Origin of the sequence: Runella sp. MFBS21, from assembly GCF_029433105.1 — a bacterium.
Taxonomy (GTDB): Bacteria; Bacteroidota; Bacteroidia; order Cytophagales; family Spirosomataceae; genus Runella.
Genome location: NZ_JARNTW010000004.1, coordinates 57672 through 113720 on the forward strand (window position 1 = coordinate 57672; position 56049 = coordinate 113720).

The 56049-nt window shown below is 43.3% G+C and carries 61 protein-coding genes, 1 tRNA gene and 1 CRISPR repeat array (2 of these 63 running past the window's edge); of the genes, 12 read left to right on the top strand and 50 right to left on the bottom strand.

All coding sequences use genetic code 11. The annotated features are described in order from the left end of the window. Both P1X15_RS10615 and P1X15_RS10620 read right to left on the bottom strand, forming a co-directional pair. On the bottom strand, positions 1-414 hold the 5' portion of the coding sequence (locus P1X15_RS10615) for an SDR family NAD(P)-dependent oxidoreductase (protein ID WP_277338110.1). 390 nt of this gene lie to the left of the window's left edge; only the first 414 of its 804 coding nucleotides appear in the window; the start codon lies at positions 412-414; its stop codon lies beyond the left edge, outside the window. A 56-nt stretch (positions 415-470) separates the two neighbouring features. Further along, the gene (locus P1X15_RS10620; RefSeq protein ID WP_277338111.1) at positions 471-1457 is read right to left on the bottom strand and encodes a helix-turn-helix transcriptional regulator; all 987 of its coding nucleotides are present in this window, start codon (positions 1455-1457) and stop codon (positions 471-473) included. Between the two features lie 246 nt (positions 1458-1703). Here P1X15_RS10620 and P1X15_RS10625 point away from each other — a divergent pair, with 246 nt between their 5' ends. Then, on the top strand, positions 1704-3134 hold the full coding sequence (locus P1X15_RS10625) for an aldehyde dehydrogenase family protein (protein WP_277338113.1): 1431 nt from the start codon (positions 1704-1706) through the stop codon (positions 3132-3134). 72 nt (positions 3135-3206) lie between these two features. Here the strand turns inward: P1X15_RS10625 and P1X15_RS10630 are convergent, their stop codons facing one another. From P1X15_RS10630 to P1X15_RS10655, 6 genes are all read right to left on the bottom strand, one after another. Further along, positions 3207-3632 (bottom strand): NUDIX hydrolase, encoded by a 426-nt coding sequence (locus tag P1X15_RS10630; protein ID WP_277338114.1) that lies wholly within the window; start codon positions 3630-3632, stop codon positions 3207-3209. Between the two features lie 16 nt (positions 3633-3648). Then, positions 3649-4407, bottom strand: coding sequence for a YgcG family protein (locus tag P1X15_RS10635; RefSeq protein ID WP_277338116.1), 759 nt, complete (start codon positions 4405-4407; stop codon positions 3649-3651). Positions 4408-4459: 52 nt separating this feature from the next. Further along, on the bottom strand, positions 4460-4894 hold the full coding sequence (locus tag P1X15_RS10640; RefSeq protein ID WP_277338117.1) for a TPM domain-containing protein: 435 nt from the start codon (positions 4892-4894) through the stop codon (positions 4460-4462). Positions 4895-4964: 70 nt separating this feature from the next. Continuing rightward, positions 4965-5546, bottom strand: coding sequence for a LemA family protein (locus P1X15_RS10645; protein WP_028668339.1), 582 nt, complete (start codon positions 5544-5546; stop codon positions 4965-4967). Between the two features lie 128 nt (positions 5547-5674). Next, complete coding sequence (locus P1X15_RS10650) at positions 5675-7171, bottom strand: GH3 auxin-responsive promoter family protein (RefSeq protein WP_277338118.1); 1497 nt, start codon at positions 7169-7171, stop codon at positions 5675-5677. Positions 7172-7274: 103 nt separating this feature from the next. Beyond that, entirely contained in the window at positions 7275-8123 is an 849-nt protein-coding gene (locus P1X15_RS10655; protein ID WP_277338119.1) for a glycerophosphodiester phosphodiesterase family protein, read from the bottom strand. Positions 8124-8537: 414 nt separating this feature from the next. Here P1X15_RS10655 and P1X15_RS10660 point away from each other — a divergent pair, with 414 nt between their 5' ends. The 3 genes from P1X15_RS10660 to P1X15_RS10670 all read left to right on the top strand — a co-directional run bounded on the left by P1X15_RS10660 (position 8538) and on the right by P1X15_RS10670 (position 11730). After that, positions 8538-9692, top strand: coding sequence for a 2-isopropylmalate synthase (locus tag P1X15_RS10660; RefSeq protein ID WP_277338120.1), 1155 nt, complete (start codon positions 8538-8540; stop codon positions 9690-9692). A 210-nt stretch (positions 9693-9902) separates the two neighbouring features. After that, the gene (locus P1X15_RS10665; RefSeq protein WP_277338121.1) at positions 9903-10952 is read left to right on the top strand and encodes a sensor histidine kinase; all 1050 of its coding nucleotides are present in this window, start codon (positions 9903-9905) and stop codon (positions 10950-10952) included. Between the two features lies 1 nt (position 10953). Beyond that, a complete protein-coding gene (locus tag P1X15_RS10670) occupies positions 10954-11730 on the top strand; it encodes a LytTR family DNA-binding domain-containing protein (RefSeq protein ID WP_277338122.1) in 777 nt (258 codons plus the stop codon). Positions 11731-11735: 5 nt separating this feature from the next. Here P1X15_RS10670 and dinB read toward each other — a convergent pair whose 3' ends face one another. Beyond that, entirely contained in the window at positions 11736-12797 is a 1062-nt protein-coding gene (gene dinB / locus P1X15_RS10675) for a DNA polymerase IV (protein ID WP_277338123.1), read from the bottom strand. 185 nt (positions 12798-12982) lie between these two features. Between dinB and P1X15_RS10680 the strand changes: the two genes are divergently transcribed. Next, a complete protein-coding gene (locus P1X15_RS10680; protein ID WP_277338124.1) occupies positions 12983-13798 on the top strand; it encodes a 3'-5' exonuclease in 816 nt (271 codons plus the stop codon). 71 nt (positions 13799-13869) lie between these two features. Here the strand turns inward: P1X15_RS10680 and P1X15_RS10685 are convergent, their stop codons facing one another. After that, positions 13870-15132, bottom strand: a complete 1263-nt coding sequence (locus tag P1X15_RS10685; protein ID WP_277338125.1) for an asparagine synthetase B — start codon at positions 15130-15132, stop codon at positions 13870-13872. A 157-nt stretch (positions 15133-15289) separates the two neighbouring features. Between P1X15_RS10685 and P1X15_RS10690 the strand changes: the two genes are divergently transcribed. The 5 genes from P1X15_RS10690 (at position 15290) to P1X15_RS10710 (ending at position 19107) form a co-directional block, all read left to right on the top strand. Next, a complete protein-coding gene (locus P1X15_RS10690) occupies positions 15290-16534 on the top strand; it encodes an ABC transporter permease (RefSeq protein ID WP_277338126.1) in 1245 nt (414 codons plus the stop codon). A gap of 94 nt (positions 16535-16628) precedes the next feature. Further along, positions 16629-16712 (top strand) — tRNA-Leu (locus tag P1X15_RS10695). 270 nt (positions 16713-16982) lie between these two features. Beyond that, positions 16983-18206, top strand: a complete 1224-nt coding sequence (locus P1X15_RS10700) for a phage integrase SAM-like domain-containing protein (RefSeq protein WP_277338127.1) — start codon at positions 16983-16985, stop codon at positions 18204-18206. A gap of 118 nt (positions 18207-18324) precedes the next feature. Beyond that, positions 18325-18624: a hypothetical protein gene (locus tag P1X15_RS10705; RefSeq protein ID WP_277338128.1), complete on the top strand. Its 300-nt coding sequence runs from the start codon at positions 18325-18327 to the stop codon at positions 18622-18624. A 42-nt stretch (positions 18625-18666) separates the two neighbouring features. Then, the gene (locus P1X15_RS10710; RefSeq protein ID WP_277338129.1) at positions 18667-19107 is read left to right on the top strand and encodes a hypothetical protein; all 441 of its coding nucleotides are present in this window, start codon (positions 18667-18669) and stop codon (positions 19105-19107) included. A gap of 188 nt (positions 19108-19295) precedes the next feature. Here the strand turns inward: P1X15_RS10710 and P1X15_RS10715 are convergent, their stop codons facing one another. The 23 genes from P1X15_RS10715 to P1X15_RS10825 form a co-directional block, all read right to left on the bottom strand. After that, on the bottom strand, positions 19296-20330 hold the full coding sequence (locus P1X15_RS10715; RefSeq protein WP_277338130.1) for a serine hydrolase: 1035 nt from the start codon (positions 20328-20330) through the stop codon (positions 19296-19298). 148 nt (positions 20331-20478) lie between these two features. Beyond that, positions 20479-20703: a hypothetical protein gene (locus P1X15_RS10720; protein ID WP_277338131.1), complete on the bottom strand. Its 225-nt coding sequence runs from the start codon at positions 20701-20703 to the stop codon at positions 20479-20481. Positions 20704-20746: 43 nt separating this feature from the next. After that, entirely contained in the window at positions 20747-21040 is a 294-nt protein-coding gene (locus tag P1X15_RS10725; protein ID WP_277338132.1) for a hypothetical protein, read from the bottom strand. Beyond that, complete coding sequence (locus P1X15_RS10730) at positions 20973-21437, bottom strand: hypothetical protein (protein ID WP_277338133.1); 465 nt, start codon at positions 21435-21437, stop codon at positions 20973-20975. Before P1X15_RS10730 ends, P1X15_RS10725 begins: the two co-directional genes overlap by 68 nt. Positions 21438-21450: 13 nt before the next feature. Then, positions 21451-23541 (bottom strand): hypothetical protein, encoded by a 2091-nt coding sequence (locus P1X15_RS10735; RefSeq protein WP_277338134.1) that lies wholly within the window; start codon positions 23539-23541, stop codon positions 21451-21453. 47 nt (positions 23542-23588) lie between these two features. Further along, positions 23589-24380, bottom strand: coding sequence for a hypothetical protein (locus P1X15_RS10740; RefSeq protein WP_277338135.1), 792 nt, complete (start codon positions 24378-24380; stop codon positions 23589-23591). Between the two features lie 8 nt (positions 24381-24388). After that, positions 24389-24805, bottom strand: a complete 417-nt coding sequence (locus tag P1X15_RS10745; RefSeq protein ID WP_277338136.1) for a hypothetical protein — start codon at positions 24803-24805, stop codon at positions 24389-24391. A 90-nt stretch (positions 24806-24895) separates the two neighbouring features. Beyond that, entirely contained in the window at positions 24896-25048 is a 153-nt protein-coding gene (locus tag P1X15_RS10750; protein WP_277338137.1) for a hypothetical protein, read from the bottom strand. Next, positions 25045-25557, bottom strand: a complete 513-nt coding sequence (locus P1X15_RS10755) for a hypothetical protein (RefSeq protein ID WP_028666522.1) — start codon at positions 25555-25557, stop codon at positions 25045-25047. Before P1X15_RS10755 ends, P1X15_RS10750 begins: the two co-directional genes overlap by 4 nt. Before the next feature lie 2 nt (positions 25558-25559). Then, the gene (locus P1X15_RS10760) at positions 25560-26141 is read right to left on the bottom strand and encodes a hypothetical protein (RefSeq protein ID WP_277338138.1); all 582 of its coding nucleotides are present in this window, start codon (positions 26139-26141) and stop codon (positions 25560-25562) included. Next, entirely contained in the window at positions 26122-26895 is a 774-nt protein-coding gene (locus tag P1X15_RS10765) for a hypothetical protein (protein WP_277338139.1), read from the bottom strand. The genes P1X15_RS10760 and P1X15_RS10765 overlap by 20 nt, the downstream gene beginning before the upstream one ends. Continuing rightward, entirely contained in the window at positions 26895-27425 is a 531-nt protein-coding gene (locus tag P1X15_RS10770) for a hypothetical protein (RefSeq protein ID WP_277338140.1), read from the bottom strand. The genes P1X15_RS10765 and P1X15_RS10770 overlap by 1 nt, the downstream gene beginning before the upstream one ends. Beyond that, entirely contained in the window at positions 27418-27864 is a 447-nt protein-coding gene (locus tag P1X15_RS10775; RefSeq protein WP_277338141.1) for a hypothetical protein, read from the bottom strand. Before P1X15_RS10775 ends, P1X15_RS10770 begins: the two co-directional genes overlap by 8 nt. Before the next feature lie 9 nt (positions 27865-27873). Continuing rightward, the gene (locus P1X15_RS10780) at positions 27874-28614 is read right to left on the bottom strand and encodes a hypothetical protein (protein WP_277338142.1); all 741 of its coding nucleotides are present in this window, start codon (positions 28612-28614) and stop codon (positions 27874-27876) included. Then, complete coding sequence (locus P1X15_RS10785) at positions 28614-28757, bottom strand: hypothetical protein (protein WP_157585445.1); 144 nt, start codon at positions 28755-28757, stop codon at positions 28614-28616. The genes P1X15_RS10780 and P1X15_RS10785 overlap by 1 nt, the downstream gene beginning before the upstream one ends. An 81-nt stretch (positions 28758-28838) precedes the next feature. Next, complete coding sequence (locus P1X15_RS10790) at positions 28839-29405, bottom strand: N-acetylmuramidase family protein (RefSeq protein WP_277338143.1); 567 nt, start codon at positions 29403-29405, stop codon at positions 28839-28841. Between the two features lie 112 nt (positions 29406-29517). Continuing rightward, on the bottom strand, positions 29518-29790 hold the full coding sequence (locus tag P1X15_RS10795; RefSeq protein WP_277338144.1) for a hypothetical protein: 273 nt from the start codon (positions 29788-29790) through the stop codon (positions 29518-29520). Positions 29791-29798: 8 nt separating this feature from the next. Further along, positions 29799-30059: a hypothetical protein gene (locus P1X15_RS10800; protein WP_277338145.1), complete on the bottom strand. Its 261-nt coding sequence runs from the start codon at positions 30057-30059 to the stop codon at positions 29799-29801. 8 nt (positions 30060-30067) lie between these two features. Then, the gene (locus tag P1X15_RS10805) at positions 30068-30493 is read right to left on the bottom strand and encodes a hypothetical protein (RefSeq protein ID WP_028666529.1); all 426 of its coding nucleotides are present in this window, start codon (positions 30491-30493) and stop codon (positions 30068-30070) included. Beyond that, on the bottom strand, positions 30490-31248 hold the full coding sequence (locus P1X15_RS10810) for a hypothetical protein (protein WP_277338146.1): 759 nt from the start codon (positions 31246-31248) through the stop codon (positions 30490-30492). The genes P1X15_RS10805 and P1X15_RS10810 overlap by 4 nt, the downstream gene beginning before the upstream one ends. 1 nt (position 31249) lies before the next feature. Next, complete coding sequence (locus P1X15_RS10815) at positions 31250-31411, bottom strand: hypothetical protein (protein ID WP_273211649.1); 162 nt, start codon at positions 31409-31411, stop codon at positions 31250-31252. A 74-nt stretch (positions 31412-31485) separates the two neighbouring features. Then, a complete protein-coding gene (locus tag P1X15_RS10820; RefSeq protein WP_277338147.1) occupies positions 31486-32214 on the bottom strand; it encodes a hypothetical protein in 729 nt (242 codons plus the stop codon). A 47-nt stretch (positions 32215-32261) separates the two neighbouring features. Continuing rightward, positions 32262-32774: a hypothetical protein gene (locus tag P1X15_RS10825; protein ID WP_277338148.1), complete on the bottom strand. Its 513-nt coding sequence runs from the start codon at positions 32772-32774 to the stop codon at positions 32262-32264. A 187-nt stretch (positions 32775-32961) separates the two neighbouring features. Here P1X15_RS10825 and P1X15_RS10830 point away from each other — a divergent pair, with 187 nt between their 5' ends. After that, positions 32962-33207 (top strand): hypothetical protein, encoded by a 246-nt coding sequence (locus P1X15_RS10830; RefSeq protein ID WP_277338149.1) that lies wholly within the window; start codon positions 32962-32964, stop codon positions 33205-33207. 71 nt (positions 33208-33278) lie between these two features. Here the strand turns inward: P1X15_RS10830 and P1X15_RS10835 are convergent, their stop codons facing one another. The 12 genes from P1X15_RS10835 to P1X15_RS10890 all read right to left on the bottom strand — a co-directional run bounded on the left by P1X15_RS10835 (position 33279) and on the right by P1X15_RS10890 (position 47821). Continuing rightward, positions 33279-34871, bottom strand: coding sequence for a hypothetical protein (locus tag P1X15_RS10835; RefSeq protein ID WP_277338150.1), 1593 nt, complete (start codon positions 34869-34871; stop codon positions 33279-33281). Positions 34872-34875: 4 nt separating this feature from the next. Further along, positions 34876-38853, bottom strand: coding sequence for a strawberry notch C-terminal domain-containing protein (locus P1X15_RS10840; protein WP_277338151.1), 3978 nt, complete (start codon positions 38851-38853; stop codon positions 34876-34878). A 136-nt stretch (positions 38854-38989) separates the two neighbouring features. After that, the gene (locus tag P1X15_RS10845) at positions 38990-41275 is read right to left on the bottom strand and encodes a hypothetical protein (RefSeq protein WP_277338152.1); all 2286 of its coding nucleotides are present in this window, start codon (positions 41273-41275) and stop codon (positions 38990-38992) included. Between the two features lie 2 nt (positions 41276-41277). Beyond that, on the bottom strand, positions 41278-43020 hold the full coding sequence (locus tag P1X15_RS10850) for a hypothetical protein (protein ID WP_277338153.1): 1743 nt from the start codon (positions 43018-43020) through the stop codon (positions 41278-41280). Positions 43021-43080: 60 nt separating this feature from the next. Beyond that, positions 43081-44397 carry a hypothetical protein gene (locus P1X15_RS10855; protein WP_277338154.1) on the bottom strand — a complete coding sequence of 439 codons (1317 nt, stop codon included), beginning with the start codon at positions 44395-44397 and terminating at the stop codon, positions 43081-43083. Positions 44398-44518: 121 nt separating this feature from the next. Continuing rightward, entirely contained in the window at positions 44519-44878 is a 360-nt protein-coding gene (locus P1X15_RS10860; RefSeq protein ID WP_273211666.1) for a hypothetical protein, read from the bottom strand. A gap of 8 nt (positions 44879-44886) precedes the next feature. Beyond that, the gene (locus P1X15_RS10865; RefSeq protein WP_277338155.1) at positions 44887-45327 is read right to left on the bottom strand and encodes a hypothetical protein; all 441 of its coding nucleotides are present in this window, start codon (positions 45325-45327) and stop codon (positions 44887-44889) included. Then, positions 45324-45578, bottom strand: a complete 255-nt coding sequence (locus P1X15_RS10870; RefSeq protein ID WP_273211671.1) for a hypothetical protein — start codon at positions 45576-45578, stop codon at positions 45324-45326. Before P1X15_RS10870 ends, P1X15_RS10865 begins: the two co-directional genes overlap by 4 nt. Then, positions 45575-46276 (bottom strand): hypothetical protein, encoded by a 702-nt coding sequence (locus P1X15_RS10875; RefSeq protein ID WP_277338156.1) that lies wholly within the window; start codon positions 46274-46276, stop codon positions 45575-45577. Before P1X15_RS10875 ends, P1X15_RS10870 begins: the two co-directional genes overlap by 4 nt. Beyond that, positions 46276-47070 (bottom strand): hypothetical protein, encoded by a 795-nt coding sequence (locus P1X15_RS10880; RefSeq protein WP_277338157.1) that lies wholly within the window; start codon positions 47068-47070, stop codon positions 46276-46278. The genes P1X15_RS10875 and P1X15_RS10880 overlap by 1 nt, the downstream gene beginning before the upstream one ends. Beyond that, on the bottom strand, positions 47067-47468 hold the full coding sequence (locus P1X15_RS10885) for a hypothetical protein (protein ID WP_277338158.1): 402 nt from the start codon (positions 47466-47468) through the stop codon (positions 47067-47069). The genes P1X15_RS10880 and P1X15_RS10885 overlap by 4 nt, the downstream gene beginning before the upstream one ends. Beyond that, entirely contained in the window at positions 47465-47821 is a 357-nt protein-coding gene (locus P1X15_RS10890; RefSeq protein ID WP_277338159.1) for a hypothetical protein, read from the bottom strand. The genes P1X15_RS10885 and P1X15_RS10890 overlap by 4 nt, the downstream gene beginning before the upstream one ends. A gap of 221 nt (positions 47822-48042) precedes the next feature. Between P1X15_RS10890 and P1X15_RS10895 the strand changes: the two genes are divergently transcribed. Then, the gene (locus tag P1X15_RS10895) at positions 48043-48255 is read left to right on the top strand and encodes a hypothetical protein (protein ID WP_028664911.1); all 213 of its coding nucleotides are present in this window, start codon (positions 48043-48045) and stop codon (positions 48253-48255) included. A 223-nt stretch (positions 48256-48478) separates the two neighbouring features. Beyond that, positions 48479-51488: direct repeats of the CRISPR family, unit length 37 nt; unit sequence GTCTTAATCCTTGTTCTAGTGGATAATGGTTTCGCGG. Positions 51489-51596: 108 nt separating this feature from the next. Here the strand turns inward: P1X15_RS10895 and P1X15_RS10900 are convergent. From P1X15_RS10900 to P1X15_RS10920, 5 genes are all read right to left on the bottom strand, one after another. Beyond that, positions 51597-51968: a hypothetical protein gene (locus tag P1X15_RS10900; RefSeq protein ID WP_277338160.1), complete on the bottom strand. Its 372-nt coding sequence runs from the start codon at positions 51966-51968 to the stop codon at positions 51597-51599. A 133-nt stretch (positions 51969-52101) separates the two neighbouring features. Beyond that, entirely contained in the window at positions 52102-53271 is a 1170-nt protein-coding gene (gene cmr6, locus P1X15_RS10905; protein ID WP_277338161.1) for a type III-B CRISPR module RAMP protein Cmr6, read from the bottom strand. After that, on the bottom strand, positions 53271-53870 hold the full coding sequence (gene cmr5 / locus P1X15_RS10910; RefSeq protein ID WP_277338162.1) for a type III-B CRISPR module-associated protein Cmr5: 600 nt from the start codon (positions 53868-53870) through the stop codon (positions 53271-53273). The genes cmr6 and cmr5 overlap by 1 nt, the downstream gene beginning before the upstream one ends. Before the next feature lies 1 nt (position 53871). Further along, positions 53872-54798, bottom strand: a complete 927-nt coding sequence (cmr4, locus tag P1X15_RS10915; RefSeq protein WP_277338163.1) for a type III-B CRISPR module RAMP protein Cmr4 — start codon at positions 54796-54798, stop codon at positions 53872-53874. Positions 54799-54835: 37 nt separating this feature from the next. Continuing rightward, on the bottom strand, positions 54836-56049 hold the 3' portion of the coding sequence (locus tag P1X15_RS10920) for a Card1-like endonuclease domain-containing protein (protein WP_277338164.1). 13 nt of this gene lie beyond the right edge of the window; the window shows 1214 of its 1227 coding nt (coding positions 14-1227); the start codon falls outside the window, past its right edge; it ends in the stop codon at positions 54836-54838.

The following is a 56049-nucleotide window of genomic DNA, read 5'->3' on the forward strand; positions in this document are numbered from 1 at the left end:
TCGGAAGGGAAGCCCCATTCGTCCTGCAATCGAACCTACATTGATGATAAGTCCATTATTTTGTTTGCGCATTGCCGGCAATACCGCTCTACAAGTACGTAGTACCCCTAGAACATTAGTATCAAAAACCCGGTCAATCATTTCGTCGGGGACTTCTTCCAATGCCCCTATGATTCCAAGACCAGCATTATTTATTAAAATATCGATTTTATCTTCTTGTTGGAGTAATTGGTTTACAGCTTTATAGACAGAGGCTTCGTCATTTACATCCATAAGAAGCGTTTGGAAAGGCACTCTTTCTGTAAAAACCTTACGACTCGTACCATATACTTTATGGCCTTTTTGGGTGAGGTATTCGGCCGTGACACGGCCAATTCCTGAGGAGGCACCCGTGATTAAAATGATTTTGGACATTTGAGGGTTTTATCGCTAATGGTTAAGAGATCCTCATTGGTGAGTCACTTGCCATTTTACTTCTTGATTCGATTCAGTTCCTCTTGCATCTGATTCACCAGATGTTTAAGATGGTCCAAAGATACGGTGGGTTCGGGCAAAACAGTACTAAAAAATGCTTTAATTTCCCATACTTCCATTACATCTTTAAGGGGTACTTCAAAAGTAGGTATGCTAGCATTGTCGGAGCTTAGCAGAAGCGTTCCTTTGATTTTGACTTGATTGTATACTCTCCTACACACTACTCCTAGATTTCGAGCCACCATTATATAGATTTTGCCGTCGGCAATGTCGTACCAATTGTTGATATAATGGCCCACTAACAAGGCTCGTGGAACCACAAAATCTTCACCCGATTCGAAGGCGCGATAAGTACCTTCTGCCAAGAGCGGAAATTGAAAGGTGGGAAGCCGCTTGAGATAGTCTCCTTGATTGAACTTATCTGCATAATTTTTGAAATCGCTACGTCGGACGTATTGAATCGTAGGAGAATTGCTTTTTTCGGTTTCGATAGTGGGTGTCTGATTGATGTGAGCGCCACTGGTATTTTCATAGACATTATTGAAGGAAGGTGTCTGAAAAACGGGTGGCGGCGTAGCAACTATTTTTGGTGGTTCAGGTGGTACAACAGGCTTAGGAGCAGCTACTACTGTTGGGGCGGGGCGAGACGTTGAGCTAGGCGTATAATACTGCTCAAAAATACTTGACAGTGTTTGAGGTTCGGTGGGTGTAGGTTCAGCTACCAATGGAGTGTGGGAGGGCTTATCCATCGGGATTAGGTTGGGCGTCTCCCGGATTTTGCGAAGATCCTTTTTTAGCAAATCATCCACTGATACACTAAAAAGCTTCGACATAGCCTTGAGTACATCAATGTTTGGATTGGCGCGTTGTTCTTCATAAGCTCCTACCGACGCTCGTTTGATGCCTACACGGCGAGCAAACTGGTCTTGGGTAAGTCCGTGCAATTTGCGCAGATACTTCATGTTGTCGCTGACAATACTCATAACGGCTTTGATAAAAATTTTAGTAAAAGTACAGAAAATTCAGTTTTACTAAAAACTCATAAGAATTCTATTTTAAATGGTATTTTTGGGAGATTTTGATGTTCTATAAATGCGCTAATAATGAGCTTATTGGCACTAAATATCGTTGTGGCGCCGTTTTTGGTTGGAAGAATTGGTTTTAAGGAATATTTCGCTCATCACAAAATTTGAAAATATTGAGATTTTTTCTCTGAAAATCAGATAGTTATGCTTGTAGACAACACCTCGCTCGTATCCGTGGCTGACTTTAAACGTGTTTTTGATGAACAACGAAAGAATAGTCACAAAATCGCTTTGACAGATGCCAAAGAACGCATCGAAAAACTAAAACGAATGCAGGACTATATCATGTCGCATTTGGAAGAAATAGAAAAAGTCATGTATAAAGACTTTCGGAAGCCTGCCGTTGAAGTACAAGTGGCTGAAGTGTATAGTGTGACTTCTGAGATTAAATTTGCATGTAACAATTTAAAACGTTGGATGAAACCCCAAAGAGTACCTACTCCCATAGGGCTCATTGGAACATATAATTATATCAAGCACGAACCCAAAGGTAATGTACTTATCATTTCTCCTTGGAATTATCCTTTTTCATTGGCAATCAAGCCTTTGGTGGCGGCGGTGGCTGCTGGAAATGTGGTAATGCTGAAGCCGTCCGAGCTTACACCGCATACTTCGGGTTTTATAAAAAACATGATTGAAGAACTCTTCCCCCAAAATGAAGTAGCAGTATTTGAGGGAGAGGTAGAAGTGGCCACTGAACTCTTGAAATTGCCCTTCAATCATATCTTTTTTACAGGTATGCCCACCGTTGGGAAAGTAGTGATGCGAGCAGCTGCAGAGTATTTGGCGTCGGTTACGCTAGAGTTGGGAGGGAAATCACCCAATATCATTGATGAAACGGCTGATGTCAAAAAAGCAGCCTATGCTACAGCTTGGAGTAAATGCTTTAATAATGGGCAGACCTGTATTGCAGTGGATTATGTCATGATTCATACTTCTCAAAAGGAGGCTTTTATAGGTGCCTATCGAGAGGCAATCCAACAAATGCTCAATCCTGAAAGTAAAGGAATAGAGCAATCAGAAAGTTATGCTCGTATTGTGAATAGACGGCATTTTAGACGGGTAAAAAGCTATATTGAGGATGCTCTCGAAAAAGGGGCAGAAATCGAATTGGGTGGAAAAATGATTGAAGCCGAGAATTTTATAGAGCCTACTGTTTTGACAGGCGTGCATGACGATATGCAAATCATGCAAGAAGAGATTTTTGGCCCTGTATTGCCCATTATTACATATGAGCAAAAAGAAGAGGTCGTCGCCTATATCAACGGTAAAGAAAAGCCACTAGCACTTTATATTCAGAGCAAAAATCCCCAAAATATTGATTATTTTTTGAATAATACTCGGGCGGGCGATTCGGTAATCAACGATTTGATGCTGCAATTTAGCCATCCAGAATTACCTTTTGGGGGTGTCAACAATAGTGGTATAGGTAAAGCAAATGGCTTTTTTGGCTTCAAAGAAATGAGTAATCTTAGAGGGGTATCTAAACGGCAGTTTGGAGCGATGAAGTTTTTGTATCCTCCTTATCATGAAAAAGTAAAACGTATAGTGGACTTAATTGTCAAATATTTTTAGTAAAAATAGTCTTAAGGGCTGGCCAAGAAGATTTTGTGTACTAGCCCTTAATACTATACCAATGAGTGCTTTTTATTCAAAAAAAGCTTGATTGATACGTCCTACGTAGCCACCTGTCATTGAGGCAATACAACGCCCAAGATTGGGATAAAGATTGAGCAAACTAAGACTAGAAATAGGTTTCCAAGATACCTCCAATGCAGAGGTATGGGAAGGATTGAGCATGGGTATGCCCCCAATAATCTGCGCCTGAAATACACAATGCAGCACATCTTCTTTGGTGGGAGATAGCAATACTTCTCCAGCCATGAGCATTTCACCGATTTCGGTATCTATTCCCAATTCTTCGTTTAGTTCGCGTTCTACGGCTTGAACGAGCGTTTCGCCGGGGTCAGGGTTGCCACCAGGCAAAGCAAATACATCATTGCCACTGTAATTGTAGCGTAGCAAGAGCACATGATTGTTTTCGATAATTAATGCTGAAGGTCTTACTTTCATAGATTATACTTCTATATTAATAGTCACCACCGGCGCCGCCACCGCCAAAGTCTCCACCTCCAAATCCTCCAAAGCTGCTACCTCCTCCGCCGCTGCTTCCCCAGTTGCCAGAAGAACTTCCCCAGCCCGAATAAGTGGTATAAGGATACCAACCTCCGCCGCGGTTGCGCATGCCTCCACCGCCTTTGTTGGAGCGTGAAATAATGATGATTAATATAATAAAGAAAATAATCAAAAACACAATCAAAGCCCCAGAAATTTCGCCATCACCATTTTCACTGCCGTCTGCTTTGTATTCGCCAGTGGCATATTTGATGATTTCGCTGGTGCCTTGGTCGAGACCACGATAGTACATTTGGTTTTTGAAATCAGGCGAAATGACATCCCTTATGATTCGCTTTGCAATCACGTCAGGAATCGCCCCTTCTAAACCTCGCCCCGTAGCAATGAAAATCTTGCGGTCGTCGGTAGCCCAGAGGAGTACCAGACCATTGTCTTTGTCTTTCTGACCTACCCCCCATCGGCGGCCAAGCTCAAAAGCATAATCACCTGCGGGATAAGGCTGCGTAGTTTTGACGACGACTACCGTGATTTGGGTAGAAGTGGAGTCGTTGTAAGCACGAAGTTTTTGTTCGAGAGTTTCTAATTCAGTTCGGTTGAGCATGCCCACATAGTCATTGACCAAGCGCTTGGGCGACATAGGGTCGGGAATATTCTGAGCTCTTAGGAGCAAGTTGGAACAACAAAAAAGAAAGATAAAAAGTAGATAACGCATAGGGCTTGACATCACTCTCTCTATAAAAACGAGCCAAGTGATAAATGTGAAGTTAACCAAAAGAAATATCATCAGAAAGCTCATTGATATCGTCATCTTGACGAGGGAAGTACGTTTTGAGCTGTTGGCCTGCTTTTTCGATGCCTTTACTCAGCCCAAGGGCAAACTCCTGTTTCGAAAAGTGACTTCGCATCAAATCACGGGTACTGTTCCAAAAATCGTCAGGAACACGCTCATTGATGCCTTTGTCGCCTATTACCGCAAATTTACGATCTTCATAGGCTAAATAAAACAACACACCGTTTTTGAGTTCAGTACGATTCATACCCAACTCTGCAAATACTTCTTTGGCGCGTTCTATCACATCTGGCTCCAAGGATTTTCCTTCAATATGCACTCTTATTTCGCCAGAGGTAGCTAGTTCTGCTTGGCGGATAGCCTCTAAGATTTGCTCTTGTGCGGAGGCTGATAAAAAGAAATGTTCCATACTGAAAAAGAGATTGCGGATTGAGCAGACTCTGCTTCAATCCGCAAATGATAAAATAAATTAAGACTACTTAGAATTTGACGCTAGGAGCAGTTTGAGCGGCTTGAGAAGCTTCAAAGTATCCTTTAGCTTGGAAACCAAACATTCCTGCAAACAAGGCCGCTGGAAAAGTACGAACCGACTGATTGTAGTCTTTTACGACATCATTGAAGTCGTTGCGAGCTACACTGATGCGGTTTTCTGTACCTTCTAATTGTGCTTGCAAATCCAAAAAGTTCTGATTTGCTTTTAAGTTGGGGTAATTTTCGGCTACAGCCAACAATCGCGACAGCGTACCACTGAGCTGGTCTTGAGCTGCTTGGAATTTCTGGATGTTTTCGGGAGTAAGCTGCTCAGCTGATAGATTAATAGAGGTAGCTTTTGAACGAGCTTCCATCACAGCCGAAAGGGTATTTTTTTCAAAATCGGCGGCTCCTTTTACAGTATTTACTAAGTTGGGAATCAAATCAGCCCGTCGTTGATACTGAGTTTGTACTTTTGCCCAAGCCCCGTTGACGGTCTCGTCTTTTCCTACGAGGCCATTGTAGGTGCTACATCCGTACATACCAACTAGTAGAAGAACAACGACAACGATGATGGTGGTTTTTGACATGGTAATGTTAGATTTTAGTTTAACAGATGCAAATTTGTTTAAATCTAATGCTTTTGACCAAATAATTACACAAACGGTCACAAAGAGAGATATGCTATATTTTTTTTCATACCATAAAAATGACTTGTTTATTTATCTTGATAAATCATCTCCAAGATGCCTTCTAAATACTCGCGAGAATTGCTCAAACGAGGTACTTTGTTTTGGCCTCCTAGCTTACCTCTTCGCCCCATCCAATCATAAAACGTACCCAATGGTACGGCATGAAGTAGGGGTTGGAGCAAGGCTAGCTCCATGTATCTCTTGGCATCATAGTCAGAGTTGACCTCTCTTAATTTTTGGTCTAACAGATTACAAAACTCTTCTAAGTTGTGGGGGGCTCTACTAAATTCAATAATCCATTCGTGACGTCCTTTGCTACCGTCATCCATATATACGGGGCCAGCCGTATAATCATTGATAATAGCACCTGTATGCTCGCAAGCATAAGTAATAGCGGCGTCGGCGTTTTCGATAATCACCTCTTCGCCAAAAGCATTAATAAAGTGCTTGGTACGTCCACTAATTTTGATACGAAAGGGGTATTTAGAAGTAAATTTAATGGTATCACCGATTTGATAGCGCCACAAGCCACTATTGGTAGAGATGACAAGTGCATAGTTTTTGTCAAGCTCTACTTCATCGATAGTGAGGGCTTTAGGATGAGGCTTGTCCCATTCTTCTGCCGGAATAAACTCATAAAAAATGCCATAATCGAGCATTAGGAGCATTTCGCCAGGCAGTGCCAAATCATCTTGAAGGGCAAAAAAACCTTCTGAGGCATTGTAAGTTTCCATGTAAGTGACCTTCTCACTGGGGAAGTACTTTTTCATGAAAAGCTCACGATAGGGCTGAAATGCTACCGCCCCGTGAATAAAAACTTCAAAATTTGGCCAAACATCGAGCATGCTTTTTGCTCCATGTTCTTCCATGATGCGGTCTAAGAGCACAATCGTCCAAGTAGGAACCCCTAAGATACTCGTAACGTTTTCTTTGCCGCATATATCGGCCATTCGAGCGAGTTTATCTTCCCATTTGTCCATCAGGGCAACATCAATAGGCGGGGTGCGAAGAAACTCAGCCCAAGTCGGCAGGTTGCGCATAATCACCGCCGATACATCTCCTACCATTCCTCCTTCTTGGTGGAAAGGATTATCGTGCAGACTACCCCCAATAGAAAGGCCTTTGCCTTCAAACACAAGAGAATTAGGGCGATTTTGGGCATAGAGTGTCATCACATCCTTGCCCCCTCTATAGTGACAATCCTCAAGCGACTCGGGAGTAATTGGTAGGTATTTGCTACGGGCATTAGTTGTGCCCGACGATTTTGAAAACCACTCTACGTCAGACGGCCAAAGCACATTTTGTTCTCCTAACAATACACGTTCTATGTACGGAAATAAGTCTTCATAAGTAGAAATAGGAACCCGTTCTTGGTATTGTTTGATAGTCTGAATCGTTCCATAGCGATATTTAATTCCCCAGTCGGTATAGCGAGCAGCCTCAATGAGCTCATGGAATATCTGGTGCTGAACCTCCACGGGGTGTTTTTTGAAATGCTCGATGCGTTCGGCTCGGCGTTTCATAAAGAAGATGAGTATGTCGTTCAGCAGCGGCACGTATAATTTGTTTTTAGTTCAATAAACATAAATAAAATGATTGAAAGGATAAAAAATTGGATTATTTCTTTCAAGATTTAGGGATACGGTTGGGGTAATCGGTGATAATTCCATCGACTCCCATTGCTTTTAGTTTTATCATCTCACTCGTGGAGTTGACGGTCCAAGGTATTACTTGCATTCCTTGCTGGTGGAGCTGCCGTACCTTGGCTTCGTTCAATAGCTGATAATAAGGACTATATATGTCAGGAACAAAGCCTAGGGCTTCTAAGTTTTTGTGGATGCCTTTAAGATTGCTTACCAGAGCCGCTAAGGGTACTTTTTGATAAATACCTCGCTGGATTTGTTGATTCCAATATCTGAGGATATTGAAATCAAAACTCTGAATTACGATGCGATTGGCAGGAAGAAGTTTGAGGACTTCTTTATATACCAAATCTGAGAATAAAGCTACAGGTGGCTGGGTTTTATCGTATTCGTTTTCATTGCTTTTGATTTCAATGTTGTACAAAAATAAAGGAATATGGTGTTGAATCCGAAAAGCTTCAGCAGCCTCAATTACCTCCTTCAGAAGGGGTTTATAGGCTTTTAGTTTTTGTTGTTGGGGAAAATTTCCGTTTCCATTGCTTCCTACATCATAGCGTTTGATTTCGTCGTAAGGGAGTTGATATAAAATAATTTTTTGGTTTTTAGGGATGACATTGCCGTTAGGGGCGAGTGAAAAATCAGGATGGAAATAGGGGTCGTGAGAAACCACTACTTGCAAATCTTTAGAGATAACTACGTCTAATTCAAGCGTATTGACTCCTAGTTCAAGTGCTTTCAAGAATGCAGGAATGGTATTTTCGGGCATCAACCCACGACAACCACGATGTCCTTGCCAGTTGAATGAAGCAGGTTGAGCGAAAGAGTTTTGCATAAATATCGTTAAAAAAAGCAATGAAGAAAGAGCGAATCTCATACTACTTCTGATTGTGGTACTCTTTGCAAAGCTAGTTATTTCTCATAAATCTATCGAAAAGTAAGAGAATTAGCTCAATAAATATCCTTTATAAAAGGGTATATAATTTTTTGAAAAACTTTTGGAAGCAAAAATTATTCCGCTACTTTTGTAGAAGAAATACGCGTATAGCGAAAATTCGCAAGCAACAATGAGCAACAAAATATGATTCAAAGAAATCTCCTTCGCCTCACTTGGTCATAAGTGAGAAGGGTGTTTTGCGAAAAGGAAAAGCCCTTTCTCACACCGAGAAAGGTTTTTTTTTGAATTTTACTAACTTTGAAGAAGTTTAACCCAAAATAAAACTTAATAATCCATCCCTCTTTACAAACAATGAGCCAGAGAGTTCAAATTTTCGACACTACATTGCGCGACGGCGAGCAAGTGCCGGGGTGCCAGTTAACTACCGATGAGAAGATTGTTGTCGCCAAAGAACTCGAAAAGCTGGGTGTTGACGTCCTCGAAGCAGGGTTTCCGATTTCGAGCCCGGGTGATTTTCGTTCAGTAGTTGAAATTTCAAAAGCAGTACGTGAACCTGTGATTTGCGCACTTTCTCGTGCCATTAAAGGTGATATTGACGCCGCTGGTGAAGCGCTACAATATGCCAAACGTGGCCGAATCCACACAGGATTGGGATCTTCGGATATCCACATTCAGCACAAGTTCAATACTACCCGCGAAAAAATTGTGGAGCAGGCTATTGGGGCGGTTAAACACGCCAAAACTTATGTAGAAGACGTGGAGTTTTATTGCGAAGACGCTGGGCGGGCAGATTTGGCTTTTTTGGCCCACCTCGTGGAGTCGGTCATCAAAGCAGGAGCTACGGTCGTAAATATCCCTGATACCACAGGTTACTGTTTACCTCACGAATACGGTGACAAAATCAAGTATATCTTCGAAAATACTTCTAACGCCCATCAAGCCACAATTTCTATTCATTGCCACAATGACCTTGGATTGGCTACTGCCAATACCATCGCCGGCGTAATGAATGGCGCGCGGCAAGTAGAAGTGACCATGAATGGTATCGGTGAAAGAGCCGGTAATACTTCTCTCGAAGAAGTAGTAATGGCCCTTAAAGTACGCAAAGAAATGGGTTATGAAACAGGTATCAATACCCAATTGCTGTATCCTACAAGTCAGTTGGTATCCAAAATGATGCGTATGCCTGTGCAGGCCAACAAGGCTATCGTAGGCCGTAATGCTTTTGCGCACTCTTCGGGAATTCACCAAGACGGGTTTTTGAAGCATGCCTTCAACTACGAAATCATGAACCCAAGTGATGTAGGAGTAGATAAGTCGATGATTGTATTGACGGCACGTAGTGGACGTCATGCTCTTAAGCACCGTTTGGAGCTATTGGGCTATACTTTTGACAAGCCTACTTTGGATATTATTTATAAGCAGTTTTTGGATGTGGCAGATGTCAAAAAAGAAGTAAATGACAAAGATTTGGTAGAGCTTGCGCGCGAAATTGTGGTGGCTTAAGCTTCATAAAATCATTGTTGATAAATATAAAACGAAGTCGGTAGAAGTTCTGCCGACTTTTTCTTTTTTAGTAACCTCTTTTTTCGACACTTCGACGCCCAAAACTGACGCCTCAGCAAGGGTAATTTTTGGGAAATCACAAAAAATCAAGAGTTTTGTTTAATTCATCAAAAAGGCTGAAAACTACCCACTTTAAGTGTTTCTTTGTGTATGACAAAACTAAACGACAAATGGCTCAGGATAATTGGCATTCCTGTGATTACGCTTGTTGCTTTGGTCGTATATCACGAAGGAAAAGCAGTCAAATATTTTGGGCACGCCAAAGAAGTATTTCATACAATAGTGGCGGTAGTGATTTTGTGGGAACTTAATAGGCTCGTTATCATCAAATCACGAGAGAAGTATCCAGGTATTAAACTTACCCGACAGCGTCTGATTTTTCTGTTGGCTTGGACTTTTTTTATCACCATCTTAATCCGATTTCTATTCTCTCTTTTTTACAGCCTCAATATGTTTTGGGGCTATGTGTTCCCCGTCGAGCGTTATATTTTCAACATCATATTTGGCTTATTGATTTTACTACCTATTTTGGCTCTATATGAAGGAATTTATCTGTATCAACAATGGAAAAGGACGTATTTTGAAGCAGAGCGCCTCAAAAAAGAAAACCTCCAAACACAGCTTGATTCCTTGAAATCTCAGATTCAGCCACATTTTTTATTTAACAGTCTCAGTACTTTATCTTCATTGGTGGCTGAGGATCCCAAAAAAGCCGAACGCTTTATTGAAGAATTATCGTCGGTGTATCGGTATTTGTTGCAAAACAATGAACAACCCTTGACTTCGCTCCAAAATGAACTTGAGTTTATTGATGCGTATTTTCATTTGCTCCAAACTCGCTTTGGTAACGGTGTTGTATTGGAAAAAAACATTCAAAATCAGCATCTAAATTATTTGCTGCCACCGCTTACTTTGCAGTTGTTGGTCGAAAATGCCATGAAGCACAACATCGTCTTGAGTCATCAGCCATTGATTATTAAAATTTACACTGACGAAGCCAATAACTTGTTTGTAATCAATAATTTACAGAAAAAACAAAAGAGTGTCATCTCTAATAAAACAGGACTTACCAATATCTCTAATAAATACCGTTTGCTGGGGCAGTCTCATGTCGTAATTCGACAGACAGAGACTATTTTTCAGGTAATGGTTCCGCTTATTTCACCTCAATATTTATCGGTCAATCACTCAGATTTTTGATATGAATATTTTAATTGTAGAAGACGAAGAACTGACGGCCCGTAAGCTGCAACGACTGGTACAAGAAGTACAACCTACCGCAGTAGTGGTAGGGTTTACGGCTACTATCGAAGACTCTGTACGATGGCTTCGGCAAAATCCCTCACCCGATTTAATCTTGCTAGATATTGAGCTTGCTGACGGGCAAAGTTTTGAGATTTTTAATCAAGTCTCTATCACAAGTCCAGTGATTTTTACGACGGCTTATGATGAATTTGCTATCAAAGCTTTCAAACTTAATAGCATTGATTATTTACTTAAACCTATCAAAGCTGAAGAACTAAGATTAGCGTTTGCGAAGCTGTCGCAATTGAGAGAAATATTTGGCAAATCGTCGATTGATATACAGGATTCCATCAAAAATTTGCTTGCACACCTAGCTCCACCTGCCGAACCTACCTATCGCGAGCGCTTTTTAATCAGGCAAGGACAAAAGATGTTTTCGCTAGAAATCAGTCAAATAGCTTATTTTTATACGCGTAATAAACTTACTTTTGCCAAGACATACGACCAAAAAGACTATTTGCTAGACTATACCCTTGATGAGATTTTGCACGCGATTGATTCGCGTCAATATTACCGACTCAATCGCCAAATCATCGCATCTATACGCGCTATCGACAAAGTGCAGATGTATTTCAACAGTAAATTAAAATTGCAATTATCTCCCATGTTTGATGATGAGGTGATTGTAGGAAGAGAAAAAGTGAAAGATTTTAAAGAATGGCTAGGAGAATAGGGTAGTTAATAAAACAAAGTGAGTTGTTGACCTTCGTGAGGGCGGGTGTCTTCAAGGTTATGAATCGAGACACCCAATAATCGCACGGGTTTAGAGAAAGGTTCTCTCAAACGGTCGATTGCTAATTTTTCTAAAGCTGCTTTCTCTCGAATCAATAAGCTGCTAGAAATACTTCTTGTTACGGTCTGAAAATCACTAAATTTAATTTTTACAGTCACGGTACGCCCATAAATTTGGGTGCGTTCGCACCATTTCCACACTTCTTCAATCAATGGTTTTAGGGCTTCTTCTAGTTCGGTCAATGTTTCTAAATCATATTCAAAGGTATTTTCGGAGCCTACTGATTTACGGATGCGGTCGGGTTCGACGGGGCGGTCGTCGATTCCTCTAGCAATTTGAAAATAATAACTCCCCATTTTTCCAAAGTGAGTTCGCAAGAATGTCTCACTTTTTTCTTTAAGTTCGAGGCCTGTTTTGATACCTAAACGGTGCATCTTTTCGGCCGTTACTTTTCCAATTCCATGAAATTTGTCAATAGAAAGGACTTCTGTAAAAGCCTCTCCTTCACTAGGGGTTATCACAAAAAGTCCGTCAGGTTTGTGATGGTCGGAAGCAAGTTTGGCCAAAAACTTATTGTAAGACACCCCCGCCGATGCCCTTAGTTGGGTTTTTTCAAAAATGCGAGCTTTGATTTCTTTTGCAATGTAAGTTGCCGATTTAATCCCTTGACGATTTTCGGTTACATCCAGATAGGCTTCATCTAATGATAAAGGTTCGATAAGTGGAGTATAATCTGCAAAAATCTCTCGGATTTGCTGAGATACAAAGCGATACACTTCAAATCGCGGTTTTACGAAAATGAGCTGAGGGCATTTGCGCAAAGCCACCCGCGACGACATAGCCGACCGCACACCAAAACGCCGCGCTTCATAACTAGCCGCCGCCACTACTCCTCGTTCGCTGCTACCGCCTACTGCTACGGGCTTGCCGCGTAGAGAAGGGGTATCGCGCTGTTCGACAGATGCAAAAAAAGCATCCATATCAATGTGAATGATTTTGCGAGTCATGGCTGAAAAAGGCCCTATAGAAGAAGTTGCCTTGTTCAAAGTTACGACGAAATTGCTCAAAAAAGGCCGTTTTTAAAATAATAAATTATGATAAAAACGGCTCTAGTTTTGCTATTAGCGACAAAAAGAAAGGTATTGCTGTGGAATAAATGCTAATTTTGTGAGCTCAATCATTACCATTCCAAATGACACATAACCTTAAACTTAAGAAACCGCTTGCGTTTTTTGATTTAGAGACAACCGGCATCAACATCCAGAAGGATCGTATTGTAGAGATTAGCGTTGTTAAAGCGTTGATGAATGGGCAGATTGAGTCTAAAACTTTTCGGGTCAATCCTGGTATTCCGATACCCTTAGAGTCGAGCCTGATTCACGGGATTTATGATGAAGATGTCAAAGACTGTCCTACTTTCAAGAATTTTGCTAAAACCTTGGCTCAATTCCTTCAAGGGTGTGATTTGGCAGGTTTCAATTCCAATCGTTTTGATGTCCCGATGCTGGTCGAAGAGTTTTTGAGGGCAGAGGTAGAGTTTGACATCAAGAATCGAAAATTAGTAGATGCACAACGGATTTTTCATTTGATGGAACCTCGCAATTTGTCGGCAGCTTATAAGTTTTACTGTGGTAAAGATCTCGAAAATGCCCATAGCGCTCATGCTGATACTGTAGCGACTTTTGAGGTATTGTGCGCTCAAGTGGAGAGATATGCAGGAGTCAAAATCAAGAATGACAAAGGAGAACTCTATGAACCAGTTCAAAATGACATAGAGGCGCTTCATAATCTTACGGCTTCCAAAATCGTAGATTTTGCTAATCGAATGTCCTACAATTCGAAAGGGGAAGAAATTATTAATTTTGGAAAACACAACGGTAAGCGTGTAGTAGATGTGTTGGCGCAAGAACCCAGCTATTATGATTGGATGATGAAGGGTGATTTTCCGCTCGATACCAAGCGCAAGCTCACCGAAATCAAGATGCGAATGGCTTTTGGCCGAAAATAAGAAGAGCAGCATTACGCACACAAAAAGCGGGGCATCGATTATCGGTGCCCCGCTTTTTGTGTTATTCATTGTTAAGTCTTCAATTTCTTCTTTTTAGCTGCTGGGAAAAGAATATTATTTAAAATCAAACGATATCCAGCCGAATTGGGATGAAGATTCAAGTCGGTTGGTTCTTCGTTAATTTCATGCCGGTAATCTTCGGGATCGTGACCACCGTAAAAAGTGAAGAAGCCTTTGGCATAAGTACTATGGATATAGCGAGCTTCGCCTGCGGATCGATTCTCTGCTAGAATAATCACTTCGGGCTTAATGTATTGTTTTTTAAAGGCGGTGGTTTGCCCCATAAAGCCTTTGATAATTTGCTGGTGATTTTGGGTCAACATGGTCGGAACGGGGTCCCACTTGGCCGAAAACTGAAAAAGAGTAAAATAATCGTTTGCCTCGTTTAGGCCTCGTTCGTTGGGTTGGCTATCTACCGACGAAAATTCAATTTCGTAAGGATTCGTAACTACCATGAAATTTTGGAAAGCAAATGTTTGACTGAAGTCAAGCTTTTTTTGAGCCGCAGGGTCGGTACCGTCACCGTCATAAATCACATCGGCAATATCGGTATTTTGGGCTGCTAAGGCCACATCATAAGTGTCGGTAGCATTGCACATGGCAAACATATATCCTCCCCCCGCTACGTATTGTTGTATTTTTTTTGCTACTGCCAATTTGAGTTTAGAAACTTTAGAAAATCCCCATTTGGCCGCAATTTCTTCAGCTTCACGCTTTTGGGCACGATACCAAGGAAAATCACGAAAATGGAAAAACTTGCCGTATTGTCCTGTAAAGTCCTCATGATGTAGGTGCAACCAATCATATTCGGCAAGTTTGCCTTGCATTACGTCATCATCATACACGATATCATAGGGGATTTCGGCATACGTCATGACCAAAGTCACAGCATCATCCCAGGGTTGTTTTGTTTTGGGCGAATAAACTGCCACTTTAGGTGCTTTATGGAGTTTTACATTGTCCATGTTAGCATCAGGTTGAGCTACTTCAGCGATGATACTTGCACTTTGAGCATCCGAAATGACTTCATAACTTATCCCTCTAATGACAAGCTCATTGACGACTCGTTGGCTCCAATCAAGCATAAAACTCCCGCCACGATAATTCAGCAGCCAATCTATTTCGGTGTCATAGTTGCGTAGTACCCAGTATGTAAGCCCATAAGCTTTGAGGTGATTTTTTTGTGCTTCGTCCATCGGAATCAGGACTTTAGAAGCCCACGCCCCCTGCACCAAGCCAAAAAAAATGATAAGTGGTAGGATGTACCGTTTCATCGGTTTGTGGAATTACTTTTTGATGATGACTTTTGTATAAACGAATATAGTACAAAAAACGTGCAGAAAAAGTGGATGAAGTAAGAAATCGGGATTATATAAATAAATATTTCTCCTGAAATAGATAAAGATCCACCGCACATCCTCCCAAAAACTTATGAATCTTTTAGAAAATGTTCGAGAAGGGCTCCGGTCGATTCAATCCAATATGCTGCGTACAGTTTTGACTGCCCTCATTATTGCCATTGGTATCACATCGCTCGTTGGGATTTTGACGGCGATTGATGGCATGCAAAGCTCCGTCAATAATAGCTTTGCTGATTTGGGAGCAAATACATTTGATATTACAGGGCCTCAGCCTTTCAGAAGAAGAAGTGGAGGCGTACGCGACAAAGATTATCCCCCTATCTCTTACAGGCAGGCCCAAAAATACAAGACTGAAATCAAAGAGATGTATAATGCTAGTGTGGCGATTTCGGCCAATGTAAGAGGAGCAGCCCAAATTAAATTTAAGTCTAAACAGACCAATCCCAACTCGCTTATTGTAGGAGTAGATGACAATTATTTGGCGATTAAAGGCTATAAACTCATATCAGGGCGTAATCTCTCTCCGACCGACTTGGACAATGGTCTCAACGTTGTTATGATTGGCTCAGAGATTGCGCAAAAACTATTTGAAGGAAAGCTCAATCCTCTTAATCAACAAATTGTAATGTTGGGGAAACCCTATAAAGTAGTAGGAGTTTTGGATAAGAAGGGGTCATTGACTGGTAGTGGAGATGATAGGGTTTTGCTAGTACCGCTGGAAAATGGGAGAGCTTTGGCTGCCAATCGACAACTCACTTTCAATATCACCACTTCTATTAATACTACCGAAAACCGGGAGTTGATTATGGAAGAGGCAAGAGGTATCATGAGGCGTGTACGCAATGATCGTATTGGTGCTAAGGATTCATTTGAGATAGAAAGTGCGGATGCAATTGCTAAAAATTTTGAAGAAGTATCAGGTTATTTGCGAATGGGTGGGTTTGGAATTGGAATCATTACACTGTTGGGCGCAGCGATTGCCCTTATGAATATCATGCTTGTATCAGTCACCGAACGAACCCGCGAAATAGGCATTCGCAAGTCCCTAGGTGCTACTCCAAGGTTGATAAGATTACAATTTTTGATAGAGGCAATTGTAGTGTGTATTTTGGGAGGAATAGGAGGATTGATACTGGGCATTGCGATTGGCAACCTTATTGCGGGTCTTATTAGCCAAAATGCCAGTTTTATTGTTCCGTGGTTTTGGATGTTGATTGGAATTTGTGTGTGTGTGATTGTAGGAATAATTTCGGGGATTTATCCAGCCATAAAAGCCTCACGCTTAGACCCTATAGAAGCATTGCGCTATGAATAGAATAGAATTTAAATATTTTTTCTTCATTTTTTTGTAGAAAAATTTGCAAACAAAAAATGAACTGCTACTTTTGCAGTCCCGTTTCCAATCAGATGCCCAGGTGGCGGAATCGGTAGACGCGTTGGTCTCAAACACCAATGGGGTCACACCCGTGCCGGTTCGACTCCGGCCCTGGGTACTCTCAGACCTATAAAGGTTGATTTTGTTACTGATTAATTAGGTCAAAAGCCCGAAAATTAAGTTTTTCGGGCTTTTTTTATTCCCTTTTTTCACGTTTTAGTATGTTTTTTACTCGCACTGTATTTTTACTCACTGCGAGTAAATTTCTTTATTTGTGCGTAAAAATACCCGTAAAAACACGTATAAATACTTATGATTATTTCGCGGTTATTGCAGCGAAACGGCAAACTAAAATGTCGTTTTTATGCAATTTTTCACTTTAAACAAAATGAGAATCCGTTTTTGGACTCGTATTGATTCCATCAATGAAGCAGGGCAAGCACCGCTAAACTGTTATGTAATTGTCAACAAAGTTAAATGTCCCGACTTTTCCGTTGACCTGATGATTCCTGTAGAAGCTTGGGACAGTAAAAAACAACAAGTAAATGAGTGGCATTCTTTGGCTAGTGTCTTAAATCAGAAAATCAATTTTATACGTATTCGTCTCATGCAAATAGAAATGCAACTGAGCCTTCAAGGGGAGGTTACGGCTAAAATGGTGAAGGAAAAATTTTTTGATGAGTACAAAAACAAAAAAAAAGAGACCATCGTAAAAGCAGACAAATTTTTGCTCATTGACGAGCTTCCTCTTTTTTACAAAGAAGCAAGACAGCCCTTGGGTATCTCCAATAACACTGGAAAAAATGATAACTCTATTATCACTAACATTAAACAATTCTTAAAAGAAACTGATAGGCTTAAGATAGAAGTAGGTCAGGTTGATTTGGAGTTTGTGAAATATTTTAACTTATACATGAAAAAACGAAAGAAACCTGCTCAACAAGTTCATATAAATAGACACGTTGCCTACCTACGTCAGATGCTTGATTTTAGTGTAAGCGAAAAGAAAATCAAGTACAATCCTTTGGCAGGTCTTCGACTTGCGTGTAATTATGAAGAAAATCCAGAAGGGTTTGAACCTGATGATATTCAAAAAATCAAGGATATTTCACGCCATTTTATGTCTGAATTGCAGGTGAAAGTGAGGGATATATTTTTGTTTATGATGGGTACGGGAATGGATTTTTGTGATTATCAACAGCGGACGGATCAGGATTTGTACCGTGAAAAGAGTTTTTATTGGTTGAAATACACTCGTCAAAAAACAATCACCTATAAGCGTCCTAAAGGATTGATGGCTGATACGATGTTGCTACCTGACGCGGTAGAAGTGATGCTCAACTATGGAAGTCTTTCAGCTATGCCAGATTGTACTTTGAATGAATTTAATGAGCAAATAAAGGCGATATACAAGCTTTCTAACATCAGACGTCGAGACCTTGAAAAAATCTCCTCTAAGCTATGCCGTAAGACTTACGCCAACCTCCAGTCTAATTACCAAGGATTTTCGGATGAGTCAGTTGCCTATTTGATGGGTCATACTACCACTAAGCACATTAAAAAGTACAGGAAGTATAAGAAGCAAAGAGTTTTGAATGAGCTAAAAAAATAACAAACTTTTGTGACTGAAAACGATGCGTTTCAGTCACAAAATACCATTTGATAAATTGCCTTTGCTTTTTTCTTAAAATGTATTGAATTTTCCAGCCAATTATAAACCTCTAATTTTTATGGATTCAAACAAACTATTATACTTTTTAGAGTATAACCCTATCAATGGATGTTGGCATTATGACACTGGGCGTGCTACTCCAAACACCTTTGACTTCTATCAAATCTCTGAAAAAATGGACGACTTTCTTTTTGGAGTATTTACGGAATTGATGGAAGAGAAATATGAAATTAAAGACACTAGAGACTTCCCCAATCACAAGAATCCTACACCGAGTACAATAAAAAAAGAGTGGTCGTACTTTCTGAAAGTGCTAAATAAAGTAAATGACAAAGTTGTCAGCTTCTCTGAAAATTGACCACAATTCGACCGATTAATCAACCTCTCAATTTAATTTCCAATGAAAAGCCTTGTACTATTTTTTGTAATTGTATGTTTTGTAAGCGGATGTTCTAAAAAAGAAACCGAACCCGAATGGGCAGATAAATGGGTAGGAACTTGGGTAGCTCCTGCGATGACAATGAGTGGAGGAAGTGACACCTTTGTGCATACTTTGAATATCACAAAAGAAGGTGCTGAAACAATTCTTATTCAGTACCGTGTTTCAAGAAGAGGGAGTGTAAATTATGAATATACTATCAATAATATTACGGCTCAAAAGACAGTCGACCCCTTTGTTTTTAATATTCCCAAAACAAAGAGACTTTTTTATGTGAATGGTCAAGTTGGAGGAGAATTTGATATTGCAGGTAGCGGCATCCTTGACAATAATAGCATTTCAGTAACTTTAGAGTGGTTTGGGTTATTACCATTCCAAAGATTTGCCGTTAAGAAACAATAATTTTGCTATCATTTTAAAAGCTAAAAAAATTGGCGTCGAGCTGCTCCTATCGAAGCTCTCAAAAAAATGATAGCAAACACTTTGTCCAGGAATAAAAACTGCTCAAACCCGGTTTAAAATTTGCTATCAAAAACCAAATAACCCCACTCAGTGAGCGGGGTTGTTTGGTTTAATCTTTTGGTTAAAAATTAGATACTTCTCACCAAAGCCCTAAACTCATCACTAATCGCCCCTGAATCGTTTTTCATGGTCATAATGACGGCGTAGGCATTGTTGTTTCGATTGATCCATGCCCTCATGCCAAAAGCTCCCGTGGACATTGTTTCTTTAAATTCAAGATACACCCACGTACCAAGCCCGTATTGGGCTGACCCTGCTTGCAGCTTTTCAAGCTCCTTCACTGAATCGGCTGATAGTACGGTTTCCCCTAGATATTGCCCATTGTCGCGAATCATTTCCATGAGGTGGGCAAAATCGTTGAGTGAGCTTTGTGCTCCTTTGCCCGTGTCGGGGTTGTCGGAGAATCGGTCAAAGAAGGTGTTTTTCATATCGCATTTATTGGCGATGCGTTCCTTAAATATCGCCTCCCACTTTTGGCCAGTGACGATTTCGGCAGCATGGGCGATGAACTTGTAGGAGGAACTGCTGTAATGAAGAGGATAAGCCATAACGGAATTGAACGGATTCTCTTCTACTATTTTTCTTACGGCTTGTTCTAAGGTAAGGCTTTGGGTACTGTCCCAAACAGAATCGGCCACAATGGGGGTTTGGTGGGCTAAGATTTGTCGTAAGGTGACATCTTGATAAACAGGATAACCCTGCAACCAAGTCAAGTACTTAGATAACTTCTCATCAAGGTCAAGCAAGTCGGCATCGACCAACGACAATATCGTCACAGCGGTGAGGAGTTTAGAGCCTGATGCAATCCCAATGGCCGTGTCAGGGTCGTTGTCATTTTTCAGATATTGATATTCCCTATCTCCTTTCGATACATATACCATGAGGGTATCGCCATAGTCCTGTGAATGGGTATTAAGGAAATCATCAAATTTTTGAACGATGTCCGCCGAAAAGGGTTGTTTGGGAACAATCGTTTTTTTAGCGGTAGCATTAGTTGAAGGATTTGTTTTGTCCTTTTGGTTCCATAGGAGGTATGCGATTGCCCCCCCTAAGCCTACTATCGCAGAACCAATCAGGATTCGATTTTTTGTTTTCTTTTTCATATGAATAAAATTTGATAGCAAAATGAGCGGTCGACCGGATCTTAGAGCCAGGTGTTGAGCTTGATTTTGCTATCATTTTTTAATGGCCACTTTTCAGCTCCGTCGCTGATCAGCTCTAGGTCGACTTCAAATTGATAGCAAAATCTAATTATCTCCTTTTTGAACCTGTGGTTTCGGTCGAACCATTGACGGTACTAGAAGTTGGCTTTTTTTCTTCGGTTTTTGAGGATGCTTCAGCATCGTCATTGGTGGCGGTGGTGTTAGTACTGGGATTAACACTACTGTCGGTGGTGATTTTTCGGGCAAGGAAAAAAATAGCCACTACCGAGGCTACGGCGGCGAGTCCTACTACGATTATTTTTTTTGAGTTCATGATTTTAATTGCTCAAGTACCACCTTTGGAGGCGATACGATATCTACTTTCTAACCAATAACACGACGATGAAAACCCCTCCCACCACCAACGCTATCAATGCGTACCGCCATTTGGTGCGATAGTGGACAAGGTCAGTATTGGACTCTTCCAGTTCTTTTTGAGTAGTAGAAAGCCTCTGTTTCAGGCTGTGATTTTCAACCATGAGGTTCTCGCCCTCCTGACGGTAGAGTTGGGCTTTTTCGGCCTCCGCCGCTAGTTTTTCGAGCTTATTTCTTTCGATGGGGATTGTTGCTTTTTGGGCTTGTGAGCTTGTCAATCCGATGAAGCAATTCATCGTCTGGCATAGACCTATAAACAGAATCAATGCGGCTTTTTTCATAGCTATAGAAGGTTTGGGTACGATTAAGAAGGGAATCTTGGGTGAGTTTCCACCCTCTCATTTCTTGCAAGATTTGGCGGTTGCTTACGCATGAAGTGAGCCATAAGCTCACTCCAATTATAAGAATGATAGGTACTTTGTCTTTCAAGACTTTGAGGAGTTTGACAAGGGTCTTGTCTGACCAACCTAAACCCGTAATGGCTAGACCAAAGCAGATAAGCGCTAAGAAAACCCGTGAGGCTTCTGACAGGTCGTCGGACCATTTCAAAACCCATAAGCCTACGGCGGCGAAGCCAATGCCAATAAGGGTCGTAAGGGGGTTAGCGAATACCCTATCTGAGAAATTTTTCATGGTAATTTGTGGATTAAGGTTGAATAGCTCCGTAGTTTTTCCAAGTGCCGGGCGTACCGCCATTGACGCACACGCCACCGACGTAACCGCCCGAAACAGGATTGGTAAAAATGCACCTATCGCCTTGCACAAAACTCCCGATAGTGGGTAGCCCTGTGCCTTCAATAGTCGCTTTTCCTGCGGGCGAAACCGAGATGGCTAATTTGGTAGCATTGGCATAGCCGCCCCCGAAAGTAGAAGCCACACAGTTTTCAAACTGATTGCCTACCGCAAAAAAGGTAGAGTGCAAATCATTGCCTTTCATGACAATGCCATAATTACAGTTCTCAAAGCGATTGTGGTTGACGACTGAATTGGTTTTTCTTTCTCCGTTGGGAATGGCTGCATACTGCACAAAACCAAAGTCGTAATTGTTGAAGTAGTTTCGCTCCACCATAACGGGCAAGTTGTTGAAACGAGTCAGAATCGCTACGTTCGAGCTTTCGTTGGCAGGGGCATTTTTGTCGAAACCAATAAACCTGTTTTCGGTAAAATAAAAAGGATTGGTGTTAGTACCTTCGCTGTCAATATACACTGACTCAGCGTTTTTGTTGGCACGAATAAACTCGTTGGCTTTTAGCAATACATTTTTTGAGTTTGAAGAGCCGCAGGTTATAAAAACGTCTTTTAAGGCAGAGCCATAAACGTAATTTTGTACAAGCGATACATTACGTGGGTGCATCATATAAACCCCATGAGCTGCCGAATTCTTGATTTCGTTGCCCAAAGCCAAAAGTTTGGTACGTTGATTAGAGGTTTCAGCTTCACTGTAAATGATATTAAGCGCCCCTTGGTAAGTTTCACTTCCTTGAAAGTCGATGATCTTGTTGAAGGCTACAATATCACCGTTGTTGCCCGTGCCAATGGTGATACCTCCCGCTAGTCCATTGTTACTCCGTCCGTTTCGATAGCAGATATTATTAATGGCCAACACTGACCCACCCGCTGCATTGGCAGGGATGTAGACCCCTGTACGAAGAGTTTCACCACAAAAATTACCCGCAATGACGGCATTACCCCCGTTGGCACTGTTGGAGTATCCCACCTGAATGTTGTGTCTAGTGATGAGGTTTGCCGTAGGGGTTACGGTTCCGTTAGACTCAAGTGACATACAATAGTTGTTGGTGATGATGACTTTGCTATCTCCTCCAAGGCCATTGATATAGATATGTTGGTTGGCCTTAGAAGTCAGGATTTTGTTACGGTCAATGATGATTCCCCCGCTTAGAATAGGGGTGGGATTGGCCGCATTGGACAAGAAAAGGATGGCCGAATTTTCGGTAGAGCTATTCCCTGTATTAGCAATGGCATTGATGAAAGTGTTGTCAAGCACCGATGCCACTTGACAGTCTTTCCCATAGATACCAAAGCTTGTAAAGTTGGTGAAAACACAATTCCTTACCGTGTTGTTGTAACCTTGTAATCTAACACCTCCATTGGCCAAAAAGTCGGTTCCTGAATAGCCATTGGCCGTAATGGTTCCTCCGTACAAGGTTGAATTACCGAGCAATTGAAACACGGATTTGTCTGGCGCCGCTTGTCGGATAACTGCCCCGTTAAGGTTGACACTGACACCCGCAGGGATGATAATCAGGTCGGTAATCTTATACTTGTTGCCTTTTTTGTTGTGAAAAGTAAGGCTTGTTTTTCCTTTTCTGACACAATAATTAAGGGCTTTGTTTAAGAGATTCGTTACGTCCTGCGTATCGTCACCCTTAGGATTCCACCAGTCAAAAACGGCTTCGTTTTCAATCGCTCGTTTAAATCTTTTCGTGCCTTGCACAAAGGTCGTGACGCTATCGTCGGGTGTAGTGGTGTCGGAGGCGTCGTAGTAATAGAGACCTTCCACCCCCTGATTGTTGATACCAACGATATTGAGCGTAGAGGCGACGGCATTGAGGTTACGAGCTTCTTGCATCGACATTACAAAGCCGCGTACAATACCGTCGCTTCCTACATAGGTAGGGCTTTGTTTAGCAGAAAGTGGAACCGAAATGCGGGTTTGGGCGCTTAGTTCGAAGCCCCAAAATGCAAAAAGAAACAAAAATAAGTGTTTAGTTTTCATGGGTGTTTTGGCTATAAATTGAACTTCAAAAGCTATTTGATGCCCCTTTAGGGTTTAAAGCCTTTTAGGTAAATGCCGTATTTGCTAACAAACTCATTGACGACAAACATTTTTTGTTGGGCAGTCCCAACGATGACCGCTACGTAGGCTTGATTTATTTTGGTCTGACAACTTTCTTGGGTTTCGTTGGCGTCTTTCTGACAAGCTTTTTGCATATCGGTATAGTAGATGTAGCGGTCGAAGAGTTTCTTACCGTCCTTGTTTTGGAACTGTAAGAGAAAGACAGGTTTCTGATTGTGAGTGGTGAGGTCGATTTGTAGGTCGTCAACGGTGAGCCTCATTTGGGTGACGGTATCGGCCTCCTCAAAAGGGATTTTGTAGACATAATCATCAACTGGAAACGTGCTTTGGGCGTGGCTGGCTGTTACTCCCAACAGCATCGTGGCCATCATAGCTAGGTACTTTCTCATGTTATGGATTGCTTTTTGTAAGTGATTTGGGTCAATTTTTTCGAGCGCGATTGACACCATACGCGCAAAGATGGTTTGGTCGTTGATTTGGTGGTTAAGTCCGAGGTCGCAGGAGATGGTATGAAATCCGCCAAAATCGTGATTGGGATTCGAGCCTTTTTTAAAAAGGAAATTCCATACGTTTTTCCCTCCTACGACATTGCCAATGATGTCGGCTCCTACGGCCATGTTTTCAAAATAGTTGTTGGTAAGCTCCCAGGCTTTTTTGGGGGGATTCTTAAGCCAAAAGCAAATCAGATTAATGATGATAAAAAGGGGTGTCAACGTCCACAAGCCCACTCGTGCGATGATTGCTAGTAAGATTCCCATTGTGTTTTTTAGATAAGTGCTACAATACGGATTGTGAGGTTTTGGGCGCTAAAAGTAGGCGACACCGAGAAGCCCGTTGTCGTACGCGTGGCAGGGGGAATATCAGCCAAGACGGCTGCTCCTAGCTCGTCGGTAATTTCTACCACGTACATAGAAGCCTTCCAACCCGCAGGAAAACTTACTTCGTAGGTTTGATTTTCCGTGAAGCTTACGTTTTGTAGGAGGTGGGTTTTTACCTCTTTGATATCCGTGCTTTCGGAGGATTCTTCTGAAGTATCGCCGTTGGCGGCGGTGGTCGAGGGAGTAGTAGATTTAGTGGTTGTTTTGCTAAACCGTAGATTATCCAAAATCCAAGCCAGTATTCCTACGGCGACCGTGCCAAGTAGGGCGATGATTAATAAGGGTTTTGCTTTTTTTGTTTTCATTGGGTTAGAATTTGGTAGATTGATAAAACTATCCAGAGAGCTGCTAGCAGAAAGGTTGCCCACCAACAAGCCCGTAAATGATTTTTGAAATTAGGCCAACGCATCTACTAAATAATTGGAGTATTTGCCGTACTTGAAGGCAATGATTTCTGCTCCTCTCTTCATCCAAAAAAAGATAGCGACGGCCACTAAAAAGAGGGAAACCAAGAGGATACAAACTTCTCTTTTTAAGTTACGGTTCATGGCTGAATGACAATGGGCGGTGGTGGCGTTTCCTTCTTGGTTTTGTACCTGAAAACCTGTACGACAATCAGCCCTGCCAAACCTGCTACGGTAAGCAGCGCAAACCAACCCCCGATTCGTTTGAGCCTATCCGATTCTTTGGCGGCGTTGAGTTGGGTGATTTGAAGGTCGAGTTGCTTTTGTAAGGTTTTTTGCAATTCGATGTCTTCGGTAGCTTCTAGTTGTAGCTTGAGCTGCTCGGTTTTTTCTTCGGCGATTTTGACTTCTTTTCCTTTGGCGAGAAAGTTGAAAATACCACCCACGGTTTCGGAAATAGCGGGTATGAGTGCGGCGGCGGCCATGTTATTGTCTTGTTTAGGGGTATTGGTGGTAGTATCCGTTTTCTTTGAGAATAGATTGCCAAAAAATGACCCGATGCTATCCCAAAATCCACCGCTTTCCTTTGGTTTTTTGGCGGTGACGACCACTTCATTGAGGTCGATTTCTTTTGAGGGGGCTTGGTCTTCCATGATTATTTGCCTTTTTTGGGGAGTTGGATGATAGTGGGTGCAGGGGCAGGCGGGGCAGGTGTAGCGGGTTTGCGGAACGCCCACCAAAGTACCCCTCCCAGGGCAACAACTACGCTTACAATCCCCACGACAATCCACGTATTGCCACTACCACCTCTGTCGTCTCCGCTTCCCGTGGTAAGGGGAGTGTTGTTGCCATTGAGGATTTTTTGCTTAATTGCCTCTTGCTCTTTTTCTTTTTGGTCTTCTGGACTTTCGGTGTCGATGTCTTCTTGTTTGACCCAAAGTAATTCCGTCTCATGGTACCATTTACTGACCTGAGTAGCCGCGATTCCCGCAGGTGGGAATAGCCAATATGCCCATGATTTTGAAGCAAGAGAGCGCCTTATGTCAAATTTATATTCTATTTGAACAAATCCATTTGCTTCTTCACCTGTCAATATCCCAATATTATCGCCTTCATTGTATCCATATAAATAGTGAGGTTCGGTCTGTCCAGAACGTTCTAGTTTTGTAACAATGCTACTCTCAGAGGGTTGAGAATAGAAACTCAGGGCGTCATTTTTAACGTAAGCGGTTGCCATTGTTGCTGATTTTAGAGATGATGAAAATGAGAACAGTGGTGATACCTAACCCAATGGCTCCAAGCGTCCAGAGCGTCCGTTTTTCACGGGCAGTGAGCGGCATGGTATCGCCCAATTTTTTGATGATCAGTTGGCCTTCTATCATAAAGGCTTGGTACCATTGTCCTGCGGCATCTTTCCAACTGATGTAGCCCCCATTGAGCAGTTTTCGCGGTTCGGTGAGCCATCCAAGGTGGTCGTACTTGCGGTTTTCGACTTTTATCAAGTCAAAAAAGGCAGGATAGTAAAAGTTAGAGACCAAAATACCATTGATGCGGTAGCCGTAGTCATCATCCTCAACGGGGTCGGAGACTTCGACCAGAAAGTCCACTTCCTGCCCTGAACTATCTAGCCCTTTGACCCGCATGGTACGGTTCACGTAAGGGTTCACAAGCATTTCGAGTAGCTCATGGGAGGCCGTGAGTGACCAACCTTCACGGTATTCGACCTTGGCAAAGGGTTGCCCTCGTTCGTCGGTCCAGTGGTAGCCTTTGACGCCTTCCACGTCCATTTCATCCACAATCCAAATCGGCCAAGTCCCTTTGGGCACGGCAGCACTATTGTCAACTACTTGCAGGGTGGCATCTTGTCCCCAAATGGAGGCAAAATCACGACTGACTTGGATTTGCAGGGCATCGGCCACGGCTTTTAAGTCGGTGCTTGAGACCTTTTGGGTGAGGTCAACGAGGGCAATATTTTGTTTTGGCAGGGGCATTATTGACGAACGATGAGAGGTTGGTCGGGACTAGGTTTGGGTTCTTTTTTAGGCAAGAAAATCGCCAACATCAGACCCCCAAAAACGAGGACTCCTCCCGTCACCCACACCCAAGTGGGAACGCTTTTTTGTTCGGCTTCGGGTTGATTGCGGTCGGTGGTCGTCGTAGTGGTATCAGTATCAGGGTCGGTAGTGGTCTTTTGGGTGGTTTTACCAAAAATACCCACGCCAATGTCGAGTACTTTGCCGAATACATCCCAAAACTTACCGCCGCTTCCACTGCTATATTCGTAGTTGGGGTTGGCCTTGGTCGAAACTTCGTCAGCAGGTACCCACCCTTTTTCGACTTTGTACACTTCAGTGTAATAACCATTGAAGGTGATTTCTTGAATAGCTCCAAGACTTGCCCCTTTGGGTACTTCTTGGGCTACTTCATCGCCGTTCATGTCTTGGTATAGTTGCCCATCGTAGAGCATCGTGGCCAAGTCCCCTACTTGGGGTATTTGTTGTGTTTTTACTCCTTTAGCCATTGTTTTTGATAAGGTTATACAGCCCTTGCGGACTGAGGTAGTTAGCGTTTACTGGGGGGAGGTTGAGTTGCAAAGCTTCTTGACAGGCATGGTAGCAGACCTCCGAACAGAACATTTGGAGATTTTGGGGTTTTCGCCACGGCACGATGAAACTAGTGATAAGCCCTGCGAGGTCGTAAGGGGTTCCGAGGTGTGAGCGGAACCATGCGTAGAGAGCTTCGTCTTTTTCATTGCCAAAATCCAAGAACTCCCAAAGGCTTTCGTCGCTCACGGTTTCATCATACGTCCTGACCCCAATGCCATACACATCCCAAGCACTGGCCGAAATGCGGTCATATTGGTCGAAAATGAACTGACAGTGAATAAAATCACCTCCTGAGCCGAAGCGCATCACGCGGCCTTTGAGGGTATTGCTTGCTTTTTCAAATCCTAGTCTCATAGTGATTTCTTAAAAGAGTGATTCTAAAAACCAAAAAGGACTGTGTAAGCCTACGGATTTCAACACATAGCTTTTGCCGTTGCTTGACACTTTTGCGCTGAGGAGGGCATCGGTGTTGGTCGTCAGGGGAAACTTGGTATTGATGCCCTGATTGTAGGCAAAATAGGCTTGGTCGTAGCGTGAGGCAAGACCCGCGTGTTTGTCGAGGCACTGCCCAAAATAGATTTGACCCACCACCATGTTGAAGGGCATCGAATTGAAAAGACCGTCTTGCAAAAGGGTAGCGGCATTGGTAGCCAACCAATCCGAGGGGGAAGCCTGTTTTTTGGCCGTCTTGATTTTGTCGTAGAGCTGCGTGGCCTTGGTTGTGCCAATGGCCTGTTTCAAAAAGGCAATTTCATCGTCGGTCAGGGCGGCATTTCGGTATTCGATGAAAAGCGCGTAAGCCGCTGATTGGACATCTATTTGACTGATACCAATGTACTTTCCGTTGGCAGGGTTTTCTTTGGAGTAGCCCGTAAACTTGTTTTCCAACCATGCCGCTTTACCGTCGGGTTTGCCTTCGATGTAGAGCAAGATAGCAGCCAATAATGAATTGACTTTGGTAACGTCAACGCACTCTTTGAGGGTCTCCCCAAACTGACGATGCAACGCCTTGGAGAGCGACTCCATCGAACCGTCTTTGTAGGCGGTTTGAAAAGATTCAATCGTCTTTTGGGTCATTGGAAAGGTTCTGGTAAGGATTCCCATTATGGTCTTAGTTTCTGGTTGATTTTGATGCTTCCCGTCCTTGTAATGGCCTTGGTACGCGATTTGGTGGCTTGAATGGCTCCGTATACCCCAAGGGCAATCAGTAAGGATAGCAATACAGCAATGATGATTTTTCTAGTCATTTTTTCTGCTTAGTTTTCGCCACCATTGGGCAACGGTTTTGGGTTTGAAGAGCGCAAAGCCCCCCATCGCAACGAGCAGACTTACACCGATGATGATGGCCGTGGCTTGGGTACTTTTTTTTTTACCCGTTCGGTTTCGGCGAGCGTGACAGCAGGGTCAGCTTTGTACTTCTGGTAGGCATCAGCCATTTTGAGATGGTAGCCCAATTTGGCGTAGTCTTCGCCGTTGTAGCGATAGGCAAATGCATCCCAATTGAGGGTTTGTAGTTCGTCTTCTAATTTTTTGTCCTGTACAAACTTTACAAACGCGTCCAATTGGGCGGCTTCGCCCGTGGCAAAAGCCCTCACCATTGCTTCTACGGTCGAGAAGCCCACTATTTTGTGGTTAAAACCCATGATTTGGAATTTGCCCCAACTGGTGGCCTTCATGGCGTTGGTAGGGTCAAGGGCGTAGGCTTCGCTGTAAGTGGAGGCGGTTTTGCCCGACAAACGTTTGAACCAATGGGCTTCAAAACGTTTTTTAAGGCTACCGTCTGAGTTGAAGCCATTGCCCGAACTCTCTACCAAGGCCACGGCCATGATGGCGGCAATTTCACAGTCTAGGATTTGGGCGGCACGAGCGTAATCGGCAAGGGTGAGGGTTTTCATTGATTATTTTGATTTTTCGGCTTGTCTTCGTTGGTACTCCCATCCAAAAGCTACAATAGCACAAATGGAAGCAATGATTTGAAGCCAGAGTGATACCTTTTGTGTGTTTTCGTTACTCATCGTCTTCGGTTTTTTTGCGGGTTAATTTTGACTTTTTGAGCTTCTCTAGTTCGAGCTTGGCAAGGTCTCGTTCCACCTCACTTTTTCGGGTTTGAGCCACGTAAAAACGTATCGCAAACACTGCCACAAAAAGGCCGCTGATAGTGGTGATGATGGTGGCCACGGGTGATACCCAATTCAGGTCAAGCGCCAACATGATACTAAGCGGCGCATAAGCCAACGCAGCTAATTCTTGGACAGTTTGCCCGATAAATCGGTGAGGCATTTCGAGTTTCAAGGTTTTCGATTAGAGAGTTGGATAGCGGTGTTTTTGGGCGGTGATTTGCGAGGCTCTAAGAATCTTTTGAGCGTGGCACGTAGACCCAACTGAGCCAGTCCCACCGCAAAGACAATGAGCAGAATACAACCCAAAAAGAGCTTAAGCAGGGTGGCGTTTTCGAGCGAAATTTCGGTATTGACGGTGACTTCGGGCTTGGTTTCACCCGACAATAGCCCCTGCAATACCTCTAAAATTGATTTGTCTTGGGTTTCCATAGCGGGTATTAGTTGAGACCGAGGTTACGCATTCTTTTGACGAGGTCATTTCGTTTGCTTGTCCAGAAAACGTTCCACTCTGCATCCATTTTTTTGGTGAGGGTGTAGCCATCCTGTTTGCCGTAGCGACTATTGTAGAGATTGTAAATAGAGGTCAATTGGCGGTCTGACAATCCGATTAACTTTAAGAAAAGTTCTTCTTTGTCAGAGGCTAAAGTGAACAAACCATTCAAAACGCTCCATGCTTCTTCGACGTAGATGTCAGGTGACCAATTGGGGTCTTCAGGAAGGCTTTTGGGTTTGTAATCCGAAAAACTTCCCCGCCCTGCCTGACGACCGATGAAATAGATAAGTCCTACAATGACCACCCCAAATACCGTGTATTGGATAGGCCGACTTTTGTAAGCCCTTACGTACCATTTTTCTTGTTTCATGGCTTCTTAGTTCGTTTGGTTTTTTTACGGACATAACTTACCACGGCAACCCCAAAAGCCAGTGAAGACAGACCAAGCGCCGCCCATACGCCAGCTGAGTTGGCCGCAGGGGTGGGATTTTCGAGGTCGATGGTAGGACTGGTGTTACCCTCCGCAGGTTTGTTGGTATCAACGGGGCTGCTAGGGTCAGAGGAGGGCTTAACAGTGGGGTTGACGGTCGATACGTAGTCACGGTGGACGTAGTAGCTGATTTTCTTACCCGATGAATCTAGCTTATAAGCTCCGCTTAAAGTGGTAGCATAGATAAGGTAGAAATCATTGTCGATGAATCCGTCAGATTTTCCAAGTAGGTCGCCTTTGTTGGCCGCGCCTACCACGTTGAGCAGGTTGGCGAGTGAAGGACTATTGCGGAGTCGAACGCCGTTTCCCGTACAGTAGTAAAACTTGGCTACTTTTTCATCTAACGCAGGGGCATATACTGATACTTGGGTAGCGTCGCACCAAACTTCCGTAACGGTTGTGAAAATACCTTGCTCGATAGGGACACGTAACTTGACTTTGACGAGTTTTTTGGCAGTACGCCACCCGATGACCTGCCCAAAATTGATACCGTTGGCTTTGTTGTTATAGACTGACCCCACGTAGGAAGTCGTATCTAGATTATCGGAGGCAGTGAGCTTGGTGTACAGGTTGACGAAGCCTTTGGGGCTATCTGCACTAAGGTAGATACCAAGTTGAAATTGTGAGAGCGCCATATTACTTCGTTTTAGTTTCGTCCACAACTACATACTTTGCGGGACCCGCGATTTTTCGAGCTACCCACACTGCACCGCCAATGAAAATACCCACCGAAATAATACCGACTACGGTCGAAAGAACGCCCGCTAAAAAGGAAGCGAAAGTGGTTTTGGATTTCATAGCTGTTTTAGAAAAAAAGCCCGTGAGCCGCATTATCGGACACACGGGCTTTTTAGGGTTTGGGGTGAATGAAATTACTTCTTCTTTTTCTTCTTGGTAAGTGCTTTGTAGAGCCAACTTCCGACGACGACCACTACCAATACCCCACCTACCCAAAGGAGGATAGTTTTGGCGTTGGTTTTGATTTTTTGTACGAGGGTTTCGGAGGTAGCATCTCCGTCAGCGGTAAGGGTAGCACCTCCTGTAGCGTTTTTCTTCGCCGGATCGTCGGCATCATTGACATAAGTTCCGTCAGGATTAAGGAGTTTACCGTCTTTGTCGCAACGAATAGCAACGCCCGAATCATTGATAATGAAGTACAAACCAGATACGGCATCCTCCCCTTCTTTTTTGGTAGTTGCGTTCCCAAAATGGCGAGGGTCTTGGTTGGCGGTACCATCAGCCGATTTGAAGCCAATTTCGAGGAATTTGGCATTGTTGGCGAAATACTGGATTTCCTCTGCGGTGTGCGCAGGTGAATATACGACACCCCCTTCTAATTTTTCGACGGCAAACCATTCGCGCGGGTGCGGCGCCCACACAGAGCGGTCTGTCCAAGGCCCACCTGTGCCGTCCAACACCTGTGCAAGGATAATAGGGGAGGCTAAGTTTTGCTTTTGGGTGACGTTGGTTTGGTGGTTGGTAGTGGTGATAGTTTGCGGAAAAAACCGCGCACGGATTTTCTTGGGATTAGCCGTCCCTACGTAGCCTAGCTCGACACCATCGGCGTAGACTTTGTTTTTTTCGAGTTTTGTAATTGCCATGAGTGAAAAAAGTTGTTTTTGAAGCTGTTAACAGGTCTTGTTGGGTCTTACTTAGAAGGCACTAGCCTACGGCTCATGTAAGGACCTAATTCAAGGGTCACTTTGATACTTGATTGAGGTAAAATGGTAATCTCTACCTCCGCTACGTCGCCTAAGAAAATGTTGTGAAGGAGGAAATTGGCGGTCCCTACTTGGCTTGCTGAATCAGCTTGAAGGTTTTCCACGATGTCGTCTCCTAAGGTGGGGGTTTTGATAGCGACGGAGTTGGAAAGCTGTTCAATGAAGTTGGAAGATTGGATGGGAGAAACGGTAACACTAGAAAGCTCAATAGGGCAGGCTTTGGCGAAATTTTGGAGGTATTCAAGGGTTAATTCACCTTCCACTACACAATTCTCTCCTTGTTTGAGAATAGAGTTGTTGTAGTTGATGTGCCTGAGTCTAGCGGGAGAGGGAACTAAGATTTTCTTCTCAACCTTGTCGGTGGTATTGGTAAGGGTTAGCTGAATTACCTTTTTGGCTTGGGGGATGGTTGATTTTCCATCAAAAGTGAGGTGTTTCATTGTTGTTTGATTTTGCGTTGGTTTTTGGCAAAAAAATGATGGAACGAAAGTTAAGAGGAGAAAAAAACTAAGGTTAGGAAATGCGACGGTGAAAGGAAGATTACGACGCTCATAGGCCTAATCCAACGTAGAGGGTGGGTGACTTGAAAATGGGCGATTGCGTCTAAGGTTAAAACCCTCCAGCCCAATGAGTAAAATAGAAGAATTTGCCCGCACAAAGGGGTATAAGTATTTACTGCTTTATGCCGATGAAGACCAAATAATGGTAGAAAAGAAATACACTTTTTTTAGAAGCCGTAAGGGGATTTCCTTAAAAATCAAAAACTCGGATATTGTGGCTTTTCACTATTTGCATTCCTACAAGGATGTAAAACTAACGCACTACTTTAAGAACCAAAACCCCAAATGGCTTTGGTGGTTGTTAGGGAAGTGATATACTAAAAAAATACCCTAGCACCAACAGGCACTAGGGTATCCAAACTAATAAAATGATAACTAAAAAACTTATCCAAAAATCCTCTCCCAAAAACCCTGCTTTTGGACGGATTTTGAGGTTGATTTCTTGGTAGCGGTAGTCTTTTTGCGCTTATTGGTTTTGGTTTTTCTTACTTGACGTTTGGCCACGGTTGCTTGTTTAAGGCCACCAAGCGTACTGTACAAGGCATAAAACTGCTGTTCGAGCTTGGGGGTAAGTTCGTTGGACTTTTTGAGGCGTTTTTCCAGACTTTGAAACCCTTTTACATTTCGCTTATCCACTCTTTTGTACAGCGTATTAAGGGTACGTTCACGTTTGAGTTCTTCGACAAGTTTGGTGGGCAATGCCCCCAATCCTTTGGCTTTTTGCTCATGCTTGTTGATTTGAGCGATAAGCGAACTAAGAAAATCCGAGTCAAACAAGATTTTTTTCTCATACTGCGCATTTTCGCTTTTCAATCTTTTTAGCTCGTTTTTTGCTTTTTCTTCCTGTTTTTCGGAATGAGAAGGCTTTTTGTCCGCTTTGGGCTTCTGTACTTTAGAGGAGGCTTTTTTGTCCGCTTTGGGTTTGACTTCCGCCTTGGGCTTTTCCTCTTCACATTTACAATCTTTGGCTTTGGGGGTAGCTGCTTTGGGCTTTTTGTCGGCCTTTGGTTGCTGCATCGGTGGCTTTGCTTCTGCCTTGGGGGCAGGCGGCATTTTGCTCATGGCCTCGGTGTATTTTTCGCGGAATACGCCCAAGGTACGTTCGATGTTTTCGCTGCGTTCAAAAACCGAATAATCCGTCCAATTTTGGGTGAATTTTTGGAAGGTATCATACGACTTTTGTAAGGTCTCGTGGGGCATATCCTCCCGCGTTTTGGGGGCGATGTTGGCTTGTAGCCATTTTGCGTTGTTCGTCATGGATGTGATGGTTTTATTGGTTTGGGGGAAACTCTTTTGGGTGGGTTGGTCTGAATATTTGGCGTTTTTTTCGAGGCTGTAGAGGATGTTCTTTTGGCGCTTCCAGATACTTTCGTCGGTTTCGTAAACCGCCACGGGCATGAGGACAAAAATGGCTTTTTGGCTCCTGAAAACAGACTCAATGAGCAGGGGTTGGGACTTGATAAGGGCGGCCTTTTTGAATTTGAAGGTAGCCTGCTGTACGCCATCGTCAGACAAAAGTTTGACAATCCTTTTGAGGTAATCTACGTCATAGAAAACGAGGTTTTGAGCGTAAGCAACGAGGCAAATAGCCGTTCCCACCTCACCTTTGTAAGTGTTACTTAGGTGGGTATGGTTGAGTTCTTCTAAGAGCTTTTTTAGGTTCACTTCCAACGCCTTGTGGTGGTCGGTTTCGAGTTGGTCTAGCAGCTCTTTGTAATTGGGGAATCGACCATCGGCTACTTCGCCCGATGGCAGAAACACCCCACGGGTAGGGGTTTGGGTCTGAAGGTGCATCAAAAAATGCCCGTTGGTGGCGGTGATGCCATGCGCATCAAAATGAATGCCCTGAAAATTAGGGTGTTTGGGCTTGGTAAAAGGCTTGAAAATTTTCAGTATCTCTTGGTCGGGCGGCGTGTTAGGAGCCATTACATTGACTTCTAACTTGCCCAAAGTGAGGGGCAATTGTTTGTTTTTCATGGGCTTAAAAAGCTAAAAGTTCGAGTTCAAGTTCGAGGGCAATGGCTTCCATTTCCATCAGCTCTAGGTCATTTGAAGGGGACTTAGCAGGGAGAGGCATCTCAGGAAATGGCTCATATTTCCTCAGCACTTCTTTTTGGTTTGCTGCGGCCTTGACGGGTTTAAGGTAAGAAAGCATCTCATCGTTGAGCATACACGACAACCCAAATTTTTCGGACACATACTCACAAAAAGCGTCTAGCTGATCAGGCTTGATAACGGCCTTCATCTTCTCACCGTACTTGGTGAAGTTTTCGTTTTCTACCATTTCGAGTAGCCCCTTATCGGTGTAGAGGTCGCCACCTTTCACTTTGGAAGCAGGCACAAATACGATATAGCCATTTCGCGACATGACGCTCAGCTTGTCATTGCCAATCATGCGACCACTCGGCATATTTCTAATCACGTCAGCGCACTGCGAAAAGGGGACAATCTTGTTGATTTTGGAAGTGCTACCCTGCACGGGCGGCGACAACACCGAATAAGGCACGAGCAAGCCCTTACGGGTGCTGCCGTCTTGCATTGTAAAATCGACAATACGCGTATTTCTGAACTGCTCTTGGGCAATGGCTTGCAGTAGGTTGCCAGTGATGATATAGACGCGGATGCGGTCGCTATTGAGTTCTTTGACGCCCTCCTCCCAAAATCGTTGTAAGGGGGTATTGTAGTGGTAGGTTTCCTGGGCGGCTTTGAGGAGTTGCACAAGGTTGCTATAACCTGACTTGGCCAAGTTAAAACTTATCCTTCGCACCGAACTAGCGACCGCAAAATCAACGTAGATTTTGCCTAGACTGTAGGGGTTTTTGGCTTTTGGGTTGATTTTGACCCCTAAACATACCAACCGCTCCAAGTTACTGACGATTTTTCGGCCTGCGTAGAAGTTCTTAATGACTTCTTCGACAAGGTCAATGGTGGCGTCTTCTTTGGTGGTTACGAGCGTGATTTGGTCGGTGTACTCTTTTTCTGCTTCGGCCATTCGAGCGCGAATGACTTCGGCTTTTTCTTCTTTTGCCTTCGCCAATTGGGCGCGTAGCCCTTGCATTTCGGCCTCAAAATCCTTGCTGATTTTTGCGATTTTTTCATCCCGTCGTTGGGTGAGAAACGAAGAGGCTTCATGGAACATTTCTTTGGTGTGAATCCTTACTTCTTTTCCATTGGTGGCCTCCTCAATGAGCTGTTGCAGCTTGGCGTGGGTGTAAGGTTTGTGGAGGTTGTTGACCTCATATAGGCCCAACATGGATCGCTTGGCAAACTCCGAAGTGCCAGTGGGTTTTCCTGCGACGAGGAGGTCTTCCTGTATCAATCGGGCTTTCAGGTCAAGTACTTCTACTTCAAGGTCGTATTCTCCCGCATTGACGAGCCTTTCGACTTCTTTTTTGTAGGCTTCGGCTACTTCTTCGTAGAAAATCTGCTGTCGAGCGGTGGGGATAATGGCGACACGTCCTGCTACTTTTTTGGCCAGTTCTTCGGTTGTCTCCTTGTTGTCACCGTGACCCATCCACTTTTTGAGGTCACACAGGCTGTAGATACTCTCTTTGCCGTTTTCTTCACGCTCGACCTCCACGTACTCTTTGACGACCCGGTCGCCAATTTTGTTGAGGAAGTCGTTGGATTGCAAAATATCTTTCGACGACTTTTGGCTACTGGTGGTGTTGGCAAAGAGCGAACGAAGTTTGTTTTGGAGCATCATGGTAGGCCGCTGCTCGGCAGGAATGGCCGATACGATGTAATCGTAGATAGGCGGTAAAATTTGGCCCGTACGGTTGATGCGTCCCCACTTCTGCACTTCAATGTTGACGTCAAGTTCGGCTTGGGCAATAATCATGACTCGTTGTTTGACCTTGGAGGCAGGAACGCGCTCGGTGGGAATCGCGTGAGCTGATGCGCCCGTTGCCCCCGATTGATTGATGAGCAGTACATCCACTTCGTTGTTTTGGAACCGTCGAAACGCCCCTGCCGCATCCTCTTTGGCGCGTGGCACCACGACCCCCGTTTTGGGCATGACCCTGCCAAGCGTGGGGGATTTTTCGAATTTGATTTCTTTGCTTCGCCCCGTGACCTCGGCGACCTCGTAACCTTTGGCCGCTATCATCTCTTTGATAACGTCGATGGGGGATACCAAAATATCGGTGGTGGTTTGGCGAATCACCTCCAGTATCCTTTGGTAATCTTTTTGCCCTTGCACGGACAATTCCTCTACCTGTAGCTGTCGATACTCGGTTTTTCCCCAACCACTTGAAACCTGAATTTTCAAGACACTGCGGAGGGCTTTTTCAAGCACCAAGGCAAAGTCTAGTTTGATGCGGGTTCCGCCGTTGCGGTCTTCAATGCCCCCTTCGGTGAGTTCGTCGATGAAACTCCCCATTGTATTGGCAAAGGCAATGACGACCTTTTTGCCTTCCTGCAAGCGTTTGAGGGCTTGCATGGCCACGGCTTCGGCCTTGGTCGAAAACAGGAGTTGATTGATGACGTTGAACACCTTCGAGAAGTAGGGTACATTGTCCACCCCTGCGGCTTTGGTGCCTTGGTTGAGGTTGGCTTCTCCCATTTGGTTTTTCAGGATTTGGTTCAGCATTTTCAGCGACGAGCCCACGTGAATGCTTTGGAACGCAATGATTTGGCGAATAACGCTCGTAATGCGGTCAACGGTTTGGCGGTGTTGGTCTTTCAGGTTAGGCAATCCCCACGCCTGCGCCGATTCATCCAAGGTAATCCAATTGACCACGGCGCCCGTACTTTCGAGGCCGCGTTCACGGCGAATCATTTGCCCCTCTTTGACCAAAATCGACGATACCCATTCTTGCATCGCCACCCCTCCTACGGTAATGGCTTCTGCGAGTCCTTCAGCGGTGGAGTTGACGTCGCCGATGGCCGTTTTTTGGGCGTACAAGGCCATGTTTTCGGGACGTTTGGCGAAAGTTCCCGAAAGAAAAACGGCACCTTCGGAGGCTTGAAGCATCTCTCTAGCAATGATACCCGTGCTAGAATCCCCGCCCGAAGCATTGTGGGCTTCGTCCATGATGATGATATTATCCTCGGCCATGTTGGCGATAAACTGCGCTTTTTTGCCCTTTTCCACCACTTTCACCCCTGCTTCGTACTTGACCTTATTACCCGTGGCAATTTGGGAGTAAGTAAGCATGATGAGACGGTAGGGACTTGGCAAACGACCCGAAGCGAAAATGGCATCCTGCTCGGCTTTGTCGGGGGCTTCGTAGAGGATATTACCGTTGGCATCCTTGATGCTACTTTTTAGCTCCTTTGAGTTGACGATGAAAGGCACGACGTGGGTGCCTTTTTGGAGGTCATAGGCTTTGTTTTCCGAAAAGGTAGACACCTTCCGAACGCCTTTTTGCTTGAGATAGTTGTCGTAGTTTTCTTGACTACCGTAGTTGTCTTGTTCCTCTTCGGTGAGTTCGTCCCATTCTTTTTCCGCCGCTTGGTTGCGGCGTTTTTTGATTTGCGTACCGTCTTCGCTGCCGATGCCAATCAGGTCGCGGTAAATGTCGGAAAAAAGGTTAGGCTTTTCGGTGAAAAAAATGGGCGTTTTGCCCCGTAAAAGGGCGTAACGGATGATGGCGGCGGCCTGTCTTCCTTTGCCAATGCCCGTTTGGTCGCCGATGACAATGCCTTGTTTTTTGGCTTCGATGTTGTAGATAGCGAGGGCTACGCCGTCGATTTGCTCGGCGAAAAGGGCATTTTCAAGCGCCTGCATGGTGGGATAAGCGAGCTTACGACGAACGTACTCTTCGACGCTCATATTGCCAAAATTGGCTTGCAAATAAGCGGTCAGTTCGGCGTGAGCCAGTGCCATTTCGGCGGCCATACTATCGGGGGTTTCGACCTTCATCGAACGAGTCTTGGCGACTGGAAAGTAAACCGCACCCAACGCATTGTTTTTCTGGCGTTTTTTAGCGGTGTTTTTTTTGGTTGTTTTTTTCATTAGGTTGGATTTGCTATCAAAATAGAGGTCGACTTTGTACGGCTCCGGAATTCATCAGCGCCGCAGCTCGAAAATTTGCTATCAAAATGCGCCTCGACCGTGAAACCTGGGAAGATCTACGGGCATGATTTTGCTATCAAAAAATTTCGGTGTACAAATTGTTGCCTTGGGTGGTTCGGGTGATGCTTTGACCGTTGATAATGACGGTGAATTTACCTTCTTCAAAAGCCCCTGCATACAGGTCTTGGTAGAGCAATACGCGCTTGCCCGACTTGGGATTTTTCCAGAGTTGCACCCAAGGCTGACCATACTTGTAAGCGCGGGCAAATTCGCCCGTGTCGTTTTGGTGGAGAGGGGTTTGGGTTTCGGTCACGCCTGCATTTTGGCGCACGTACTGCACAAACTCAAAGGAATCCCGCACCTGCGTCCCGTCACAGACGTCCTGAATCCCCTTGGCAAACAACTCATGGGCTTGTATCATGGCCGATACACTTAGAGCGTCTTTGCCGATGTAATCACCTACAGAGGGACAGGAAGGGGTATCAGGACCAGTATATTCGGATACAAAAAACCCACCTGCATTTTGGGAAAGACAAGATAATTGCCCATTGATTTTTGACCATCTCAACAGGCCGCTTGGGTCGTAACTATTGCCAAATAGCCAATATTGGGTATAGCTATGTTTGGGGTTGCAGAGATACGTAAAAATGGCATCCCTGACCAAGTTGTGGGGGTATTGTACCCGATTGTCCACCTGTTTGATGTAGCCTTGTCCCCATTTCAGACGCGTCATGGGGCTGCGGTTGGCATCGGCGGGTTTGTCTTCAAACGGCCACACAAACAGCAATAGTTTTTCGTCGGGTGGGGTAATGAGCGTTTGGATGTTTAAGACGTCCAATGCCCTTAAATACCACAATTTGGGCGATACCCATTCATTGCCTTTTGCGGCATCGCCGTTGATGGTGGTAGAGCTGTAACCAAAACCCACTTGGGTAAGCGTGGGGGACGCTAAGTCGATGTGGGTGATTTCGGTGGGGTTTTCGTGGATGGCAAGATAGGTGTCTAATTTTCCACCCCATGTATCGTTGTTCCACCCGTCCAATTCAAAAGTTTCGCCTCGAAAGGCAAAGCGGTTTCCTTTCCCAATCCACGAGTAAAAGTACTTTTTGTGCCTTTCGTAGATTCGTTGGGAGAGCTTTTGCATCGTAGAACGAAAATAAGGACTATCAAAATTCCAACGCCAATTGTCCGCTTGGGGATTGTGTGGCTCATAATCTACCGCGAAGTAGGCGGAAGAAGTCATACTGGCAAGCATATCGGCGGCACGGTCAAACTCATGGTCTTGCAGGTCGGTGATACCTTTGCCTAAGCGGTTGGTAAGGTCTATAACCTCATTGGCATATAAGAGTTGATAACGGTCGGTTCCCGTTGCCCACGAGAGGTTTTTGAGTTGGGTTTCGCTTTCGGTGGGAATGGTTTCAGAGCCGTATTGCTTGTTTTTTAGCGTGAAGGCAGGGGTATAAGTAAGGTTAAGGCCGTCGCGCTGGGCTTCGTTTTTCCAGAGCGGTTGGGTGTAGTCTAGTTTTGTAGTAGTTCCGTCTGCAACATAAAAAGTACACTCGTAGGTTTGGGCAAATTTTTTGTTTTTCAGTCCTGCGTATTGCACGGAGGTCCGCCACGCGTCGGCGTTGATGTTGTCGATGTCGGCCACCAACTTGACAAGGTGTATCCATTCCCCTGCTCGTACAGGGTATTGGGTGAGTTGTGAAGTGGTAGCACCGTTGATGGCATAGTAGCTTCTGAAGGGCATCGTGCCCTCGTCGCTAAGGTAGAGTTTGCCATCTTGCTTTCTCTCAACTTTTAGCTTAATGGTGCTCAGTTCCTCTCCCGTATCATCGTAGTTGTAATAGACGATAAGGGGTGGCGTAGTTCGGATGACATTTTCAGGAACTACGTTGGCAGGGGTAGAATTTTCGATTTTTGCTACTTGAATCGTCTTTACGCCCGTTTTTGGGTCACTTTTGCAGTTTTTGGCCTTGATTTTGACCTCATACTGTCCTTGGGGGGGATTGTAATTAATCCGAAAGACGGGGGAAGTTAGCTGCCCCGTATTACCCGAAAAAACAAGCTTTTGGGCTTGTAAAACTTCATAATCAATGCTCTGCACGTCGAGACTATGAAAAGTGACTTCCAGTTGTTTTTCAACGGGAACGACGGAAACAAGGGTTAGCCCTGCCACACAATCGGGGCGATTGTCGGTGGGTGGGGTTTCGGGCTGAGGGGCAAGCGATTTAACGTAACTACGCACCCAAGCACGGGTGGCAGTGGTGTCTTGGGGGGCTTTCTTCTTTTTTTGTCCGAAAGAAGTGGTTGATAGCGTTAAAAACGCCCATAAAAGAACGATAATTTGTCTTGTTTTCATGGTTATGATAGATTAAGTAATTGAAGTTCTAGTTCGAGGGCTTGGGCTTCCATCTCCAGAAGTGCCAAGTCGGGGATAGTATTTTCCCTGAATTTTTCGTGGATGAGTTGCCATTGCTGAGGGCTGTAAGTAATGTACCAATAGCCTCGGTTAGTCCATTTGTAGCCTTGTTCCCTGAGCCAAGTTAGGTTTTCGACCAGCGGTTTGTTTTCAAATTTGATTTCAATTCCGTTGCGGGATTCGTTATGGAAAATGAAGGCTTTCACGGGCAGATTAGAAAAAAAAGAGGGGGCATGCCGAAAAAACGGGGCGATTCTTCGCCATAGGTCGCCAAAAGAGTTGGCCACTTGCAGGTTGGCATTTTCGAGCAAAGGCGCATAACCTTCAGGGGTCTTTTTTCGGCCGTCAATCAGCAGGATACGAATGTCGAAATTGGTGCCTTGTCGGCTGAACAAATCACCGTTGACGTTGATGACGTCTACCACATTATAATGGTGATAGAGGTAATTGAAAAAGTAGCGGTCGCCCGTGGACTTGTCCTTCGATGAAATTCGGCCCTCATGGTCGTAGCGCATATGTCCCCCTAGCACAAAAGCGGCACGGCCATTGTCGTACATACAAGTAAGGGCATTGAGAATAATCCAATGGTCGAGTTTTTGGGTGGTGATTTTGTCGAAAGTCCGACGCTTCATGAGGCCAAAGGGAGGGTTGCCAATGACGACAGGAAACTTGGGTAAGGAAGCGTAGTACTGCGGCTCGGTAGCATCTTCTTTCGTGACCCGAAACTTGTAGAGGTCGGCCATGAGTTCGAGGTTTTCTACGCGATTGGGCGATATTTCGTTCATCACACTTCCTCTTTTTTGGCTCAAACCCGACGCCACCATCATAAAACCATTGCCTGCCGATGGCTCAAAGAAGTGATTCATGTTATTGTCGATACCACAAAACAACCCCATAAGATAAGCCATCGGCAAGGGGGTAGAATATTGCTGAAGCATCACACTTTCGGAGGTGCGAAGGCTGCTATTGGCTTGGGTTTTGTAGAGCTGTACAATATCGTCGTAGGCGATTTCTCGTTCTAGTTTGTAGTCCGACGCGATATGGAGAGCTTGTTGGAGATAGGCTAGTTCGATGAGTTCTTTGACGAGCTGCTTGTCTTCTATCCCAAACTCTTTTTTGGCGATATTTTCGAGTTTGGTGCGGGTGTATGTTTCGCCTTGGGCAAGTTCGGATTGAATTTGACGCACAAATGGAAACTTCAGGGGAATAGCCCCCAATTGCCCCAACGCAAAGGCATGGTCTTTTTTCTTTTGAAACGGGGGTTCTTGGTTAAAAACAGGGTTGACAGGGTCAAGAATCGTATCCCCTACTACGACGTAGATGTGTTGCCACCCACTGCCGTAATCAGCCATGCGCACCGTATGGCTGAGGCGTAGATGGTGCAAAATACCCGAAATGAGGATGACAAAATCTTCACAGTCGATGCCCGTGCGTCGGTCTTTCCACGATTGACGCGGGAGTCTTATTTCTTCGTAGCCTAGCCGGTCTTCTTGGTATTGGAAGGTATCTCGACACCAGTCGTAGATGGCCCGAAGGGGGTCGGGGTGGTGCTGAAATTTCGCTACAAAAGGTTGGGTTTGCTTGATAGCACGGGGGATATAGACCTCACACACGGCCTCGAAGGTATCGGTCGGAAGCGGATTTTTTCGAATCACGAGGTCGGAAGCGATAGGAGCGTCAATCATGGCTTAAATTGAGGAAATCAGGATAAAAAGTAGGCTTGAAAGCGGCTTTGGATTGCTTTCTTAGAGGTCGTTGATGACCGTGATTGTAGGGAGTTTGTTGGCGTTTTGTTGGAGTAGATTTCGGAATCTAGTCAGGATTTGGCCTTGGTATCCATTTTGGTTTTTCAACTCCGAAGTGGTGTAAGAAAACTCACCCACGGGATTCCAAGTAGGTTTGGGGCGGCGGTAGTGATTGGATTGTTTGAGGGCGTTGACGATGTCCTTGACGATTTGATGCCCTGCTTCATCGTAGACAAAAGCCAGCCCTACGATGTCGATGCCAAGCTCATAAGAAAGCCTGATGTCGTCGATGAGTTGGGGCGTGACTTGCCCAGGGGGAGAGTTGGTATGTTCGGCCATTGCCAAGCTATTGGCACCGTTCTTTTTGGCGGTACTCAAGAGTAACGCATGGTCAAAGTACAGGTCATAGTCGATGTGTGGATTGTCTTTCACACAGACGATATTAGGGCGATTGGCAAGGTCACTCACGGCACACGTACCGCGATGGGTAGCGGCGGCGGTATCGTAGTAGCTACCCGAATCCACCCCGACGCTGAGGGGAGAAAGTACGTCCGCCATTTCGTGCATGACACGATTGACGGCTTTGATGCGTTCGCCGTAGCTGCTTTCGTGTAGAGGGGTGTCGTAGCCGTATCCCCATTCCTGATGAATCGTAGAGGTGGGAAAGACGCACAAAATGCGGTTGGAAGTGTGCCAGTCTTGGAACTTTTCTTTGTAGTCGGTGGCGAATTTTTTGGCGTAAGTAACCCAAAAATCAGACTCCAATTTGACGGAGGTATTGCCTTGTACGAAGTCTGAAATATTGAAATCAGGATACAAATACGACTTATAAGGCTCTAGCCTGAGCTTTGAAAGGATGAAAAGTCCTTTTTGGTGGGCATAGTTGAAGACGTGTTCGACGCCCGTCCAGTCGGGGGTATCGGGGCTATTGCGGTAGACATGGTCGATGGGGATGGCGATAAGAATGCCGTCAAGCCCTTCGGTGGCGGCAAAATCAATCTGTCTTTCGATGTAAGGGGCGGATACTTTCCCGTCAACGATGCTTATTTCGGCTTCGCCAAATCCTTCCAGAAGGTCGATGAAAAGCATCGTATGGTTAGGCAGTGATTGGGTCGAGAAAAGGGATTTAGCTTTGGCCGTAAGATTGTTGAGGGGAGATTTTTTATTACGGAAAAATACGAGCCATATGCTCACTAGGATACTGATAGAGACGACCAAAGCAGCCCAAAACTTTTTGGTACGGGTTCGTTTTTGCAGGGATTGAAGCAGGTTTTTTACTTGCTTTTTGCCAATCAGAAATTTGGATTTGGAGGACATTACCTTGGGGATTGTTGAAACAAGCCAAAAGGTAAGTGATGAGAAAAGGGGGTGGAACGATTGCGACGCACAGACGTCCTAATCTAACGTAGAAATGAATAGTTGCGACGGAAGCAAAACTTTAATAAAAACCCAGACTTCGTAAATACAAAATCACTCGGTACGGCAGGCGTCTATTACGACGATAGCCCAATTCATGGATTTTGAGTTTTTGGTCTTCCTCCAGTAAGTGCCAAATCTGCCTTGGAAGCCCGATTTGTACTTCGTATTTTGTCAAGCTAACGATTTCGGTTTTGTAATCAGGCAGGGGAAATACTTCCATTAAGAAATCCATTGCACCTTGGGTAAGGCGGCATTTGGGGCGATACCCCAACTGAACCAAACGCGCCCTTTCCTGTGGGCTAAGGCATTCCCATAGCTGTCCCCGCTGAAGGCCACTGGCTTCTTCATATTCATAGAAAAAGGCACGTTTGATAGGCATAACATAGATTATGGATTGTTCTGGTCGGAAAGATTCCATCCTGCCATGAGGGAATTGTCCAGTAATCCGTATTTGTCATTGTGTTCGGCAAATTCATCGTCCAAGGACTTAGGCGGGGGCATCATCAACAAGGCTTCGGTCTCCATCGTATCCTCCCCTTCTTCTTGTGGTTCCTCTTCGGTTTTTACCGGAACCACTTCGTAGATAATGGGAGACTTTTGGTGGGTGGTGAGGCCATTGACCTTGACCATGATTTTAGATAAGGCAGGAAGCAAAATGCCAAAATAAAAGGCCGACAATGCCAATCCTACCAAGACAAAAACCCAAAAGACAATCCAGAAAAAAGAGGTTGAGCGTTCTTCTTTGGGGGTTTCTTCGTCAGCTTGAGCGTAAGAGGGTTGCAGCGGAGGCATTTGCTGAAAATACTGATTTTGAAGTTGCTGATTCATGGTTTTTTTGTGCGGTTTTGGATGGCAAAATTGATTTCGGTAAGGATTCTTTCGAGTTCGATTGCTACAAACTCATGGGGTAGGTTGGACTGTACGCTAAAGATTTCTCCTTTGCCCAAGTGGTACAAAGCCACCACCGTAACGGGCGTTTCGGGATTTTTTTTCAGGTGTTTGAGACTGCTTTGTGCCTCTTTCCGCATGGCTTCTAGTACTTCGAGGCTCGTTTTTGAAAGGTCGTCGGTGAAGGTCATTGGAGGTATTTGTTTTTGTAAGAAAAAGGGAAATAGTCTTCGCCTCGGTGAATCGTAAAGTCACCGTTTGAGTCAGGAATCCAGATTTCATCATCTTCGGTGTCGTAGATACGGGTAGCCCATTTTTGGTTGGATTCGAGCGTGTAGTTTTCCCTAATCACTTCGGTGAGCAAATGCCCTATTTCGCGCCTTGCAATGAGCTTTAGGGGTAGGTTTTCGGGGTCGTCTACCGTCTGCTTGAGGATGTACATATTGGCTTGTTCGAGCAGGGCGGGGGCGATTTCGCGGATGCTGTGGGCTTGAAAAATCAGCTCATTGCCGTTGTTTTTGGGCGTTTTGAGGAGTTTTTCGCGGGCGATAGTAAGATTTCCCCGAAAAAGCACCCCACAATCATCAAAAAGGATACTGCTTTTGCTGACGTGATGGGTCACGGCCTCACAAAATTCGTCAATCTCTACCCCCCTCACGATGCCGCGTATGGGCTCTTGTTGCAGGGGTAGTAGATAGATGATTTGCTCTAAGGTGAGGGGAATTAAGTTGTGGGTGTTGTAACTAGAGTTGTTGGTATGGTCATACACAAGAATATGCTTGCGTACCGATTCCCTCACTGAAAATTCATTGGCCAACTGCAAGGCGGTGTAGGTTTTGCCCACATTTCGCTTACCCACGGCAAGCCATATATTACCCTTTGCGTTCATTACTTTTTCTTAGAAAATTTGTTTTTGACACTGCCCACCGCACCCGATATTTTTTCTACAATGACCTCCTTGCCTGATTCTACAATCTCGGCTCCCGTGAGAAGGATGTAGTTTTTGAGAAAATCTCTAGGGTCTTCAAGGCGGAGTTCACCCCGCTCGTTCAAGTCCCACATCTCCTGAAAAATGAGTTCTTCGTAGATATTGCGCATATCATCATCGGAAAGAATGTGCGTTTTGGATTGCTCAATAGTCCTTCTTTTCTCGACTGCTTTGCGCATGGTCGGAATCATTGCAAGCTCTTCTGGGGTAAGGGTAGTGTCGAGTTTTTCGGCTCTTTCTACCATCTCTACCATCGCATTGGTAGCGGCCAACGCCCCCACGAGACTACGGGCAAATCTACCTGCGGTTTCGACGTATTTGAGGTTGACGGTGGCTTTCCATTTGGCCATGCTGCGCATCTTTTCCTCGTCCACTTTGTAGCGTGGGGGCGGTGGGGGTGGCATGTAAGGCGTAGGCATTCCATACATAGGTTGGGGAGGATAGGCGTACATTGGCGGCATCGGTGCTTGACGCGAAAATTGCTCAGCTGCCACCGCATTTGGCGGCGGTACTGGAGCTTGAAAGATGGGGGTAGGCGCTTGATAAGCCTCTGGTGGGGTGGGTGGCGTACTTGGCGGGGGAAGCTCGGCAGGCTTTTCGGCGAGGATTTTTGAAAAGGCGGTTTTGGCCGTGTCCAAAGTATCCTGTGCCACTGCGCCTAACCACTGATCGCGAAGGTTTTGAAATTGATTCATCGGTTGAATCGGTTTATGAATTTGGAGAAGAATTTAGAAAGGCCGTCTACTAGCTTCATTTTGAGCCAATCGAAGGCTTTACCCTTGGTTTCGTCGATGATTCGACGGGCTTTTTGGGCGGTATTTTCGCGCTTGAGTAAGCGTTGGATTTCGTTAGAGACATAGGGTCTCATCCATTCCTGTATGGCTTCGGGGTTGGCATTGAGAAGTCCCATTTTGGCAAAGGTGTCGGTCAACAACCTCAACTGAACCTCGTTTTGAATGGTTGTTAGGGGGAATTGTTGGCGGAATTTGAGGGCCTGAATGGCATCCCGAAAAAAAGCTTGTGCTTCTTCTTCGGTAAACTCCCCAAAATCGTAGGTAATCACCTTTTCTTGGTTGACAATGACAAGTCTCATGAAGTGGGACAAAAGGTTAGAAAATGGGTGATGATTTCGGTCGTGTTGACGGTAATTTTTCCAGTCTCTAAGCCTTGGGCTAGGCTTTTGATAGCGGCCTTAATCGAAGGATTGGAAAAGGCTTGGTAGGCTTCTTGCTGTGGGGTGAGTGGGGCAGGTGAAGGTTTGGACGGTTCTACGCCTTCGGCGAGCAGTTGGCGCACGATTTGGTGAGGACTAGTGGCCGTGGTTTCGGCCAATGTTCTAATCTTTTCATGGGTAGTTTTGCCTATTCTTATGCTCAGAAGTTCGCTACAACGTTCATTGAGAAGGCGATGTTGTGCTAGGGGGTTGCTTTGAGATACATCCATCATCGACTGTTTTTTCTCAAAGGTCGGGTGATAGTCTATAGTTTGTATCTGTACCCCTTACGTTACATTACGTATCATTACGTTACATTACGTATCCTTACGTTACATTACGTCGGTTGCTATACGTTTTTGAAGAGAAAGATTGAATAAGTCTATTGAAGTACACGTTTAAGTGTGTATTTTTGAGGTACTAATTATGCTGATTAACAACCCTTAAAAGAAGTATGTCACAAGCTAGTTTAAATCTTGCTGATGAAAGTTGGATGTTTGCCGAGGTGAATGAGAAGTTTCTTTTGCGCAACAAAATCTATGCGGAAGGCTATGCCCGTCAGCGAATGTCTTACATCAGGAAGGCCCTTGGACTAAGGTATATCAGCATCAAAACCTTTGCCGATTTCTACAAGATGGATGTGTGGTTGTTTTTTGGCAAGAAGTAGGGAGTTACTTTTTAGCTCTATTTTCTAAATACATGACAAAAGAGGCTTAGTAATTTTTAGCCGTATCTGGTTGACTTGATTGATAAGTGCTTGAGCCACCTATTCTAAATCATAAGCGAAAAGTGATCTTTCTGGTCTTCCATGCTTTGTGATTTGGATAGGTTTTACCTGTTTGTCAAGACAAATTTCCGCTTTGTAGGCTACCAAAACAATCCAGAGGCTTGTCTTAATCCTTGTTCTAGTGGATAATGGTTTCGCGGCGTATAGACAATGATCTATACGAACAAATACAAGTCCGTCTTAATCCTTGTTCTAGTGGATAATGGTTTCGCGGTGCACGATACAGCTTTGTCCAACCAAGAAGGCAAGCCGTCTTAATCCTTGTTCTAGTGGATAATGGTTTCGCGGATAGAAAAGGTACGGCTGGATACTGTATAAACGGAACAAAGTCTTAATCCTTGTTCTAGTGGATAATGGTTTCGCGGTATCAAGGTAGTACGCGAAAAAAGCAGAGAATTTTACAGAAAGTCTTAATCCTTGTTCTAGTGGATAATGGTTTCGCGGTCATGTTTAAAAGTACGAAAACGGCATCAAACCGTAGTCTTAATCCTTGTTCTAGTGGATAATGGTTTCGCGGGGGTCACGTGTTTTGTGACAACTTCTAGCTTTAACGGTCTTAATCCTTGTTCTAGTGGATAATGGTTTCGCGGCTGATGACGAAAGTCAAAAAAACAATGTCATTTCTACAGTCTTAATCCTTGTTCTAGTGGATAATGGTTTCGCGGGCCCTAATGCACGATGCAAGCGAAGCCTACATGCTTGTCTTAATCCTTGTTCTAGTGGATAATGGTTTCGCGGTCATGTTTCAAAGTACGAAAACGGCGTCAAACCGTAGTCTTAATCCTTGTTCTAGTGGATAATGGTTTCGCGGCCACTTGTGTACGACCGTCTAATGCTCACCGATATGTCTTAATCCTTGTTCTAGTGGATAATGGTTTCGCGGTAGCCCTAATCCAATTTTTTTGCAAAAAGAGTTTTATGTCTTAATCCTTGTTCTAGTGGATAATGGTTTCGCGGTCTAAGTCTTTAATGTTTGACATTACGACCAATGCTCCTTGTCTTAATCCTTGTTCTAGTGGATAATGGTTTCGCGGAAATTCGAATCGTGGGCAATAGTCGAAATTATGGGTCAGTCTTAATCCTTGTTCTAGTGGATAATGGTTTCGCGGCCACTTGTGTACGACCGTCTAATGCTCACCGATATGTCTTAATCCTTGTTCTAGTGGATAATGGTTTCGCGGAGGGTATTTTGAGTATTATCAAAAATACCATAAAAAGTCTTAATCCTTGTTCTAGTGGATAATGGTTTCGCGGCTGGATTGAACTGTCCGGCATTCGTTCCAAGGATGATTTGTCTTAATCCTTGTTCTAGTGGATAATGGTTTCGCGGGTTATGAAAATCAAGAACAAATCAATAGTAGTGGTCAAGTCTTAATCCTTGTTCTAGTGGATAATGGTTTCGCGGTCAATCGCGTATAGCCATGAACGGAAGGATAAAAAACGTCTTAATCCTTGTTCTAGTGGATAATGGTTTCGCGGTTTAAATGGTTTAACGAATACTTTAAAGCTAACAAGTCTTAATCCTTGTTCTAGTGGATAATGGTTTCGCGGTGAACAACTTAGTGTTTTACAAACCTAGTGAAGTTAAAGTCTTAATCCTTGTTCTAGTGGATAATGGTTTCGCGGCAGACGGAAAGAAAATAACATTTACGGGTGGCGAAGTCTTAATCCTTGTTCTAGTGGATAATGGTTTCGCGGTTTTCACCAGGAGAACAAATACTTATTTCAGCTTCAGAGTCTTAATCCTTGTTCTAGTGGATAATGGTTTCGCGGATACTAGCGTTGACCATGACTTATAGACACAAAACTGTCTTAATCCTTGTTCTAGTGGATAATGGTTTCGCGGGTTGATGTGTTGTTCTCTTGAGAAAAGAAGGAAAATGTCTTAATCCTTGTTCTAGTGGATAATGGTTTCGCGGGCAAAACAAGAACTAAGTTTAAATACTGATAAACCCTTGTCTTAATCCTTGTTCTAGTGGATAATGGTTTCGCGGGAAAGGATTTTGGTTAAATAAAGATTTTAATTGGGAGTCTTAATCCTTGTTCTAGTGGATAATGGTTTCGCGGAACTTAAATAATAATACCAAAATGTCTCTCTGCCACAATGTCTTAATCCTTGTTCTAGTGGATAATGGTTTCGCGGTTGGCCTCTTGATTTTGATGCGGAAAGCCTGAAGGAGTCTTAATCCTTGTTCTAGTGGATAATGGTTTCGCGGCGTTTTGATTTGCGTGTGTGTAGCTTTTTTTATCAAGTCTTAATCCTTGTTCTAGTGGATAATGGTTTCGCGGACTAGGGTGTTCAAAAATTAAACTATTCCAATTCTCAATCAGTCTTAATCCTTGTTCTAGTGGATAATGGTTTCGCGGGCACATTATAGCGACACAAGAAACTGGCCAAGAATGTCTTAATCCTTGTTCTAGTGGATAATGGTTTCGCGGGGAAAACAATAACAAATTTTATGAAATTAATTGGGATGTCTTAATCCTTGTTCTAGTGGATAATGGTTTCGCGGTATGAAAATAAGTTTAAATGTAAAGGAAGCCATGCAACAGTCTTAATCCTTGTTCTAGTGGATAATGGTTTCGCGGACAAGAAAAAAGCTTTTTAGTATTTGGAATCAGGATTCGTCTTAATCCTTGTTCTAGTGGATAATGGTTTCGCGGAGTTTAAAAGTAGAATGGTTAGAAAATGAGGTATTAAGTCTTAATCCTTGTTCTAGTGGATAATGGTTTCGCGGAAATCTGAAAATATTTCAGAAGAACTTTTGGTAAAAATGTCTTAATCCTTGTTCTAGTGGATAATGGTTTCGCGGAGCATCGAAAAGTATTGCTCGGTAGACGCTTGTGCGGGGTCTTAATCCTTGTTCTAGTGGATAATGGTTTCGCGGACTTAGGCGTTGTCGCAGTTGTCGTATACTGTATAGCGGTCTTAATCCTTGTTCTAGTGGATAATGGTTTCGCGGTCCAAATTCAAACCCACAAAAAAATCTCATTATGATTTGTCTTAATCCTTGTTCTAGTGGATAATGGTTTCGCGGTAGTAGAAGAAAATGATTAACAAAACATCCAACGCATCGTCTTAATCCTTGTTCTAGTGGATAATGGTTTCGCGGAGCGGGCTTCTACAACTGCCTGATAAACAAACGCGTAAATATTGAAAACTTAAAATATTAATATTCATACATAAATAAATTCAATGGTTTTAGGTTGAAAAAAAATCGTTAGTTTTCAAAAATACACAATTTTTCAATATCAATAGCTCTCCAGCCCCACTCTTTATTTTTTTGGTTGTAAGCACGTACCGCCCTTCCCTTTACTAAGGTTTTGGTGTCAATCTCAAAGTTGATTTGCGACAAATGTACCATTACTCCCTTTACAAAACCAACATTCCCCTTCATCTGTAGCATTCCCTCAAAAGACCGCACCAATCCCTCAGGTGGATTACTTTCCTGACGAGTATCCACTCGGTGCACCTGCCAAAAATATCCCTCCGCCGCTTTGACTTCCTTCAAACTCAAGCGCAAAAATTGCCCCAAAAAAGGCTCAGGCAGGCCATATTTTTCATACCCAAACCCACCAAACGTATGCCTCACTTTGTCAACGACGTATATAAACTTTCGTTAGATACATTTTGGGGGTTTCTTGGGGTACAAAGGCGTGCTGCTCTCGGAAGTATGTATGTAAATCTAAAATCGAACCATAAACCTACATAAACCATCCATGCAACTAAACTGGTGGTTCATGAAAATACCCATAGCCCACGGCAGTTTTTGCACCAATGCCGTGGTTGGTGAGGGCATCTTTGAGCCAATCTTCAATCGTTTTATCTTTTAGTTTAGCATTTTTTGTATTTAGTTCCGATGAACCTATAAAGAATTTAAAAGGACTTTCCGTAACTGTTAAAAAATAAATGGGTATAGGAGATTGCGTATCTGTTGGAGGTTTACTTCCTTGATAATAATCAGGATAATGCACATTCATAATGTCAGGTTCTATTCTAGGCTTTTCGTTGGGAAAAGCATCAAAAAATACCAATTTACCAGCACTTGATTGACTACCAAACCATTTTACGAAAGTATCATCTTCAAGAGCTGACGATTCTTTATTATCAAACATATCAAGAATAATCCAACTACGCAGGACACCCTTTATGGAATTGGCAGGAATATATGGAACACCGTAAATATGGTGTAAAGTCATAGAGGTTTCATACACAGAATGCCCCCCAAGTCCTACTACTAAATGATAGCTTGGAGTAAGTGTTAGCTCAACAACACTTTCACCAAATAAGGCTTTCGCATTATTATGATGACGTTTGTTAAGGGCTGCAAACTTATTTTCTAGGATGCCAAAGTTTTCCTTTATTTCAAACTTCCCAAGGGTGACATTTTTCTGTTTATTTTTACGCTCCTGAGCATTAAAAAACAAAAACTTATTTTCACCTTTTTCATTTACAGTCCAACGAGAAAACTTATTAAGTTTTAGGTAAAAATTATCTATATCGCTAATCTTTATTTGTCTTACATCTGAGGGTACTTTGGAGTCTTTAAGAGAAAAACTATCCTGTGAAAGTTTGGCTCTTGTTTTATTTTCCATTGATTCATCCTCTGTATCTTTAGCATTCATTACTTGGTTAAGCTGTGATTTAAAATCAAGGGAGGGGCTTTTTACCTCTTGCTTTAGGTCTTCCTTAGGGATGTATTTCTTCTGATAGATATTTTCATCATCTATGATTAAAATTTCCTTTTTGAAGTACTCACAAGGCATTCCATCTAATTCTTGAATGTCAGGATTTACCTCCAATTCTGGTATCCTTATGACTTGCCCATCAGCTCGTTTGATGCCAGCTACAAGTTTGCCATTGTCATTAAGTATGATAAATATGCCCTTTTTCATTATTCTTGGATTAAATCATTTCCCTCAATTAAACCTTCTGCAAATCGGCGAAGCCAATTAAATAATGCCAGTACTTCGTTAGTTACTGCACGATATTGACCGCTTTCTAGTTGGATGATAATTTCTGATAGTTCTCCATTCTTATTGTTAATTAAATAGTGATTATCTGACGTTTTCAACCAATTATCAACTTGATTATAAATCAATGCCCAAGCATTTCCATCTTTTTTCTTCGACATGATAAATGCTAATGTCGCTCCTAAACCACTTGTCTTTACCATCAAGGGAGTTTTTTTGACATAAGCTTTGTACTCTTTACCGTACTTCTCATAATGTTCAGCAAGTCTTTTCTTGAAGCCTTCAAACTTTTTATCTTTAGAAGGATTTATCAAAAAATCTTCTAAAATTCTGTTGTTAAGACTATTATCTTTCAAATCTTTTTCAAACTTCTTCTTAAAAGAAACAGTGAAAAGAGAAGCATTATTTGTTGTTTTATTATCGTTGTCATATTTGAAATCTTTTAGTAGTAAAGTTTGGTTTGCACATTTGTAAGCAAAATCTGCTCTACCTTGTTCGATTCCATTGATTGTCTTAGCCATTTTATACCTCCTTTGCTGTTAGTAATGATTTTACAACTCGTACTATACCTTTCCCTAATGTAGCATCACCTCCAATTTGAATTACATTAGGCAGTGCTGTAGCAAAATAATTCATAACATCTACGTCTGTTTGAGGAATAGACTCTTTCTTTTTCTCTTCTTTTAAAAACACCGGACTTGCCATTACCAAACTATACATGATACTTTCGGCAGGAAGAAACTCTTCGGTAAATAATGCACCTGCTTCTACTGTACCTGTTTTGTTATCAATCTTTATTCGTGTGATAACTTCGGTACTTAGATTGACAAAATCTTTAAAATCGTCATTTGCTAAAATAACAATATCATTTTTGAGTTTATCCTTCCAAAAGCCATCAGTAATTAGTTCAGAAAGCCATACCCCAAGTGCTTTATCGTCTACTTTAACATCATAAGAACCGCCAGTAGTGAAGGCGTATTCTTCTAAGACAATTTTATTACTACCAAGTTTCAGCGTAGTATTATTAAGTGCAAGACAATTATTAGAATTAGGTTCTTTAATAGAAAAATCAACTGTTATTCGTGTTAAAGACATATCACGCTTAAACTGCTCTAATACTTTTGGGCAAGTAACCCATGCAAAGACACCTCTCACACTTTTTACAGGAAACAGTAATAAACGGGCATCTGTAAATGCCAACGCTCCTGCATGAGCATCATTGCCTGCATCTTCTGTTCCGAAGAGAGCATTGGTAGTGAGTGAATTTACTCCTTCAACACTTTCAAAAGCCTGCCTTATAGCTCCTTTAAAAGAAGAACTTTCGATTTTAGGAAAAGAAGTATGTCGTTCGCGTTGAATAGGTAAATCAACTATACCCAAATCTGAGCCACTGCCAGCGTGCAAGGGTGTTTCACAGATAAAAAATAGGGGTTTGGCGTTTTTGTACATAATGTTTGGGGGCTTTATAACTTATTATGTGTAATACTTATTTGCTATTGTCCTTAATTATTTCCTCAAGTTCCTTCTTAATTTTATCAATACTCCAAATGGGTAAACCAGCTTTTATAGCTGCATTGATTGCGTCAAAAGACTTCTGTAAAGGATATTTAGGTGTTGTATTCGATATTTCATTTTCTAAAAGGGGAGTTATGAGGGTTGGTTTTCCATATACTCCCGAAATAGCATAAGTAGAATACTTTGTACTTTTGGCAACGTCTCCATCCATAATACCGCTTTTACATTCGATATTCAGGATTGTTCCTTGATTGGTAAGAATCAAAATATCAAACTCATCTAATTGACTTTCAGCTTCGATAGAGTAAGTTCTTACACTTGAGTATATACCCAAAGAGTATTTGACCGCAGTATCATAAAGTACATGAAAGCACATTTCTTCTAAGATATAGCCAAATGGAAACTGATTTTTTGAGCCTAAACGAAATCTTCTTAAATAACTATTATCATTATGAATGTCCAGTTGACAGAGTTGGTAAATTTTTTTCCAAAAAGATTCTTTATCAGATTGGGTAAAATTTGTACCATTTTCATGTTTCTTCTTGTTGAGCAAAACTAAATTCTCCCTAAGATTTGAAGAAGTATTTTTATATTTCTCATAAAAATCTAACCAAAATTCTTGCTCTTCTTTATCACTCTTTTTCATGGAAAGAGTACTTTGTGCGTTAAACCCCATCAATTTCAACGCCGTTTCTATATTTGTTCCTTTAGGTAAGGAATACGGTATAAGTATTTCCTCATGGGCTGATTTGACTGATATTTGCCCAGTATTTCCTTCTAAATAAGCAATATAATGCTCTGGCTTATCTTTCACATATTCCAGTACTGCTAAGACAAATGGGCGTTGTCCTCCAGTTAAATTCCAAAAAGTTTTCTTATCTTTTAATACTTTATCAAAAGCTTCTATTGTCTTAGATACTTTTAAAAATTCGTTCTGCTCAATCTTGATTTCATCCAATGCAATGGTATTTTTGTCTAAAGTTTTCTGCAAATTCTCATCCCATTTTTTGTTTCCTTTAACTTTAGTGGTAAGATTTATGTCCTTGTAAAGCGTAACAGTATAAAAGTCCTTGAATTTAAACTCATCCATTACCAAAGGAATATAATTTACCATCTGATTAAGGGTAGAAGCACATACATAACTGTATTCACTAAAATCTAATGTTTTTTTTTCATTTAACTCAT

Bases quoted from the DNA above. Each gene is read 5' to 3' on its own strand.
- P1X15_RS10635 (WP_277338116.1), bottom strand. From the start codon at position 4,407: ATGCGTTATCTACTTTTTATCTTTCTTTTTTGTTGTTCCAACTTGCTC.
- P1X15_RS10735 (WP_277338134.1), bottom strand. From the start codon at position 23,541: ATGAAAACTAAACACTTATTTTTGTTTCTTTTTGCATTTTGGGGCTTC.
- dinB (WP_277338123.1), bottom strand. From the start codon at position 12,797: ATGACTCGCAAAATCATTCACATTGATATGGATGCTTTTTTTGCATCT.
- P1X15_RS10855 (WP_277338154.1), bottom strand. From the start codon at position 44,397: ATGTCCTCCAAATCCAAATTTCTGATTGGCAAAAAGCAAGTAAAAAAC.
- P1X15_RS10670 (WP_277338122.1), top strand. From the start codon at position 10,954: ATGAATATTTTAATTGTAGAAGACGAAGAACTGACGGCCCGTAAGCTG.
- P1X15_RS10880 (WP_277338157.1), bottom strand. From the start codon at position 47,070: ATGAATCAATTTCAAAACCTTCGCGATCAGTGGTTAGGCGCAGTGGCA.
- cmr5 (WP_277338162.1), bottom strand. From the start codon at position 53,870: ATGGCTAAGACAATCAATGGAATCGAACAAGGTAGAGCAGATTTTGCT.
- P1X15_RS10770 (WP_277338140.1), bottom strand. From the start codon at position 27,425: ATGGCTAAAGGAGTAAAAACACAACAAATACCCCAAGTAGGGGACTTG.
- P1X15_RS10870 (WP_273211671.1), bottom strand. From the start codon at position 45,578: ATGACCTTCACCGACGACCTTTCAAAAACGAGCCTCGAAGTACTAGAA.
- P1X15_RS10830 (WP_277338149.1), top strand. From the start codon at position 32,962: ATGAGTAAAATAGAAGAATTTGCCCGCACAAAGGGGTATAAGTATTTA.
- P1X15_RS10640 (WP_277338117.1), bottom strand. From the start codon at position 4,894: ATGGAACATTTCTTTTTATCAGCCTCCGCACAAGAGCAAATCTTAGAG.
- P1X15_RS10805 (WP_028666529.1), bottom strand. From the start codon at position 30,493: ATGAAACAAGAAAAATGGTACGTAAGGGCTTACAAAAGTCGGCCTATC.
- P1X15_RS10685 (WP_277338125.1), bottom strand. From the start codon at position 15,132: ATGAAACGGTACATCCTACCACTTATCATTTTTTTTGGCTTGGTGCAG.
- P1X15_RS10690 (WP_277338126.1), top strand. From the start codon at position 15,290: ATGAATCTTTTAGAAAATGTTCGAGAAGGGCTCCGGTCGATTCAATCC.
- P1X15_RS10845 (WP_277338152.1), bottom strand. From the start codon at position 41,275: ATGAAAACAAGACAAATTATCGTTCTTTTATGGGCGTTTTTAACGCTA.
- P1X15_RS10780 (WP_277338142.1), bottom strand. From the start codon at position 28,614: ATGGGAATCCTTACCAGAACCTTTCCAATGACCCAAAAGACGATTGAA.
- P1X15_RS10850 (WP_277338153.1), bottom strand. From the start codon at position 43,020: ATGATTGACGCTCCTATCGCTTCCGACCTCGTGATTCGAAAAAATCCG.
- P1X15_RS10815 (WP_273211649.1), bottom strand. From the start codon at position 31,411: ATGAAATCCAAAACCACTTTCGCTTCCTTTTTAGCGGGCGTTCTTTCG.
- P1X15_RS10620 (WP_277338111.1), bottom strand. From the start codon at position 1,457: ATGAGTATTGTCAGCGACAACATGAAGTATCTGCGCAAATTGCACGGA.
- P1X15_RS10625 (WP_277338113.1), top strand. From the start codon at position 1,704: ATGCTTGTAGACAACACCTCGCTCGTATCCGTGGCTGACTTTAAACGT.
- P1X15_RS10885 (WP_277338158.1), bottom strand. From the start codon at position 47,468: ATGAGACTTGTCATTGTCAACCAAGAAAAGGTGATTACCTACGATTTT.
- P1X15_RS10840 (WP_277338151.1), bottom strand. From the start codon at position 38,853: ATGAAAAAAACAACCAAAAAAAACACCGCTAAAAAACGCCAGAAAAAC.
- P1X15_RS10745 (WP_277338136.1), bottom strand. From the start codon at position 24,805: ATGAAAACAAAAAAAGCAAAACCCTTATTAATCATCGCCCTACTTGGC.
- P1X15_RS10810 (WP_277338146.1), bottom strand. From the start codon at position 31,248: ATGGCGCTCTCACAATTTCAACTTGGTATCTACCTTAGTGCAGATAGC.
- P1X15_RS10750 (WP_277338137.1), bottom strand. From the start codon at position 25,048: ATGAACCGTAACTTAAAAAGAGAAGTTTGTATCCTCTTGGTTTCCCTC.
- P1X15_RS10790 (WP_277338143.1), bottom strand. From the start codon at position 29,405: ATGAAAACCCTCACCCTTGCCGATTACGCTCGTGCCGCCCAAATCCTA.
- P1X15_RS10765 (WP_277338139.1), bottom strand. From the start codon at position 26,895: ATGCCCCTGCCAAAACAAAATATTGCCCTCGTTGACCTCACCCAAAAG.
- P1X15_RS10795 (WP_277338144.1), bottom strand. From the start codon at position 29,790: ATGCCTCACCGATTTATCGGGCAAACTGTCCAAGAATTAGCTGCGTTG.
- P1X15_RS10700 (WP_277338127.1), top strand. From the start codon at position 16,983: ATGAGAATCCGTTTTTGGACTCGTATTGATTCCATCAATGAAGCAGGG.
- P1X15_RS10800 (WP_277338145.1), bottom strand. From the start codon at position 30,059: ATGGAAACCCAAGACAAATCAATTTTAGAGGTATTGCAGGGGCTATTG.
- P1X15_RS10895 (WP_028664911.1), top strand. From the start codon at position 48,043: ATGTCACAAGCTAGTTTAAATCTTGCTGATGAAAGTTGGATGTTTGCC.
- P1X15_RS10835 (WP_277338150.1), bottom strand. From the start codon at position 34,871: ATGAAAAACAAACAATTGCCCCTCACTTTGGGCAAGTTAGAAGTCAAT.
- P1X15_RS10710 (WP_277338129.1), top strand. From the start codon at position 18,667: ATGAAAAGCCTTGTACTATTTTTTGTAATTGTATGTTTTGTAAGCGGA.
- P1X15_RS10725 (WP_277338132.1), bottom strand. From the start codon at position 21,040: ATGAATTGCTTCATCGGATTGACAAGCTCACAAGCCCAAAAAGCAACA.
- P1X15_RS10705 (WP_277338128.1), top strand. From the start codon at position 18,325: ATGGATTCAAACAAACTATTATACTTTTTAGAGTATAACCCTATCAAT.
- P1X15_RS10820 (WP_277338147.1), bottom strand. From the start codon at position 32,214: ATGGCAATTACAAAACTCGAAAAAAACAAAGTCTACGCCGATGGTGTC.
- P1X15_RS10875 (WP_277338156.1), bottom strand. From the start codon at position 46,276: ATGAACGCAAAGGGTAATATATGGCTTGCCGTGGGTAAGCGAAATGTG.
- cmr6 (WP_277338161.1), bottom strand. From the start codon at position 53,271: ATGAAAAAGGGCATATTTATCATACTTAATGACAATGGCAAACTTGTA.
- cmr4 (WP_277338163.1), bottom strand. From the start codon at position 54,798: ATGTACAAAAACGCCAAACCCCTATTTTTTATCTGTGAAACACCCTTG.
- P1X15_RS10785 (WP_157585445.1), bottom strand. From the start codon at position 28,757: ATGACTAGAAAAATCATCATTGCTGTATTGCTATCCTTACTGATTGCC.
- P1X15_RS10775 (WP_277338141.1), bottom strand. From the start codon at position 27,864: ATGAGACTAGGATTTGAAAAAGCAAGCAATACCCTCAAAGGCCGCGTG.
- P1X15_RS10860 (WP_273211666.1), bottom strand. From the start codon at position 44,878: ATGCCTATCAAACGTGCCTTTTTCTATGAATATGAAGAAGCCAGTGGC.
- P1X15_RS10825 (WP_277338148.1), bottom strand. From the start codon at position 32,774: ATGAAACACCTCACTTTTGATGGAAAATCAACCATCCCCCAAGCCAAA.
- P1X15_RS10730 (WP_277338133.1), bottom strand. From the start codon at position 21,437: ATGAAAAATTTCTCAGATAGGGTATTCGCTAACCCCCTTACGACCCTT.
- P1X15_RS10865 (WP_277338155.1), bottom strand. From the start codon at position 45,327: ATGAATCAGCAACTTCAAAATCAGTATTTTCAGCAAATGCCTCCGCTG.
- P1X15_RS10630 (WP_277338114.1), bottom strand. From the start codon at position 3,632: ATGAAAGTAAGACCTTCAGCATTAATTATCGAAAACAATCATGTGCTC.
- P1X15_RS10655 (WP_277338119.1), bottom strand. From the start codon at position 8,123: ATGCAAAACTCTTTCGCTCAACCTGCTTCATTCAACTGGCAAGGACAT.
- P1X15_RS10645 (WP_028668339.1), bottom strand. From the start codon at position 5,546: ATGTCAAAAACCACCATCATCGTTGTCGTTGTTCTTCTACTAGTTGGT.
- P1X15_RS10755 (WP_028666522.1), bottom strand. From the start codon at position 25,557: ATGGAAGACCAAGCCCCCTCAAAAGAAATCGACCTCAATGAAGTGGTC.
- P1X15_RS10740 (WP_277338135.1), bottom strand. From the start codon at position 24,380: ATGGGAATCTTACTAGCAATCATCGCACGAGTGGGCTTGTGGACGTTG.
- P1X15_RS10760 (WP_277338138.1), bottom strand. From the start codon at position 26,141: ATGGCAACCGCTTACGTTAAAAATGACGCCCTGAGTTTCTATTCTCAA.
- P1X15_RS10665 (WP_277338121.1), top strand. From the start codon at position 9,903: ATGACAAAACTAAACGACAAATGGCTCAGGATAATTGGCATTCCTGTG.
- P1X15_RS10890 (WP_277338159.1), bottom strand. From the start codon at position 47,821: ATGATGGATGTATCTCAAAGCAACCCCCTAGCACAACATCGCCTTCTC.
- P1X15_RS10680 (WP_277338124.1), top strand. From the start codon at position 12,983: ATGACACATAACCTTAAACTTAAGAAACCGCTTGCGTTTTTTGATTTA.
- P1X15_RS10650 (WP_277338118.1), bottom strand. From the start codon at position 7,171: ATGAAACGCCGAGCCGAACGCATCGAGCATTTCAAAAAACACCCCGTG.
- P1X15_RS10720 (WP_277338131.1), bottom strand. From the start codon at position 20,703: ATGAACTCAAAAAAAATAATCGTAGTAGGACTCGCCGCCGTAGCCTCG.
- P1X15_RS10660 (WP_277338120.1), top strand. From the start codon at position 8,538: ATGAGCCAGAGAGTTCAAATTTTCGACACTACATTGCGCGACGGCGAG.
- P1X15_RS10715 (WP_277338130.1), bottom strand. From the start codon at position 20,330: ATGAAAAAGAAAACAAAAAATCGAATCCTGATTGGTTCTGCGATAGTA.